Raw genomic sequence first — 56568 nt, forward strand, 5'->3', positions numbered from 1 at the left:
CGATGGCCAGCAGGGTCAGGCCGCACCAGTGTGGATGTGGAGTGCTATGATGCCAGAGTTGTGCTGTTTGCGTGAACACGCGCCGGACGGCCTCGCTGCCCAGACGCTGCCGGGCCTGGATCACCGCGCTGGGTGCGACAAAGGGACGACTGCCCGGCAGCATGATGTCCAGCCGGTTCACGATCTGATGAAGGGGTTCCTTTCGTTCAAGGGCCATGCCGACAATACACCAGACCATCATTTCCAGCGGAAGACGACGCTTGCGCAGGGTGACGGTGCCGGCTTCGGCCAGACAGCGGGAGAGCAGTTCCGGGTCCAGATAGTCGCCCAGAGAAGTCAGTGGATTACGCAGAGAATCGTAACGGGATACCAGATCAACAGCCTGTCCAAGGTGCATAAAAAAATCCGGAAACGGGTGAGCATTTCCGGATTCTTACACAACCACTGGATCGTTCAACCGATCCTTAACTGATCGGCATTACTCCCACATATTGGGAGGCCTTTTTTCAAATGCGATAACGGATTAACGCACAACCATTACCGGCACCTTTGCGTAACGTAAAATATTGGCGGCTGCCGAGCCCAGCAGATGGGTGGCAATCCCCGGCTTGCGCGAGCCGATAATAATCATTTCGGCGTTATGTGCGATTACCGCGTTATTCACTTCATCACGAATATTGCCATGACGGACTTCAAAGCGAATCCTCTCCAGCGGCGTTTTGAATTTTCTCGCCAGGGCGAGCATTTTCTCCTGCGCATCGTTGGTCATGTACTCTTCGTATTTTTTGATATCCGAAGCAAAACCGCGAATCGGCGACGTGTGCAGCTTGGGGAAAACGTGCAGGAGATGCAGAACGCCCTCTTCTCTATTGAGCATATGATCGGCCCAGGCAATCGCTTTGTCAGAAAGGTCCATCGCCAGAATATCAACCGGCATTAAAATGGCTTTGTTCATTCTAATTTCCTTATGTTCGCTGACAGGCTGATCGTGTTTCCCTGAAAAGCCCGGCAAGGTTCAGTCTTAATGGGTGAAAGTTGCGAACGCAGGATAACCGATAATCCCACCTACGATTTGATCACAGGCAATTTAATTATCTTATTGAAAAGTATGTAGGTTTATTTACTTTGCGGGAGATAAACTGACAAAAAACCCCGCTTTCACGGGGTCTTATAACGATACTGAGAATTCGACATGAATAATGATCAGAACGGGATATCGTCGTCGAAATCCATCGGCGGTTCATTGGATGGTGCTGCTGGCGCAGACTGCTGCTGCGGACGAGACTGCGCGCCGCCGCTGAACTGGTTACCGCCCTGTGGCTGCTGAGGCTGACCCCAACTGCCCTGCTGCTGCTGACCCCCCGCCGGGGCGCCACCCCCCTGACGACCACCCAGCATTTGCATGGTGCCGCCAACGTTCACCACCACTTCCGTGGTGTATTTCTCAACACCGGACTGATCGGTCCATTTGCGGGTACGCAACTGACCTTCAATGTAGACCTGAGAACCTTTACGCAGATATTCGCTGGCCACTTCCGCCAGTTTGCCGAACAGCACAACGCGGTGCCATTCCGTCTGCTCTTTCATCTCGCCGGTCTGCTTGTCACGCCAGGATTCGGAAGTAGCCAGCGTGATGTTGGCGACAGCGCCACCATTCGGCATGTAGCGTACTTCCGGGTCCTGGCCCAGATTACCCACGAGAATAACCTTATTTACGCCTCTGCTGGCCATGATCGAGTCTCCTGAAAACGTTTCTTAATAAGTGTAAACGCGCGATTGTAGCATTACCAATAGCGATTTTACTACGTTGCGACGCGGATTCCGCGAAACAACTTCAGCCGGGTATTGTTACACAAGACTCTGTGTTTTGCATTCCAATACTGTATATCCATTCAGGTTTTATTGTGTCATAATTAACCGTTTGTGATCGCCGGTGGCACCCTGCTGCCCCGGGCAAAAAAGCGTTTAATCCGGGAAAGGTGAATGGATAAGATCGAAGTTCGGGGCGCCCGCACCCATAATCTCAAAAACATCAACCTCGTCATCCCCCGCGACAAACTGATTGTCGTGACCGGGCTTTCGGGGTCAGGCAAATCCTCGCTCGCTTTCGACACCTTGTATGCCGAAGGGCAGCGTCGTTACGTTGAATCCCTTTCTGCCTATGCGCGTCAGTTTCTGTCGCTAATGGAAAAGCCGGATGTCGATCATATTGAGGGGCTGTCGCCCGCTATCTCAATTGAACAGAAGTCGACGTCTCATAACCCGCGCTCCACGGTCGGTACTATTACCGAGATCCACGACTACCTGCGTCTGCTGTTTGCTCGTGTTGGCGAACCGCGCTGTCCGGATCACGATGTCCCGCTGGCGGCGCAGACCGTCAGTCAAATGGTGGATAACGTCCTGTCACAACCGGAAGGCAAGCGCCTGATGCTGCTGGCGCCGGTCATTAAAGAGCGTAAGGGCGAGCACACCAAAACGCTGGAAAACCTGGCAAGCCAGGGTTATATCCGCGCCCGCATTGATGGCGAAGTGTGTGACCTCTCCGATCCGCCCAAGCTGGAACTGCAGAAGAAACACACCATCGAAGTAGTGATCGATCGTTTCAAAGTGCGTGACGATCTCAGTACCCGTCTGGCGGAATCGTTTGAAACCGCGCTGGAACTTTCCGGCGGGACGGCGGTAGTTGCCGATATGGACGACGAAAAAGCAGAAGAACTGCTCTTTTCCGCCAACTTCGCCTGCCCAATTTGTGGCTACAGCATGCGCGAACTGGAACCGCGCCTGTTCTCCTTTAACAACCCGGCGGGTGCCTGTCCAACCTGCGACGGCCTCGGTGTACAGCAGTATTTCGACCCCGATCGCGTGATCCAGAACCCTGAGTTGTCGCTGGCAGGCGGAGCCATCCGCGGCTGGGATCGTCGGAACTTCTATTATTTCCAGATGCTGAAATCGCTGGCGGAGCACTATAAGTTCGACGTTGAGGCCCCGTGGGCCAGCCTGAATGCGAACGTGCACAAAGTGGTGCTGTACGGCTCCGGTAAAGACAATATTGAATTTAAGTATATGAACGATCGTGGCGACACCTCCGTGCGCCGCCATCCGTTTGAAGGCGTGCTGCACAACATGGAACGCCGCTATAAAGAGACGGAATCCAGTGCGGTACGTGAAGAGCTAGCCAAGTTCATCAGCAACCGCCCGTGCGCCAGCTGTGAAGGAACCCGTCTGCGTCGCGAAGCGCGCCACGTCTTCGTTGAGAATACGCCGCTGCCGACCATCTCCGACATGAGCATCGGCCACGCGATGGACTTCTTCAACAATCTCAAACTCGCAGGCCAGCGGGCAAAGATTGCAGAGAAAATCCTCAAAGAGATTGGCGATCGCCTCAAGTTCCTGGTCAACGTCGGCCTTAACTACCTGACGCTGTCCCGTTCCGCGGAAACGCTCTCCGGCGGCGAAGCCCAGCGTATTCGTCTGGCAAGTCAGATTGGTGCCGGGCTGGTCGGCGTAATGTACGTGCTGGATGAACCGTCCATCGGTCTTCACCAGCGCGATAACGAACGTCTGCTGGGGACGCTGATCCACCTGCGTAATCTTGGCAATACCGTGATTGTGGTGGAGCACGATGAAGATGCAATTCGCGCCGCCGACCACGTGATTGATATCGGTCCGGGAGCCGGCGTCCACGGTGGCGAAGTGGTTGCCGAAGGTCCGCTGGAAGCCATTATGGCGGTACCGGAATCACTGACCGGCCAGTACATGAGCGGCAAGCGCAAGATTGCAGTGCCGAAACAGCGCGTGCCAGCGAATCCGGAAAAAGTGCTGAAACTGACCGGCGCACGCGGCAACAACCTGAAAGACGTGACGCTGACCCTGCCCGTGGGGCTGTTCACCTGCATCACCGGCGTGTCGGGTTCCGGTAAATCGACCCTGATCAACGATACGCTGTTCCCGATTGCTCAGCGCCAGTTGAACGGCGCAACGATCGCCGAACCGGCGCCGTACCGCGACGTGCAGGGGCTGGAGCATTTCGACAAGGTTATCGACATCGACCAGAGCCCGATTGGGCGGACGCCGCGTTCCAACCCGGCGACCTATACCGGGGTCTTTACGCCGGTGCGCGAACTGTTTGCCGGGGTACCGGAGTCGCGCTCACGCGGCTATACGCCAGGGCGTTTCAGCTTTAACGTTCGTGGTGGGCGTTGCGAAGCCTGTCAGGGCGATGGCGTGATTAAAGTCGAGATGCACTTCCTGCCGGATATTTACGTGCCGTGCGACCAGTGCAAAGGCAAACGCTATAACCGCGAAACGCTGGAGATTAAGTACAAGGGTAAAACCATCCACGAAGTGCTGGATATGACTATCGAAGAAGCCCGCGAGTTCTTTGATGCCGTCCCGGCGCTGGCGCGTAAGCTGCAAACCCTGATGGACGTAGGGCTGACCTACATTCGTCTTGGCCAGTCGGCGACGACGCTTTCCGGTGGCGAAGCGCAGCGCGTGAAGTTAGCGCGCGAACTGTCGAAACGCGGTACCGGTCAGACGCTCTATATTCTGGATGAACCGACTACCGGTCTGCACTTTGCTGATATTCAGCAACTGCTGGACGTGCTCCATCAGTTACGCGATCAGGGCAACACTATCGTGGTGATTGAGCACAACCTGGACGTCATCAAAACGGCGGACTGGATAGTCGACCTGGGACCGGAGGGCGGTAGCGGCGGTGGGGAAATCCTCGTTTCCGGTACGCCTGAGACCGTGGCGGAATGTGAAACATCGCATACTGCCCGCTTCCTCAAACCGATGCTGTAAAACGCAAAACGCCGTTCATGTGAAGATGTGAACGGCGTTGTTCATTGCAACTGTTTGCGTTTCTCTTCCGGTAGCGTATTAACCGCCTGTTGGTAGGACGCATCCACCAGATAATAGATTTGTGAATCCGGCAACGAGCCGTCGAGGTAGACGGTGCTCCAGTGCGCCTTATTGAGATGTCGGCTCGGACGCACATCGCTGTGCTGCTGACGTAATAGTTCTGCCAGTTCGGGGCTGGTTTTCAGAGATACCGCCGGGCGATCTTCCACCTCTTTCACCATGGCAAAGAGCACATCTTCAACTTTGATTTGTGTGGCTTTCCAGTCACTGTGCACACTCTGCTCCGCGCCGATTTTCGCCATGCAGTATTGCAGTAACTCCGAATTGGTCATCGTTATTCCCCTTGCAAGCGTGATGCTCCACTGAAATGTCATCTACTCAGTGTGCAGCAAGACTGCAAAAGGTAAAAGCTGACAGATCAATTTTGTTTAAAAAAACAGCAAATGCCCTCCCCGCTTTTTAATACTCCGAGTTTACGATCACCTCTTCGCCATACCCGCCAGCCTGCGGCAGCGGTTTGTAAGTCGAGTTTGAGGCGCGCAGGATTCGTATCCCACGAATGCCCGCATCGCGCGCGGCGGTAATGTCGTTGTCCGAATCGCCATAGAACATGCGGATATTTTTATCCTGCAACCACTGCGTTTTGGTGTTCTGACCGGGCTTATCTCCGGCGAAAATCACCGGATTCATATTTGTCGCCGGAATGTGGAAGTTATCGGCCAGCGTTTTCGACACGGTTTCGGTTTTTGTCGGCGAACGTCCGGTAATAAAAAAGATGCTGTCGCCGCGACGGACGTGCATATCGATCAGCAGACGGGCGACCTCTTTTGGAATACTGAACTCATCCCAGCCGTTGTTCATTTTCTCCCAGAATGCCGGGGTTTTCAGATACGCTTCGCTGTCAGGGGACCAGGTTTTCTTACCGCGCCAGAAGCCAGGGCTGGAAAACAGCACGGTGTCATCAATGTCGAAACCAACGACCATCGGCGGACGACCAGCGAGGCTGTTTTCGATCTGCGCCACGGAAACCCAGTGAATGGGGGCTTGTTCCGCGAGTTTCGCAACGTTAGTACCTGGATTGAGCGGAGAAGGAGAAGAGGCCAGCGCGCTGGCGGAATGGTTTAATGTGAATAACAAGCAGATGGCGCTCAGCGCCAGTGTGAGCCTTCGCATATTTTTCCCTGTTAAGTCATTTAGTTATCATTTTATTAGACCAATTGTTCAAGAAACCCTCTGACCATAACCCCGGCGGCAGGTGAAAGGAAGGATTTTCTGCGGTTTTGTCCCGGAAAAGGAGGAGGATCACATAAGTATGGAAGAGACCATTGCCAGGCCGGATAAGGCGATTCGTCGTCATCCGGCAGTGGCGTTTTGCCGGATGACGCTGCGCTTATCTGGCCTGGCAATTACATGACGGCGGCAAAAGCCTTCGCCACGCGCTGCACATTCGCCACGTTCAGACCAGCCACGCACATGCGTCCGCTGGCGATCAGATAGACACCAAACTCGTCACGCAGGCGATCGACCTGAGCCGCGCTCAGCCCGGTGTAGCTGAACATACCGCGCTGTTGCAGCAGATAGTCGAAATTACGTCCCGGAATCGTAGCGGTTAGCACGTTCACCAGTTCCTGACGCATGGCCAGAATACGGGTTCGCATCGCCTCCACTTCCGCCAGCCAACTGGCTTTCAGCGCTTCATCGCCGAGTACCGTCGCGACCACCTGTGCGCCAAAGTTCGGCGGGCTGGAGTAGTTACGGCGGACGGTCGCCTTCAGTTGCCCCAGCACGCGACCTGCGGTAGTTGCATCTTCACAGACAACAGAAAGCCCACCGACGCGCTCGCCGTACAGAGAGAAGATTTTCGAGAACGAGTTGCTGACCAGCGCTGGCAGTCCGGCGCTGGCAATCGCGCGGATAGCATAGGCATCATCGTCCATACCGGCACCAAAGCCCTGATAAGCAATGTCGAGGAACGGGATCAGATCGCCCGCTTTCAGGATCTCGATAACCGCATTCCACTGCGCATGCGTTAAATCTGCACCGGTCGGGTTGTGGCAGCAAGGATGCAGCAGGACGATACTGCGCGCAGGCAGGGTTTTCAGGGTCGCTAACAGATCGTTGAAACGCACGCCGTTGGTGGCATTGTCGTACCAGGGATATGTGCTGACGTTAAATCCCGCCCCTTCAAAAATGGCGATGTGGTTTTCCCACGTCGGGTCGCTGACCCACACGCCGGAATCCGGGAAATAGCGCTTCAGGAAATCGGCCCCCACTTTCAGCGCGCCAGAGCCGCCCAATGTCTGGATCGTCGCCACTCGCTGCTGCCGGAGAACCGGATGGTCAGCTCCAAACAGCAATGGCGCGATAGTATGACGATAGGTATTTAACCCTTCCATCGGCAGATACAGCGAGGCACCGTGCGGTTGCGCGTTAAGACGCGCTTCGGCTTCCTCCACGGCCTTCAACTGCGGGATAATCCCGTCTTCGTTGTAATACAGGCCGATACTCAGATTCACTTTGTCACTACGCGGGTCTTCTTTGAACCGCTCCATGAGCGACAGAATCGGGTCGCCAGCGTAGGCGTCAACTTTTTGAAACACGCGATGGTTCTCCAGGTTTACAGGCAGGGGGTTAAGACACAATAAACCGGATGGAGTGGAAGATCGAGCATCTGGTGGGAATATTGCCGGATGGCGGCGTAATCGCCTTATCCGGCCTACGGTCAGTACGCGATATACGGGAAACGCTTGTAGGCCGGATAAGCGTTAGCGCCATCCGGCAGGAACCGGCGTACTTAATCCACGTACTTCATCGCCACCCGTGATGTCAGGCGGGTGATCAGTTCGTAAGCACTAACTTTAGTCATTGCCGCAATGCGTTCAACCGGGAGGCCATCTCCCCATAAAATCACCGGGTCACCGGCCTGGTCAGTCGCTTGCGGCCCAAGATCAACGCAAATCATGTCCATCGCCACGCGGCCCACAATCGGCACTTCGCGGCCATTCACCAACACCGGCGTACCGGATGGCGCTGCGCGCGGGTAACCATCGCCATAGCCCATCGCCACGACGCCAAGGCGCGTATCACGTTCACTGATCCACGTTCCGCCATAGCCTACCGGCTCACCCGCTTTATGCTCGCGCACGGCGATCAGGCTGGAGGTCAGCGACATCACCGGTTGGCAGCCGAAATCTGCTCCCGTGGACTGGTTTTCCAGCGGCGACACGCCGTAGAGAATGATGCCCGGTCGCACCCAGTCAAAATGTGACTGCGGCCAGAGTAAAATCCCGCCGGACGCGGCAATTGAGCGTTGACCCGCTTTACCTTCACAAAAGGTATTGAACACATCAAGCTGCCGTTCAGTCGCACCGCATTCCGGCTCATCCGCACGGGCAAAATGGCTGACGACATTCACCGGTTGACGCACGTTTTTACATTGCGTCAGGCGCTGCCAGAAGGCGTCCGCCTCTTCGGGAAGGACACCCAGGCGATGCATGCCGGTGTCGAGTTTCATCCACACGGTTACCGGTTCATCCAGTTCGGCGGCTTCCAGCGCGGCCAGTTGTTCCTGGTTATGGACAGCCGTATGCAGGCGCTGCGCGGAAATGGTGGGCAAATCGGCCGCCTCAAAAAAGCCTTCCAGCAGCAGGATGGGCTGCGTAATCCCACCCGCTCGCAGACGCAGCGCTTCTTCGAGACGCGCCACGCCAAAAGCGTCAGCATCGGGGAGCGTTCGCGCGGTCTCTAACAGACCGTGTCCGTAAGCGTTCGCTTTCACGACCGCAACCAGCTTACTGGCGGGTGCCAGCTCACGCAGACGTTGCAGGTTGTGTCGCAGAGCGCGGCGGTTAATAACGACAGTTGCCGCTTGCATTTCAAATCCTTAATAAAAGAAGGACGGAGATTTACTCGTCGTCGTACTGCGGTCCCGCATAATTATCAAAGCGCGACCATTGTCCATTAAAGGTCAGTCGCACCGTCCCGATGGGGCCGTTACGCTGCTTACCAATGATGATTTCCGCAATACCTTTCAGATCGCTGTTCTCGTGATAAACCTCATCACGGTAGATGAACATGATCAAGTCGGCATCCTGTTCGATGGAGCCGGATTCACGCAGGTCGGAGTTGACCGGACGCTTATCGGCACGTTGTTCCAGCGAGCGGTTAAGCTGCGACAGCGCCACGACCGGCACATGCAGTTCTTTCGCCAGCGCTTTCAGCGAGCGGGAAATTTCAGCAATCTCCAGCGTACGGTTGTCGGACAGCGATGGCACACGCATCAACTGCAGGTAGTCGATCATAATCAGCCCGATGCCGCCGTGTTCGCGGGCGATACGGCGCGCGCGGGAGCGCACTTCCGTTGGCGTCAGACCGGAGGAATCATCGATATAGATGTTACGTTTTTCCAGCAGAATGCCCATTGTGCCGGAAATCCGCGCCCAGTCCTCATCGTCCAGTTGTCCGGTACGAATACGGGTCTGATCCACGCGGGACAGCGATGCCAGAGAACGCATCATAATCTGCTCAGAGGGCATCTCGAGGCTGAAGATAAGAACCGGTTTATCCTGCAACATCGCCGCGTTTTCGACGAGGTTCATCGCAAACGTGGTTTTACCCATCGACGGACGTGCCGCAACGATAATCAGATCTGACGGCTGCAGGCCAGCGGTCTTTTTGTTGAGATCGTCATAGCCGGTGTTAACGCCCGTCACCCCGTCGTGCGGCTGCTGGAACAGTTGTTCGATACGCGCGACGGTTGCGTCGAGCACATCGGCAATGTTTTTTGGGCCTTCGTCTTTATTGGCGCGGCTTTCCGCGATTTTAAAGACGCGGGACTCGGCGAGATCGAGCAAGTCTTCACTGGTGCGCCCCTGCGGATCAAAACCCGCATCGGCAATTTCATGGGCAACGGCGATCATGTCGCGCACTACCGCGCGTTCGCGCACGATATCCGCATACGCGCTGATGTTCGCCGCACTTGGCGTATTTTTGGAGAGTTCAGCCAGATAAGCAAAACCGCCGACGCTGTCCAGTTGCCCTTGTCGCTCCAGCGATTCCGCGAGCGTAATCAGGTCAATCGGACTGCCGGTTTCCTGCAACCGTCCCATCTCGGTGAAGATGTGACGATGTGGACGGGTATAAAAATCTTCCGCCACCACGCGCTCGGCGACATCGTCCCAGCGCTCGTTATCCAGCATTAAACCGCCCAACACCGACTGTTCCGCTTCAATCGAGTGCGGCGGTACTTTCAGTCCGGCAACCTGTGGGTCGCGGTCACGGACATCAGTCTGTTGTTTGTTGAAGGGTTTATTTCCTGCCATAGTGAATGGAGTTACCGAGATAAAAGTGAGTTGAAGCTAATCTTCCGATGATACTGGAGAAATCATGGCAACACGAATTGAATTTCACAAGCATGGCGGCCCTGACGTGCTTCAGGCCGTGGACTTTACCCCCTCCGATCCGGCGGCGAACGAAATCCAGGTCGAAAACAAAGCGATCGGCATTAACTTTATCGATACCTATATTCGCAGCGGGCTCTATCCGCCTCCCGCGCTGCCCAGCGGTTTAGGGACCGAAGCGGCTGGCGTCGTCGTCAAAGTCGGCAGCGGCGTCAGCCATATTAACGTGGGCGATCGCGTGGTGTATGCGCAGTCCGCGCTCGGCGCCTACAGTTCGGTCCACAACGTACCGGCTGATAAGGCCGCTATCCTGCCTGATGCCATCTCCTATGAGCAGGCTGCTGCCTCTTTCCTGAAGGGACTGACCGTTTTTTATCTGCTGCGCAAAACTTACGAAATCAAGCCCGACGAACCGTTCCTGTTCCACGCGGCCGCTGGCGGCGTCGGGCTGATTGCCTGTCAGTGGGCAAAAGCACTCGGCGCGAAACTGATTGGCACCGTCGGCAGCGCGCAGAAGGCGCAGCGGGCGCTGGATGCCGGCGCATGGCAGGTGATTAACTATCGCGAAGAGAACATTGTCGAGCGGGTAAAAGAGATAACTGGCGGTAAAAAAGTCCGCGTGGTCTATGACTCCGTCGGCAAGGATACCTGGGAAGCCTCGCTGGACTGTCTGCAACGTCGTGGACTGATGGTCAGTTTTGGCAACGCATCGGGGCCAGTGACCGGCGTGAACCTGGGGATTCTGAATCAGAAAGGTTCCCTGTACGCCACGCGCCCTTCTCTTCAGGGCTACATCACCAACGCGGAAGAACTGACCGAAGCCAGCAACGAACTGTTTTCGCTGATCGCCAGCGGTGTGATCAAAGTGGATGTGGCAGACAGTCAGAAATATCCGTTGAAAGAGGCGCGGCGAGCACATGAAGTACTGGAGAGTCGGGCGACGCAGGGTTCCAGTTTGCTGATTCCTTAACTGCCTGGCTCCCCTGAATCATTCAAGTTGCAGGAAGGCGGCAATGGAACGAATCCTCAGGAGCTTACTGAAATCAGTGACTGGGGTGAGTGACAGCAGCCAACACACCTGCAGCTTTAATTATGACAGGGAGAAAGAAATTGGGCTTCCCATTGGGAAGCCCTTTCTTTTTTTGTTCGGCTGTATGTAGGGTACAGCTCGATGAATCTGTTAGACGCGCAATACTGACAGATTTGACGATCAATTCCTATTTGGTTATGACGCCAAAATTACAGGTTGTGACGCATCCCTCACATCTTTAGTAACGCCAACGGTTATTGCGCTGATATTGTGGGACTTTCGGCGACTTAATCGCCTTGATCACCCACACTACGGCAACAGCCAGCAGTAGCCACGGCAGCAGTTTGATCATCAGTGCAAACATGCCGCCAAGGAACATCACGAACGCGGCGACAACCAGCGCAGCCAGAATGCCCAACAGCGAGACGCCGGTGACCATCAGCATGATAAAGAAGCCAAGCACAAAAAGTAGTTCCAGCATGATGCTCTCCCATAATGAATTCCTGCACAATCCATTACAAAAATCATGCCAAAGTTAATTTGTTGATTTATCAGCAAAACGCCCCGCAAATTTTTGCAGGGCGTGGTGAAATTGACTAACTTTTAGTGAAAATCTACCGCTTATCGGCAACCAGCTTTAGCGCATGCTCCAGCACATTGATATCGGCACCGGCTTTATGGGCGTTTTCGCTCAGGTAACGACGCCACTGGCGCGCCCCAGGGATCCCCTGGAACAGACCCAGCATATGGCGCGTAATGTGGCCGAGATACGTCCCCTGGCTCAGTTCACGCTCGATATAGGGATACATGGCCCGCACCACCGCCACCGGATCGGCATCAGCGGTCGGGGAGCCAAAGATTTCGCGGTCGACAGAGGCCAGAATACCTGGGTTCTGATAAGCCTCGCGGCCAACCATCACACCGTCCATATGTTCGAGATGCGCCTTCGCCTCATTCAGCGACTTAATGCCGCCGTTGATGGACATCGTCAGCTGCGGGAAGTCGCGTTTCAGTTGATAAACGCGCGGATAATCCAGCGGCGGGATCTCACGGTTTTCTTTCGGACTTAACCCGGAAAGCCAGGCTTTGCGGGCGTGGATGATGAACATCTCGCACTCACCGCGACCGGACACCGTACTGATGAAATCACAGAGAAATTCATAGCTGTCCTGGTCATCAATACCAATGCGGGTTTTCACCGTCACCGGAATCGACACCACGTCACGCATCGCCTTTACGCAATCTGCCACCAGTTGCGCATTGCCCATCAGACAGGCGCCAAACATGCCGTTCTGCACGCGATCGGAAGGACAGCCGACATTGAGGTTAATCTCATCGTAGCCGCGCGCCTCAGCCAGCTTCGCACAGTGCGCCAGCGCTGCCGGATCGCTGCCGCCCAGTTGCAGCGCGAGCGGATGCTCTTCTTCGCTGTACGCCAGGTAATCCCCTTTGCCATGAATAATCGCCCCTGTCGTCACCATTTCGGTGTAGAGCAGCGTCTGGCGAGACAACAAGCGCAGGAAATAGCGACAGTGTCTGTCCGTCCAGTCGAGCATGGGTGCGATGGAAAAACGGTGGGCCGGAAAGACGGATTGTAATTCTGGTGACATGGTGATTTTTTGAGCATCCGGTGAATTGGGGGCGCTACTATAGCACAGGCAGGAAAGGGATACGATTCACCTTGATGTGCTATCAAAAAATGATATCATCAAATTGTCCTGGCGGGCATTATACTCACAAGGAAACGGCATTGATATGACATCACTAAGCGCCAGACACCAAAAAACATTACAGCAGATTTTCTCACTACCAACGCCTGCGGCGCTGGAATGGCGAAAAATTGAGGCGCTGTTTGTTGCCTTAGGTGCAAAGGTCCCAGAGGGGAACGGATCCCGTGTCAGATGTGAAATCAATCAGGTTGTGGCCTCTTTTCATCGCCCACATCCTGAAAAGGAAGCCAAAGTTTATCAGGTCAAGGATGCTATGGCCTTTCTTATCGCAGTAGGAGTGATCCCATGAACACCATGACTTATAAAGGCTATGCCGCCAAAATTGATTACAGTGACGAAGATTTGTGCTTCGTCGGGCATGTTGCCGGTATACGTGATGTGATTGGTTTCCATGCTGACAACGTTTCCGATCTTCGCAATGCCTTCGAAGAAGCGGTCGATGATTACCTTTCTTACTGTGCTGAACAAGGCAGAGAACCTCTGCGCCCGGCTAGTGGAAAGATCAGTCTGCGTATTTCTCCGGAGGTGCATTCGGCGATTAACATCGCCGCCGAAGTCTCCGGGAAAAGTGTAAATCAATGGATTAACGATACGTTGACTAAAGCAGCCCATGGCTGAAAGACGGGGCATACTGCCCCGCCATCCTCATCAGAACGTCACGCTAACCTGCGCGCCTGCACCCCAGGTTTCGTCCTCGCCGTACAGCCCCATCAAATCAAGATGGACGCGATTGAACGGGGCAAACCCGACACCGCCGGTGAAGACATTGCTGTCATTGTCCTTCACGTCAGCACGATAACCGGCACGGACGGCCAACCAGTCGAGCGGTCGGACTTCAGCACCGACGCCAACATACTGTGAGTTTTCCTCGCTTTTGAAGCCTTTAGTTTCGGTTAAATCACCGTCTGCGCTCAGCGTCAGCAGATCGTTCTGCCACGCCACACCGGCGGTGACCAACGGTCGAATCTGGTAAGTATCGCGGACGCCAGCCACCTCTTTTGTGTCGATATCGCGAGAGAACAGGTTTTGCCCGCTCAGGCCAACCGTCCAGTGTTCGCCAAAGTCCGCGGCCAGGCCCGCATCAACGTTAAAACCGGTATCATCGTTGCGATAGCGACTGCTGTTGATGTCGTCGCTATTGAAATCGTAAATCGAGACCGTGTAGTTGTAGAGCCAGGTTTTTTGCAGTTTCGGCGTCACGCCAACCGAAACCGGTACACCGCCCAGGTCGAACTGCCGAGCCACCGCGACACCGTAATCAGAGACAATGGCGGCGCGGCCAAACCCTTTTGACTTCAGGTTCTCAGGATCCACCGCCAGGATGCTGGAAGGCACCGCTTCAACGTCGCGCAACGTGTCAATGTCGCCCTGATCAATAGACGAACTCACACGGGCGCGGGCGTTGGCTTTCGCCACAAAGGCCACGGCTAACACATCGTTCGGAATGCTGACCGCAAGCCCGCCCCCGGCCTTCGCACTGGCCGTTTTCCCTTTCAGGGATTCCAGTTGGTCAGCCAGATCGCCCGCGGCATTAGACACCTGCCGGTAGCCTGCGCTGCCGGGAACAAAGAGATCGAGAGGGTTGATATTGTCCAGGGAGCGGCGGTAGTTATTCACGTCGTCGGTGACATCATCAATCTTATCGCGCAGATTATCCTTGTCGGAAATCTGTCCACCGATAGCCGGGAAAATCACCGTAATGTCATCATCCGGCTGTGACTTCGCCAATAATGCCGGGTTGATGAGTACGCCGCTGCCATAATTTGCTGACGCCACGCCCGTGCCGCCCATCGCGTCATTACGCGCTTCTGTCCAGGAATTCGCGGCACTCGCGGTTTGAGACGCCAACAGCGAGCCCGTCATCGCCACCACCAAAATATTCAAATTTTTATTCACAGTAAGCCCATTTTATTCGCAGGTGAAAATCGTCTCTGCCAGTATCAACCGGACAAAGCTGGAGCATTGCTGTGATTAACAAGGAAAAAGTTGCCTGTTTTGCCCCGTCCTTTTATCGCCGGGGCGTTTATTTTTGTGACATGCCTCAATATATATAGAAGAGTTTGTAAATCAGGGAAAGATTAGCGGGCGATTTATCGCTCTGGCCTGGAACTCGGCGTTTCTCCCATAACATGATAAAGTGAGGGTTTTCTTACTCTACGCGATCCGAGGTGCCCAATGGAAAAGACCACAACGCAAGAGTTGCTGGCGCAAGCTGAAAAACTGTGCGCGCAACGCAATGTGCGCCTGACCCCACAGCGCCTCGAAGTGTTGCGTCTGATGAGCCTGCAGGAAGGCGCGATTAGCGCTTACGATCTGCTCGACCTGCTGCGTGAATCCGAACCGCAGGCCAAGCCGCCAACGGTCTATCGCGCCCTCGATTTTCTGCTTGAACAAGGGTTTGTGCATAAGGTCGAATCCACCAACAGCTACGTGTTGTGCTACCTGTTCGATCAGCCGACCCATACTTCCGCCATGTTTATCTGTGACCGCTGCGGCGCGGTGAAGGAAGAGTGTGCGGAAGGCGTGGAAGACATTATGCATACGCTGGCAGCGAAGATGGGATTTGCCCTGCGCCACAATGTCATTGAAGCACACGGATTATGTTCAGCCTGCGTGGAAGTAGAAGCCTGTCGTCATCCTGGCGAGTGCCAGCACGACCATTCGATTCAGGTTAAAAAGAAGCCCCGTTAAGGGCGTGGGCGGCACGCGATGCCGCCCGAAGCAAACAGAGGGGTGTACATCCTTGTACTCACGGGTAAGAGGGGGGATTACCAGCGATAGTCGTTGCGTTTTTCCCAGCTATCGACCTCTTTCTCCGCCTGGTCTTTCGCGTAACCATAACGTTCCTGGATTTTACCCACCAGCTGATCACGCTTACCTTCAATGACCGTCATATCATCATCGGTCAGTTTGCCCCACTGCTCTTTCACTTTACCTTTGAACTGTTTCCAGTTACCGCCGACTTCGTCTTTATTCATCATAAAGTCCTCTTTATTAGGCTGTGAATAGTGAGAGTAAACCGCCCAACTGCGTTCGTTTTCTGCTGGACGTGAGATTAAGTGTAGTCATAGATTCTGGGTTAAATTCACTATTCAGAATCTTTAACCATTACGAGACAGCAAACCAGGTTCCGTTTCGCCAGTGACGCCGCCAGATCCAGGCTAATGACAGCCCGCGCAGCGCCAGAAATACCGCCAGCGCCAGCCATAAACCGTGATTACCCAACACGGGTAGCGCTAATAGCGTCAGCGCAAACCCGGCAGCGGCCACTGCCATGCTGTTGCGCATTTCAGCCGCCCGCGTTGCGCCGATAAACATGCCATCCAGCAGATAGCACCAGACGCCGACCAGAGGCAAAATCGCCTGCCAGAGCAGGTAGCGATCGGCCAGTTGTTGGATTTGCGGTAGTGATGTCAGCAGCGCAACGATCGGTTCGCCGGCGAGTAAATAAACCAGTGAAAACAGCAGCGCGACGATACCTGACTGGCGGCACGCGGCACGCCAGACTTCCAGTAACTGACTGCCGTCGCGGGCACCATAGGCCTGACCGGAATGCGCCTCCACGGCGTAAGCAAAGCCATCCAGCGCATAGGCCGTAAACGTCAGCAGCGTCATCAATACGGCGTTAACGGCGATGATATCGCTGCCCAGTCTGGCCCCCAGTACGGTGATAGCGCCAAAGCAGAGTTGCAGCAGCAGTGAACGCAGCATGATGTCGCGATTGAGCGCCAGAAGGCGACGAATGTTTCCCCGCCAGGCCTGTTTGAGCATAACGAGGGAGACGCCACGCAGGTGCAACACTTTACGCACCATCAACAAACCGATCAGCAGCGTCGCATATTCCGCGATCACCGTCGCCAGCGCGGCTCCTTGCACGTTCATGTGCAACCCCATCACCAGCCAGAGGTCGAGCACAATATTCAGGATATTGCCGACAATCAGCAGGATCACCGGCGCACGCGCGTACTGTACGCCCAGTAACCAACCGAGCAATACCAGATTCGCCAGCGATGCCGGGGCGCTCAGCCAGCGAATGGCCAGAAACCGTCTTGCCTGTTCCAGTACCGCTTCGCTACCACCCACAATGTGCAGCGCCAGATCGATAATCGGTGTACGAAAGAGCGCAATCACTGCCCCTGCGCCCAACGCCAGGATCAGCGGTTGCACCAGAGCCCGCGCCAGCGCCTGAGGATTCTTCGCACCGAACGCCTGCGCCGTCAACCCGGTCGTGCTCATGCGTAAAAAGAGCAGGAGCATGAACAGAAAACTGGTTGCCGTCGCCCCCACCGCCACCCCGCCGAGATACACGGGGCTGTCCAGGTGACCAATGACCGCCGTATCCACCAGTCCCAACAGCGGAACGGTGATATTGGAGAAAATCATCGGTAAGGCGAGACGCCAGAGCGCTTTGTCAGCAGGAGCAAAAAACGGCATGGAGCGAGCCTGAGAAGAGGTCATAACGAGAGTGGTGAGAGTGCCGGATGGCGGCGTAAACGCCTCATCCGGCCTACAGGAATACTACAGCCATTCACCGTTACGGATGACGCCAACGGCCAATCCTTCGATGGTGAAATTCTGTTCGCGAAGGTCAACCAGGATAGGTTTAAATTCGCTGTTTTCAGGCAGCAACTCAACTTTGTTGCCCTGTTTTTTCAAGCGTTTGACCGTCACTTCGTCGTCGATACGCGCCACAACCACCTGGCCGTTACGCACATCCTGGGTTTTGTGTACCGCCAACAAATCGCCATCCATAATGCCGATATCTTTCATCGACATTCCGCTGACGCGCAGCAGGAAATCGGCATTCGGCTTAAACAAAGACGGATCCACCTGATAATGGCCTTCAATGTGCTGCTGCGCCAGCAAGGGTTCGCCCGCCGCAACACGACCGATGAGCGGTAAACCCTCTTCTTCTTCCTGCAGCAGTCGAATGCCGCGAGAAGCGCCGGAGACGATTTCAATTGCTCCTTTACGCGCCAGCGCTTTCAGGTGTTCTTCAGCCGCGTTTGGGGAACGGAACCCCAAACGCTGTGCGATCTCTGCACGCGTCGGTGGCATACCTGTCTGGCTGATGTGATCCCGAATGAGATCAAACACCTCTTGTTGCCTGGCCGTTAACGCTTTCATTCCGCCCCCTGGGTGTATATACAGTTATGCTGTGAGTATATACAGCTAAAGGTGATTTTGGAACCACAAACTGCACATTCAACAGCAGATTTAACCTGTTATGGAATCAGGGTCGAAAAAACCTTAGCGAAAATGTGTCCACAGCAGGATGCCCCAGGTGATCAGCGCCACAATGATAGAGAGCAGCACCGCCGCCGAGCCCATATCTTTTGCGCGACCAGAGAGTTCGTGATAGTCAGAACCAATACGGTCCACCACGGCCTCGATGGCGCTGTTCAGGATTTCAACAATCATGACCAGCATGACGGAGCCAATCAACAGCACGCGCGTAATGGCATCCACATCCAGCCAACAGGCGATAGCCACGGCCAGCAGAACCGCCACGCTCTCCTGACGGAACGCGGCCTCGTTAATCCACGCGGCGCGAAAACCTTTCCAGGAATAGCCTGCGGCTTTGATAATTCGGGTGAATCCAGTGGTATTATTAGCCATTAAAAGAACCTTTTTGCATTATTGGCGTCAATGACATTGTCTTGTTAACTCATGTGATTCGAGTTAAGGCAACGCGGCGCGAAGTATGACGGGATACACCAGAAATTCACATGACTTTCTGATATCCTTGCAACGCAATTGCATTATTAACCAGAGGCTTTACATCGTTTATGTCCGGCTGGCCACGAATTTACTACAAAATCCTGAATTTACCATTAAGCGTACTGGTAAAAAGCAAGTCTATTCCGGCAGATCCTGCCCCGGAGTTAGGACTCGATACCTCTCGTCCAATTATGTACGTTTTACCGTACAACTCCAAAGCGGACTTGCTGACGCTGCGCGCGCAATGCCTGGCGCACGATCTCCCCGACCCATTAGAGCCGCTGGAGATCGATGGCACGCAGTTGCCGCGCTATGTGTTCATTCACGGCGGACCGCGGGTGTTCACCTATTACACGCCGAAAGAAGAGTCCATTAAGCTGTTCCATAACTATCTCGACCTGCATCGCAGCAATCCGGATCTGGATGTGCAAATGGTGCCGGTGTCGGTGATGTTTGGACGCTCACCGGGTCGCGAGAAGGGTGAGGTTAACCCGCCGCTGCGTATGCTTAACGGCATCCAGAAATTCTTTGCCGTCTCCTGGCTGGGTCGCGACAGCTTTGTCCGTTTCTCTCCTTCCGTCTCCCTGCGCCGCATGGCCGATGAGCACGGCACGGATAAAATCATTGCGCAGAAACTGGCACGCGTGGCGCGTATGCACTTTGCCCGTCAGCGACTGGCTGCCGTGGGGCCACGTCTGCCTGCACGTCAGGATCTCTTCAACAAGCTACTGGCGTCCAAAGCGATTGCCCGCGCGGTAGAAGATGAAGCGCGCAGCAAGAAAATCTCCCATGAAAAGGCGCAGCAAAACGCGATTGCGCTGATGGAAGAGATCGCCGCCAACTTCTCATACGAGATGATTCGCCTGACTGACCGTATCCTGGGCTTCACCTGGAATCGGCTCTATCAGGGGATTAACGTTCACAACGCTGAGCGCGTGCGCCAGCTGGCGCACGACGGGCACGAAATTGTCTATGTTCCCTGCCACCGCAGCCACATGGACTATCTGTTGCTCTCATACGTGCTCTATCACCAGGGGCTGGTGCCGCCGCATATTGCCGCGGGTATCAACCTGAACTTCTGGCCGGCAGGCCCGATCTTCCGCCGCCTGGGCGCGTTCTTCATTCGTCGTACCTTTAAGGGCAATAAGCTCTATTCCACCGTCTTCCGTGAGTATCTGGGCGAACTGTTCAGCCGCGGCTACTCGGTTGAATACTTTGTCGAAGGCGGTCGTTCCCGTACCGGTCGTCTGCTGGATCCGAAAACCGGCACGCTGTCGATGACTATCCAGGCGATGCTGCGCGGTGGCACCCGTCCGATCACCCTGGTGCCGATTTACATCGGTTACGAACACGTGATGGAAGTGGGAACCTATGCCAAAGAGCTGCGCGGGGCAACCAAAGAGAAAGAGAGTCTGCCGCAGATGCTGCGTGGCTTGAGCAAGCTGCGTAATCTCGGTCAGGGCTACGTGAACTTTGGCGAGCCGATGCCGTTGATGACGTACCTGAATCACCACGTGCCGGAGTGGCGCGAGTCTATCGATCCTATCGAAGCCGTGCGTCCAGCCTGGCTGACGCCAACGGTGAACGGGATTGCGGCAGAGCTGATGGTGCGTATTAACAACGCGGGTGCGGCAAACGCCATGAACCTGTGCTGCACCGCGCTGTTAGCTTCTCGTCAGCGTTCGCTGACCCGCGAGCAACTGACCGAGCAGCTCAACTGTTATCTGGATCTGATGCGCAATGTGCCGTATTCCTCTGATTCGACCGTGCCGTCTGTCAGCGCCGGCGATCTTATCGATCACGCGTTGCAGATGAACAAGTTCGAAGTCGAGAAGGATACCATTGGCGATATCATCATTCTGCCGCGCGAGCAGGCGGTGCTGATGACCTACTATCGCAATAACATCGCGCATATGCTGGTGCTGCCTTCACTGATGGCGGCGATCGTCACCCAGCATCGTCATATTTCCCGTGAAGCACTGCTGCAACACGTTGACGTGCTCTACCCGATGCTGAAAGCCGAACTGTTCCTGCGCTGGGAGCGTGATGAACTGGCAGGCGTGATTGACGCGCTGACGGCTGAAATGCAGCGTCAGGGGCTGATTACCGTTCAGGACGACGAGCTGCATATCAACCCGGCTCACTCCCGCACGCTGCAACTGCTGGCGGCGGGCGCGCGCGAAACGCTGCAACGCTATGCCATCACCTTCTGGCTGCTGAGCGCCAACCCGTCTATCAACCGCGGGACGCTGGAGAAAGAAAGCCGCACCGTGGCGCAGCGTTTGTCCGTGCTGCACGGTATCAACGCACCGGAATTCTTCGACAAGGCGGTGTTCAGCTCACTGGTGCTGACCCTGCGTGACGAGGGTTACATCAGCGATACCGGCGATGCGGAACCGGGCGAAACGATGAAGGTGTATCAGATGCTGGCGGAGCTCATCACGTCGGATGTGCGCCTGACGATTGAGAGCGCAACACAAGGCGAGTAATACATAGAAAAGCCGGTCGAGATGACCGGCTTTTTTTATGTCAGATTGCCGGATGGCGGCGTTCCGCCTGATCCGGCTTACATCGGCTTACCGTTTGGTAGGCCCGATAAGCGTAGCGCCATCGGACAAGATGCTTTATAAGTGCCAGTAACTCATCGCCAGACCGATAAAGAGTACCAGTCCCACGTAGTTATTGTTCATGAACGCTTTGAAGCACGCTTCACGTTCGCGGTTGGCAATCAGCTTCTGCTGCCAGACAAACAGCGCGCCAGCGACCAGTACAGACCAGTAATAGCCCAGCCCCAGGCCGTTCAGCCAACCAATTAGCGCCATCAGCGCCAGCACCGCCACCTGCAAGATACCGATGATCAGCTTGTCATGCTCGCCAAACAGAATGGCGGTCGATTTGATGCCGATTTTCAGATCGTCATCGCGGTCAACCATCGCGTACTGCGTGTCGTAGGCCACCGCCCACAGAATGTTGGCCAGGAACATCAGCCAGCAGCTCAACGGTACCGATTCACTCACCGCCGCGAAGGCCATCGGAATCGACCAGCCAAACGCCGCCCCCAGCACCACCTGCGGTAGATGGGTGTAGCGCTTCATAAACGGATAGACCCATGCCAGCGCCAGCGCCGCAATTGACAGCAGAATGGTCATGGTATTGAGCGTCAGCACCAGTAGAAACGAGAGCACCACCAGCACGACAAACAGCGTCCGGGCCTCTTTCTCCGTCACCGCGCCGCTGGGCAACGGGCGGTTCGCCGTGCGTTTAACATGCCCGTCGAATTTCCGATCGGCATAGTCATTAACCACACATCCGGCGGCACGCATCAGCCAGACCCCGGCGACAAACACCGCCAGGATCCACAATTGAGGGACTCCAGGGGTCGCCACCCACAGCGCCCACAGCGTCGGCCAGAGCAGCAGTAAGGCGCCGATGGGCTTATCCGTACGCATCAAGCGGTGAAACGCCAGCAGCTTATTCTGCGTCAGACTCCACTCCATTTTATTTTCCTCTTAGTACAACGGTGATGCGGGTAAAAACAGTTCGGTCAACATCAGCGGCTTACCGCTCAGTCGCAGTCGGGAACGGCGTCCCCACAGCCCGGCATCACAACCAATTTCAATAAAATCTCGGGTCAACGTCGATGATGTAAACAGATAACGCCCCAGCGGGGTCTTGCCCAAATTTTGTAGGGCCAGCTCAGGGCCAGACAGCGTGGATTCGGGCACCACGGTGCGTCCGGCCAGCCAGGGTTCATCATCGGCACATAACAGGATTTCACGCAGCCAGTAGCGGGTTTCTTTTGGCAGTCGGGTTAGCTCTTCCACCACCTCATGTTGACCCACAAATCCTTCCCTGATCAGTGTCACAGTGACCCGTTTTCCCTGCTGCTCAAAACGTTTTGTCATGGAATCTTCCAGTAGCAGCCAGTCGAGCTGTTCTGGGTCCAGGGCGGGGATCTCTTCAAAATAGCGCAGCGCACGCAGTTGCGTTAACGCGGGGTGTGACATGCCTGACTCTCCGTTTCATAACTGAAAGGCATTGTATCGCAGAAAAGAGCTTACGGGAGATGGAAACATAATTAAGTGATCTGTTGCGCAACAGAAGCGTAACAAGTCGCAGGAAATGCTAAAAAAAAGGTGCGCCAGATGACGCACCAGTTGTTGCAAATCAGCAATGTGGGGAGAACATTACCCCTTGCCTTTTACACTGCTGATAAAGGTGGAACGGGCAGATGTCGATCCCAGACGTTCAGCTTCATCAAGCAGTTTCAGCGCTTTATCAACGTCGCCTTTGGCAACGGCGTCTTTAATCGCTTTGTTAAAGTAGCTTTCGGTGTCATTCAACATCGGCTCGCTTTTCTTCGCAGGTGCAGGAGTCACCACCGGCGCGGCAACAGGTGCAGCATAGGTCGGCGCAGGGGCGGCAGTATTCCCCACCGTCACCGGACCTGGGCCGGAAGAACCAAACAGTGGCCCCACCAGCACGCTGGAGCTGCTGTTGGTTTTCACTTTCAGCTTCAGCAGGCCGTCGGTGGTATGACGGGCAATCGGATCCGGAATATCCGGAACAGAGTTACCCACCCCTTTGGCATAGGCTTTCGCCGGGTCGAGCAGTTTGGTGGTCTGCTGGAGATCTTTCTCGGTCGTAAAGACCAGAACATAAAGTTTCTGCTGGCCCAGCGCTGGCGTCAGGCGCATAACCCCTTCCAGGCGATCCGCGCTCATCACGCCGGGCTCCTGGTAGGTGAAATAGCTGCTCGGGAAGAACGCAGAAGGCGTCATGTTCTGATCAAGAATCAGGACGTTGGGCGCAAATACGCTGGTCTGTTTGTTCACTTCGCTGGAGAGCGTGATGTTTAACTCCCCAATGTTCGCCGGTACGCTGTACGCGGCAACCGGACCGGAAATGCCGGCCACGTCAAGACGCTGACCGCCAGTCGAAAGCTGCGTCGTTTGCGTGTTGGACTGGTCAACCGGCGTCCAGGTTAACTGCTGGAGCGCAGCCGTCGGAATCGTCGGCGCAGCGCTGGTATTTTGCGGCACATAGTTAACGTCAGCCAGGCTGATGCCCGGCGCACTGGCAAATAACCCTGCGGATAAACAAAGGGCGACGAGACTTTTCTTCATTTTCATTGTTATCACCTCAGAAAGCGTGGGTTCAGCGGTGGCCAGGCAATAGCGCGCTAAACCAGATGATGCCGGATGGCGGCGGACGCCTTATCCGGCCTACAAACTGGTGCCGTAGGCCCGATAAGCTTGCGCCATCGGGCATTGCAGCAGTTTGGGAGGGGCTTTCGCCCCTCGTTACGTCAGGTTAGTGCTGGATTACCACCAGATTTCCATCTGGGCACCGAAGGACCACTCATCGTTGTCACCACGGCTGAAGGTATGCGCGCTGGTATCGCTGTAGGCGATGCCGTTGTCGTAACCCCATTTTTCATCCCACTTCGCGTAGGTTGCGAAGACACGGATAGCCGGGCGAGACCAGATGCTGTCGCCAGCCTGCCATTGTTGCGCCAGGGTGATTTTGTACTGGTTGTTGGTGTCGTCGGTACGCTGAGATTTCACGTTGTCGTAGCCGACTTCCATCAGGGTGCTCATGATCGGTGTCCATTTGAACATCGGACGCACACCCACGGTGTACCAGGTTGAACCGTTGTTATCGTCACGATCGATATCCTGATACATACCGACGTACATCAGATCCCAACGGTCGCCCAGGGAGATCGCACCGTGGTCGAGGATACGCACCAGAGAACCGTTGTTGTTGATTTCGTTGTTAACTACGCCGATCTCAGTATCAGGATTGTAGCTATTACCCGTGAAGGAGCCCTGTGGGATCCCTTTACCCTGGGTGGTCATTGCGTCAGTCGCGTACTGAACGACAAACTTGTTGTAGCCTTTCAGCATGCTCTGGGTATGTTCAGCAGTGAACATCCAACCGTCTTTGGTGGCGCCGTCGGCATAGCTGTAGCCGTCCGTTTTGTTTGCACGACCGTAGTCAACACCCAGCTCCAGCACGCCGTCCGGGTTGGTTTCCAGGCCGGCTAAACGCACGTCGAACACGTCGTTCGCCGTGTCTTTGTAACGGTCGTAGATATCATTGCTGCTGAAAATGTACGAGCCGCCCGCTTCCTGTGAGCGGGTGGCGGCCAGAGACAGTTTACCGAAGCCCAGATCGATGTTTTCGATACCGGCACCAGGACCTGAGATATCCCAGTAGTAGAAGTCGATCATGTGAACGTCATGACGCTGATAGAAGCGCTTACCCGCCCAGATGGTGGAGCCTGGCAGCCAGTCGATCAGGTTTTTACCCTGTACGTTAGCTTCACGGAACGCCGGGTCAGTGGCTTCCCAGTCATTTTGCTGTGCCACAGAGTAGGCAACGTTGGTGTCAAAATAGAAGCTCTTATCACCCTCTTTCCACACTTCCTGACCCAGTTTCAGTTCCGCATAGGTTTCACATTCGTTACCAAGACGGTATTTACTTTGAGCACCGGTTGCCTGGAAACATTGTTGTTCGCCGCCACTACCCGTCCAGCCGATACCGGAACGAGCATAACCATGGAAATCCACTGCCATTGCCTGAACAGACATAATGCCTGCTGCGACGGCAACCGCCAGGGGGAGTTTGCGCAGAGTAATCATCATTCTATCTCCTGAGATCATTGCTTTTCTTTGAACGCTTCACCGTAGGGCTTTGCGCTTTTTTTTAATGGGACACCTTAAACGCCTGGCTCTTTATGCAACCGACGACATGCAGTGCCATCTTCACGGAACAGATGACAACGCTCTGGCGGCAGGCCAATAGCGAATGTGGCGCCCTCTTCTACCAACACCACGTCGTTCTGGCGGTACACCAGGTTTTGACGAATGGCGGGGATCTGGATATGAATCTGTGTTTCGTGACCAAGCTGTTCGACGACCTGAACCTCGCCTTCCAGCGTGACATCGGCGATATCACTGGGTAACAGGTGTTCAGGACGGATACCTAACGACATGTTTACGCCCACCTGCACGTCACGGCTGTCGACCGGCAGCCAGACGTGCTGACGGTTCGGTAGTTCCACCTGGACCTGGTCGATGGCCGTCGCGGTAACTTTCACCGGCAGGAAGTTCATCTTCGGCGAACCAATAAAGCCCGCGACGAAGCGGTCTGCCGGGTAGTGATACAGTTCCAGCGGTTTACCGATCTGCGCGACGCGACCGGCGTCCAGCACCACGATTTTGTCGGCCAGCGTCATCGCTTCGACCTGATCGTGGGTAACGTAGATCATCGTGCGCCCAAGGCGCTTATGCAGACGGGAGATCTCGATGCGCATCTGCACACGCAGCGCGGCATCGAGGTTAGAGAGAGGTTCATCGAGCAGGAACACGCGTGGTTCCGCCACCAGCGTACGGCCAATCGCCACGCGCTGGCGCTGCCCCCCCGAGAGGGCTTTCGGTTTACGCTCCAGCAGGTGCGCCAGTTGCAGCACTTCCGCAACCTGGTTAACACGCTGATTCATCACCTCTTTTTTCGCGCCCGCCAGTTTCAGGCCAAACGACATATTTTCGGCAACGGATAAATGGGGATAGAGCGCGTAGGACTGGAAGACCATACCGACGCCACGTTCCGCGGGTGGGATATCGTTCATGCGGGTTTCCCCAATATAGAGGTCCCCGCTGGTAATCGTTTCAAGTCCGGCAATCATACGGAGCAGGGTCGATTTGCCGCAGCCTGACGGTCCAACAAACACCACGAATTCCCCTTCGTGAATGTCGAGATTGATATCTTTCGATACCACCACGTCACCCCAGGCTTTCGTTACATTTCGCAGCTGTACGCTCGCCATGCCTTCTCCCTTCGTTACAACCTGTCATTGACAGCAACATTCATGATGGCCTGACTATGCGGGATTCACTGCGTGCGTAAATCCTCCACCCCCGGCTTTTTCATGGGGGAGGAGTCGGGAGGATGAGGGAAGGAAGTCTGAGACCCTGGCCGGGGGAGATCGCGTAATTTCGTGAAGTCCCCCGCAAAAATGAGTCTATTTTTATGTGCGCCAGTACGCATTACTCACATTTCTGCAACACAGATCACATAAAGAGGGGGTGGGGCGTAGGGGTAAGGAGGATGGAAAGAGGATGTCAAATAAGGAGACTGAGTCACGTTGAATCACTGAAGTCATACCACGAGCACATCACCAAAAGGATGGCAGATATGAAGATCAAGACTGGCGCACGCGTTTTCGCATTGTCCGCCCTCGCAGCAATGATGATTTCCGCACCGGCTCTGGCCAAAATCGAAGAAGGTAAACTGGTTATCTGGATTAACGGCGATAAAGGCTATAACGGCCTGGCCGAAGTCGGAAAAAAATTCGAGAAAGACACCGGTATCAAAGTGACCATTGAACACCCGGACAAGCTGGAAGAGAAATTCCCGCAGGTTGCGGCAACCGGTGATGGTCCGGACATCATCTTCTGGGCGCACGATCGTTTTGGCGGTTACGCACAGTCTGGCCTGCTGGCTGAAATCACCCCGGAAAAAACGTTCCAGGACAAACTCTATCCCTTCACCTGGGATGCAGTGCGTTATAACGGCAAGCTGATCGCCTACCCCATCGCGGTAGAAGCGCTGTCGCTGATTTACAACAAAGACCTGGTGCCAACCCCGCCGAAGACCTGGGAAGAGATCCCTGCGCTGGATAAAGCGCTGAAGGCGAAAGGTAAGAGCGCCCTGATGTTCAACCTGCAAGAACCGTACTTCACCTGGCCGCTGATTGCTGCCGACGGCGGTTACGCATTCAAGTTTGAAAACGGCAAGTACGATGTGAAAGATGTGGGCGTCGACAGCGCAGGCGCGAAAGCGGGCCTGGGTTTCCTGGTTGACCTCATCAAGAACAAACACATGAACGCGGACACCGATTACTCCATCGCAGAAGCGGCCTTTAACAAAGGCGATACGGCGATGACCATCAACGGTCCGTGGGCCTGGTCGAACATCGACAAGAGCAAAGTGAATTACGGCGTCACCCTGCTGCCAACCTTCAAAGGCAAACCGTCTAAACCGTTCGTGGGCGTGCTGAGTGCCGGTATTAACGCCGCCAGCCCGAACAAAGAGCTGGCGAAAGAGTTCCTTGAAAACTACCTGCTAACCGATCAGGGTCTGGAAGAAGTGAACAAGGATAAACCGTTGGGGGCCGTGGCGCTGAAATCCTATCAGGAGCAGTTAGCGAAAGACCCGCGCATCGCGGCCACCATGGATAACGCCCAGAAAGGCGAAATCATGCCGAACATCCCGCAGATGTCTGCGTTCTGGTACGCCGTGCGTACGGCGGTCATCAACGCCGCCAGCGGTCGCCAGACGGTTGACGCGGCGCTGAAAGACGCGCAGGGCCGTATCACCAAGTAATGCTGTCGATGTGCCTGATGGCGCTGCGCTTATCAGGCCTACAAACGTCTGTAGGCCGGATAAGGCATTTATGCCGCCATCTGGCACATTTACGACAAGATTTCACCGTTGTAGAGGAAGATCCCCATGGATGCCGTTAAAAAGAGTCACTGGTGGCAGAGCGACATGCTGAAGTGGTCCGCGATCGGACTGCTGGGCCTGCTGGTGGGTTACCTTGTCGTTTTAATGTATGCACAAGGGGAATATCTGTTCGCCATCATGACGCTGATTTTAAGCTCTGCTGGCCTGTACATTTTCGCTAACCGTAAGGCCTACGCCTGGCGTTACGTTTATCCTGGCATGGCGGGCATGGGGCTGTTCGTTCTGTTTCCGCTGATTTGCACCATCGCCATCGCTTTTACCAACTACAGCAGCACCAACCAGCTTACTTTCGAACGCGCTCAACAGGTACTGATGGACCGCTCTTATCAGGCGGGTAAATCCTATAACTTCGGGCTCTATCCGGCAGGTGAAGAGTGGCAACTGGCCCTCACCGACGGCGAAACCGGTAAGAATTACCTCTCCGACGCCTTTAAATTTGGCGGCGAACAAAAGCTGGCGCTGAAAGAAACGGACGCCCTGCCAGAGGGTGAGCGCGCGACGCTGCGCATCATCACCCAGAATCGCCAGGCGCTGAATCAGATTACCGCCGTGCTGCCCGATGACAGCAAAGTGATCATGAGCTCGCTGCGCCAGTTCTCCGGCACGCAGCCGCTGTACGCTCTCGCCGATGACGGCATGTTGACCAACAACCAGAGCGGCGTGAAATACCGTCCCAATAACGACATTGGCTACTACCAGTCCATCAATGCGGACGGTAACTGGGGTGACGAAAAGCTCAGTCCGGGCTACACCGTGACCATCGGCTGGGATAACTTTACCCGCGTCTTCACAGACGAAGGGATCCAGAAGCCGTTCTTCGCCATCTTCGTCTGGACCGTGGTGTTCTCGGTACTCACTGTCATCCTGACCGTGGCGGTCGGGATGGTGCTGGCGTGTCTCGTTCAGTGGGAGTCGCTGAAAGGTAAAGCGATTTACCGTGTCCTGCTGATTCTGCCGTACGCCGTACCGTCGTTTATCTCGATTCTGATTTTCAAAGGCCTGTTCAACCAGAGCTTTGGTGAAATCAACATGATGCTAAGCGCGCTGTTTGGCATCAAGCCGGCATGGTTTAGCGACCCGACCACCGCGCGTTCGATGATTATTATCGTCAATACCTGGCTGGGCTACCCGTACATGATGATTCTGTGCATGGGTCTGCTGAAAGCGATTCCGGACGACCTGTACGAGGCGTCGGCAATGGATGGCGCGGGCCCGTTCCAGAACTTCTTTAAGATTACGCTCCCGCTGTTGATTAAGCCGCTGACGCCGCTGATGATCGCCAGCTTTGCCTTTAACTTTAACAACTTCGTGCTGATTCAACTGTTGACCAACGGCGGTCCGGATCGTCTCGGAACGACCACGCCAGCCGGGTATACCGACCTGTTAGTAAGCTACACCTACCGCATCGCCTTTGAAGGCGGCGGCGGACAGGACTTCGGCCTGGCGGCGGCAATCGCCACGCTGATCTTCCTGCTGGTCGGTGCGCTTGCCATCGTGAACCTGAAAGCCACACGCATGAAGTTTGATTAATCAGAATCACCAGGCGTAATTGGCGCAGCCAGTCTGGATGCTGCCAGCGTTCAGAATGGCAAGTGAAATAGCCTGGAGCGATGTTAAGGAGTAAAAAATTATGGCTATGGTACAACCGAAATCTCAAAAATTGCGTCTTTTCACGACGCACCTGTTACTCCTGATTTTTATCGCGGCCATCATGTTCCCGCTGCTGATGGTTATCGCCATCTCGCTGCGTGAAGGTAACTTTGCCACCGGGAGCCTGATCCCGGAAAAAATCTCCTGGGAGCACTGGCGGCTGGCGCTGGGCTTCAGCGTTGAACATGCTGATGGCCGCATCACGCCGCCCCCCTTCCCGGTTCTGTTATGGCTGTGGAACTCGGTGAAAATCGCCGGGATCACCGCGATGGGTATCGTGGCGCTGTCAACGACCTGCGCCTACGCCTTTGCCCGTATGCGTTTTCCCGGTAAAGCCACGCTGCTCAAAGGGATGCTGATTTTCCAGATGTTCCCGGCGGTGCTGTCGCTGGTCGCGTTGTACGCGTTGTTTGATCGCCTTGGCCAGTACATTCCGTTCATTGGTCTGAACACCCATGGTGGGGTGATCTTCGCCTATCTCGGCGGTATCGCTCTACATGTGTGGACCATCAAGGGCTATTTCGAAACCATCGACGGGTCGCTTGAAGAAGCGGCCGCACTGGATGGCGCAACCCCGTGGCAGGCTTTCCGCCTGGTGCTGTTGCCGCTGTCGGTGCCGATTCTGGCGGTGGTCTTTATTCTGTCGTTCATTGCCGCCATTACCGAAGTGCCGGTTGCCTCACTGCTGCTACGTGATGTGGACAGCTACACCCTGGCCGTCGGGATGCAGCAATATCTCAACCCGCAAAACTACCTGTGGGGCGATTTTGCCGCTGCGGCCGTACTGTCTGCGATTCCAATCACCCTGGTCTTCCTGCTGGCACAGCGCTGGCTGGTCAACGGCCTGACGGCGGGCGGAGTCAAAGGTTAAGTTTCATTGAAGTCCCTGTAATGCCACTGCACCCTCAACTTGTTTTATCCAACTTGTGACTGTAATTCGGCGCTCCACGGAGCGCCTTTTTTTTGTCTGCCGGATGGCGGCGTTGCCTTATCCGGCCTACAGACGTTTGTAGGCCTGATAAGCGCAGCGCCATCAGGCAACCACAACACACATTGCCTTATCCGGCCTACTCACTATTTACTCGCGCTCCAGCCCATTGTAGGCCTGATAAGCGAAGCGCCATCAGGCAACCACGACACACATTGCCTTATCCGACCTACTCGCGCTTCAGGCGTTTTGAATTACACATCCAGAGCGTGATCACCAGTAGCAGGATCGCCGCCGAATAGATCAGCACATCGAGAGGGGATTTGTGATCGACAATGATCAGCCGGACGATCGCGGTGATCCCGATATAGATGAAATAGCGCAGCGGAAAGTGAAAGCCTGACTGAAAGTACTTCACAATCAGCGCGATAAATTCGAAATAGAGAAAGTAGACAACCAGCCCTTCCACCAGCTCATACTTGCTGGCTTGTTCAGGCGCGAAGAGCACATCTGCCAGATGCAGCGTCTCTTTACCGAGGAATACGACCAGGATCATACCCAGACTCAGCAGCCCAAGGTTCAACACGGTCTGTAGGATCGTGGAGATAAACTCCACGCGCGGACGAGAGAGTGACGTCATAACAGCACCTCGATCTCAGTGGTGAGGTTCCTGTATAACGCAAAAATGTGACGGAGATCTATATTTTTTGTTTATGTTTTGTGCAAAAGGAAAAGGATGCAACAATCCTTCTGACCCTAACATCCTGAAAGGAAAACGAAATGCTCCGGTTTCAAATGGCAACACCTGACGATGCCAGCCTGCTAAGCTCGATGGGATATGCCAGCTATCGTCATCATTTTGCCCATTTGTGGAAAAATCCGCACGAACTGGCCGCTTATCTTGAACAGGAATATTCCCTGTCGGCAATCGCCAGCAGTTTCGCGGAATCGGACACCTTCTGGCTTATCGCCTTTGCCGACACCCCAATTGGTTTTGCGAAGTATTCATTGCATCAGGCCATTGAGCCGCAGGGCCCGGTTGGGACATTGCTGCATAAGATCTACCTCCTGCCTGGCGAAACCGGAAAACAGTACGGCGAACAGATTTTTGCCGAAGTGGTTCGCCAGGCCAAAACGCAAGGGGAAACGCGGATCTGGCTGGATGTTCTGGCGGATAACCCGCGGGCACGCCAGTTCTATGAGCAGCAGGGAATGACGTTTGTGAAAGACACTTTTTTTACGACCACGTCACAGACCGCTACGCTTCACGTCATGGAAAAACAGCTCTGAGAGAACCAAAATGGCAATGATTCGTCAGTCCATCATCCGCAATGTCGCCTGTGGTGAAAATGTGGTGATTTATGAACCCGCCAATCTCTACGACTGCCGGCTTGGCGACAACGTTTTTGTCGGCCCCTTTGTCGAAATTCAGGGAAATACGCAGATTGGCGCAGAGACAAAAATCCAGTCACATACCTTCATTTGCGAATATGTCACCATCGGTTCCCGCTGCTTTATCGGCCACGGAGTCATGTTCGCTAACGATATGTTTCGGGAAGGAAAACCTAACTCAGACAGCAGCAGTTGGGGACGAATTATTCTTGGTGACGATGTCTCCATTGGTAGCGGCGCAACGATACTGGCGGTCAGTATCTGCGATGGCGTAGTTATCGGTGCGGGTAGCGTAGTGACCCGATCAATCACTGAAAAAGGCGTATATGCAGGTAATCCAGCCAGATTATTACGCCGTCTTCCGGCTGGATAATGCCACGCTACCTTAGCGGAAATTCACGCTTTTATCGCTGGTCATGTCATACAGCTGGAACTTACGTCCAAGCTGCTGACCCCCATCACGCGTCAGCGGCGTCCAGCCAACGGCCGCACGGCTGCGGGTCGGACCGGTAGAGAAGAGATCCAGCGGAATCGACACGTAGACGCCTTTGGTGAAATCCCCTTCGCCATACTCATCCGGCGAGACGTTAGTGAGAGTGGCGTAACCACCGACCACCACGCCGCTGTCGAAGCGTTTAGAGATATCCAGCGTGCCGCCTTTATCCCCCGCCAGATACTGACCGACGCTCGCTTTCACCAGCACGTCCTGGGCGAATGATGGCGTCCAGTAGGCCGTCAAGTGTCCGGTCTTCACGCTGTAGTCGGTGAATTTCATCATGTCCTGTGCGCTTCGCCAGTCACGCTGCTTCACGTAGTTGGCATCCAGGCCAAACGCCCAGTTGCTGTCGACCGGACGGTACAACACTTCCGCTCCCGCCCCACCGTACATGGTTTCAAGATAGCCGCCGTAAGCCTGACCATAGAAACCATTACCAAAGTACTGGAAGTAGTTGGCCTGCAGGTTATTCACGTAAACGTCGTTCTGTACGTATTCACGCACGCGGGTACGCACGCGCGGTAGCTTCGAATCGTTCGGCGGGTTGGTGTAGTTAAATTTATCGTAGTTATTGGCAAGGTTGCCAAACAGGCTGCCGGTGGTCAGCAGGTGGTCGGTGACCCACAGATCCGCCGTCGCCATCACGCCCAACTGGTACATGTAGAAGTTTTCCGGCCCCCCCACGGACTGGTTCAGCACCGGATCGAGATGGAAGTCAAAGCGCGATTTATCGATATACCAGCCCTGTTCGGTACTTTCCGGCACTATCGGCTCAAGGCGTTTTTGCGCCAGCGGCGTTTCCTGTCCCAGCGGTTCGCCTTCCAGATGGCGTTTCAGGCTGCTGACGTCCGTTTCGGTGGTCACCTGCGGCAGATTGAGGCGATTTTCCGTCACGCGGATCGTGCGGATCCCCTCCGGGAGATCGTTCATGACGATCCGATTCGCTCGTTCGATCCCTTCACGCGAGTCGCGGTATTTCACCTGCTCGCCCGTCACGTACAGCGTGTCACCCTTCACCTGAATCTGCGGATCCGCCAGTCCGGCGTTGTATTTCAGCAGCGTCAGTTGGTTCGCTACCACCGAGTGTTGCAGGATCGGGTCCTGCGGCTCCGGCTGATATTTCGGCCGCGCGTTATCGTTATACGACGGCCGCAAATCGTTGAAATTGGTCCGCAGCGTCACCCCAAACATAAAGGTGTTACCGCGTTCGTAGCTGAGGTTAACGTCGGCCCAATCGGTGACGCGGTAAATGGCGCCGACGTTAAACTTGCTTTTTTGTTCCAGCTTGCCCGCGAAGTCCTGCTGGTAGTTGTTGCCCTCATATTCCAGCTTCAGTCGCAGCGGTTGCCACGGCGTCTGGTACTCAACACCGCCAAACAGCGACGCCGGACCGTGAAACATCTGACTGCCGTCAATAGAGCCGGCCTGTTTATAGCTGTTATCGCGGTAGCAATATTTATCGCTGTACGAACAGAGCGGATTGCTGACGTTGCCGCTGGTCCCCAGATAACCCCAGCCGAGGCCAAGCGAGAAATCAAACGGTCCCCAGGCTTTATTCGCCACGATGTATTCCGCATCGAACAGACCGGTCCCACCGATATCCCGCGCGCCGACCGACACCTGCGGTGTCCAGTAGCTCTCTTCCCACAGCCGCAACTTCAGGTCGAACGCCTTATCTTTGTAGGTCTGATTGCCCGAGAACGACTCGACGCTACTGTACGGTTTGGTCCGCACGTCGGTGTAGCGCAGCGTGGTTTCCAGCCAGGGGAAAAGCTGCACGGACGCGGAGTAATAACGGTACTGATCGTTATCGCGATAGTTGAGACTCAACTCCCCTTCACGCGCCATGCGCGCGGTTGGGGTCTGTAATAATCCCACGCCGCCAAAATCCGACTGGGAGGGCCCAATCGGTGCCGGATACGTTTCGGCATGGCAGGCTGCGCTGATGCCCAGCGCCAGTAAGCTAAGCAGATGTGTTTTTTTCATTATTCGGGTATCCGCTGCGTCAGGGTGTGAAGAATGTCGGCGTTAAGCGCTTCCGGTTCGCTGCTCCAGAAAGCGTCATCCAGGCCGACAAAAATGATGCTGCCGGGCATCGGCTCAACGTGACGCTTATTCCAGTACGCAACCGGCACTTTCTGCGTTCGTCCATCGGGATAAACCACCCATGCATAGCTGCGATCTGCACCGCTGAGCCGCTGTTGTCCCTCGAGATAGCTGACAACATCGCGTCCTGGCATAAACGGCTGCTTTCCGGGACGGCTTATCAGACCAAAGACTGTGACATCCGTCGGCTGCGCGCCTACCCACAGCGTGTAGTTGCCCTGCAATGGCGGATTGCCGCGCTCGCTGACCCGCACAATGTCCGGATCGAGATTTACCCACTGTCGACCTGCCACCTTCAGTGCCTGAATTTGCTGGCGCAGCGCGTTAATGGCGGCGGCATCCTCCCCGCTCTCTTCGCCGCTTAACGCCGCCAGACGCCCCAGCAGCGCCTGCTGCTGACTCTGCGCCGTCACGGTCGCTTTCTCTTCCGCGATCGCTGCACCGGGCCACCAGCTGTTCGCCAGTCTGGGCTGTCCCACCAGATCGATAAGATGTTCAGCGCCGGTAAGCGTTTTCGGCTCTGCGCTGCCTGCGCTAAAGACCTTAACGGTTCCCGCAGCAAAAACAGATGACGTGCTCAGACTGAAGATCAGTGCCGCAATAGTCCGTTTCATCATGATTTTGCCGCCTTAATCAGCGTGGTTTTCACCGGGAAATAGTTCGCCCCCAGATATTGCTCCGACTGGCGGATTTGCCCTTCGTCATCGACCCAGTAACGGTTATGCCAGCGAGCCTGATCGGTCGTGACGGCTTCATCCAGCACGCGAACCGGGGTCTCTTCGCTGCCGACTTTTACCGTGTCGTTGCCATCCCATGTAAAGACCGAGCGCGCGGTGGCATAGCGCACCTGCTTGTATTCGGTCCAGCCCATCGTGCGTGTCCAGGTCGCGCCGTCGACTATCTGATTCGGTTTATTCAGCGGGTCATCCGCGAGGTTATTCACGTCGATGAGGTTGTCGCCGCCCAGCAGCGTCTTCACCAGACGACCGTGCTGGGTCACGAGGGTGGCCTGATCCTGCGTCACCCATTTCTGCTGTCCGTTCTCTGCGAAAGCGAGCACCACAAACAGCTGCGGCCCGCCGTTAAGCTGCATGTACTGGCTGGCGTAGGGCATGTTTTGAATGTCATCGTCCGTTAGCTGTACGCCGGGCGTGCCAAACAGACTGTCCCACAGTGAGTTGCCCAGTTGCTTTGTCGTGGCTGAGCATGCCTGTAACAGCAGGCAAAGTAGTATGAGTGCAGGTCGCTTCACGACTCTTCTCCAGAGGGGCAAAATAACCACACCGAAGTGTGGTTAGGATTAAATGTACCGATCTTATTGGGTACTGGTGGTCGTGGTGGTGGTGGTCCCGGTATTGGAACCGTCACCGCCGCCGGTTGCCGCAAGCGCGACACCCACCGCCGAACTTACGGTGCTCACGCTGGATGCGGAGGAGCTACCCGCCGACACCGACGTTGCTGCCGACCCTGCCGCTTCACCCACCTGAACGGGGGCTGCATAGACAGAACTCGCCGCAAGCGCAGATATGGCAAAAATGCCATACAGAACTTTTTTCATAACAATTTCCCTTCATTGAATGAATGGAGATTTACCCAAAAGCATTTCGGGCGGGATCGAGTATACACAACTAAAGCATGCGAATTACGGCAGGGGGAAATAGCAAGGTGGTTTTAGGATAATTGGACTTTTGCTGAACAATTCATTTTTATAAAAATAACAATAACCATTAAAAACAGCACATTAACATTAAATCCATTTAGCTAAACGATCCGTATTATCCTAAAATAACACTGGGTTATTTTACGGTTATTTATTATTTTAGGATTATGCTCAATATAAAATTGTGGGAAACAACACGGACAACCGGAATTATCTTATAAAAAAAGCCGATAATAATATCGGCTCATTTCATTATTAACTTTCCTGATGGCGCTTCGCTTATCAGGCCTACGTTACAGACCGGGCCGGATACGCCATCCGACACTTCAATGCCTGATGGCGCTTCGCTTATCAGGCCTACGTTACAGACCGGGCCGGATACACCATCCGACACGTCAATGCCTGATGGCGCTTCGCTTATCAGGCCTACGTTACAGACCGGGCCGGATACGCCATCCGACACTTCAATGCCTGATGGCGCTTCGCTTATCAGGCCTACGTTATGGACCGGGCCGGATACACCATCCGGCACTTCAATGCCTGATGGCGCTTCGCTTATCAGGCCTACGTTATGGACCGGGTCGGATACACCATCCGGCACTTCTATGCCTGATGGCGCTTCGCTTATCAGGCCTACGTTATGGACCTGGCCGGATACGCCATCCGGCACTTCAATGCCTGATGGCGCTTCGCTTATCAGGCCTACGGTAGAAAGTAGGCCGGATAAGACGCATTAGCGTCGCCATCCGGCACTGCGCCAGATTAACGCCAGTTTTTATAACGGTTAATCAATCCGTTAGTCGAACTGTCGTGGCTTTCAATCGCTTTATCATCTTTCAGCTCCGGCAGAATGCGGTTCGCCAGCTGTTTACCCAGCTCAACGCCCCACTGGTCGAAGGTGAAGATGTTCAGGATGATACCCTGAGTAAAGATTTTGTGCTCATAGAGCGCAATCAGCGCACCCAGGCTGAACGGAGTGATTTCACGCAGCAGGATGGAGTTGGTCGGGCGGTTGCCTTCGAACACTTTGAACGGCACAACGTGGTCAAGCTGAGCCGGATCTTTACCCTGGTCACGGTATTCCTGCTCAACCACTTCACGCGATTTCCCGAACGCCAGCGCTTCCGTCTGGGCGAAGAAGTTAGACAGCAGCTTCGGATGGTGATCGGACAGCGGGTTATGGGTAATCGCCGGGGCGATGAAATCACAAGGCACCATTTTGGTTCCCTGGTGAATCAGCTGATAGAACGCGTGCTGACCGTTGGTTCCCGGTTCACCCCAGATGATCGGGCCGGTCTGGTAATCCACCGGGTTGCCGTTACGGTCAACGTATTTCCCGTTGGACTCCATGTTGCCCTGCTGGAAATAGGCCGCGAAACGGTGCATATACTGGTCATACGGCAGGATCGCTTCGGTTTCTGCACCGAAGAAATTGTTGTACCAGATACCAATCAACGCCAGCAGCACCGGCAGGTTGTTCTCCAGAGGCGTGGTCGAGAAGTGCTTATCCATCGCATGCGCGCCGGACAGCAGTTGCACAAAGTTGTCGTAACCGACGGACAGGATGATCGACAGACCAATCGCTGACCACAACGAGTAACGACCGCCCACCCAGTCCCAGAACTCGAACATATTGGCGGTATCGATACCGAACTCACCGACCGCTTTCGCGTTGGTAGACAGCGCGGCGAAGTGTTTCGCAACGTGTTTTTCATCACCGGCGGTTTTCAGGAACCAGTCACGCGCGCTATGGGCGTTAGTCATGGTTTCCTGCGTCGTAAAGGTTTTGGACGCCACGAGGAACAGGGTGGTTTCCGGGTTAACTTTCTTCAGCACTTCGGCGATATGGGTACCGTCAACGTTAGAAACAAAGTGCATATTCAGGTGGTTTTTGTACGGACGCAGCGCTTCAGTCACCATGAACGGGCCGAGGTCGGAGCCGCCGATACCAATGTTAACCACGTCGGTGATCGCTTTACCGGTATACCCCTTCCACTGGCCCGAAATAATGGCTTCAGAGAAAGATTTCATCTTCTCCAGCACCGCGTTGACTTCCGGCATCACATCTTTGCCGTCCACGATAATCGGGGTATTGCTACGGTTACGCAGCGCCACGTGCAGCACGGCACGATCTTCAGTACGGTTGATTTTCTCGCCGGAGAACATGGACTTGATGGCGCCCGCCAGATCGGTCTCTTTCGCCAGATCCTGCAGTTTCGCCAGCGTCTCTTCGGTGATGCGGTTTTTGGAGTAATCCACCAGCATCAGATCGTCAAACGTTGCGGAGAATTTGCTGAAGCGATCGCTATCCTTCGCGAACAGATCCGCGATAGTAACGTCCTTCATGTCGTCAAAGTGTTTTTGTAGTGCCTGCCAGGCAGAGGTCTGCGTTGGATTGATGTTTTTCATTAGCAATACTCTTCTGATTTGAGAATTGTGACTGGGATCGATTGTAACGCCAGTCACAGAAAAGTGTGATTGTTTTAGTGCCGTTGCCTGGCCACGGTCAAATGCCGCCGAAAAGTATCGTTGTTATAAGCACCATTACTGAGGCTAAACGCAGCATGAAAAATCCGCATAATCCCAGCGTTGACAGTCCAGGCCACACATTTTATTTATAAATACGGTATTTGCGCCTGCACCGGTTTCTGTTCTGCCTTTGTGCCCAGGTCGCTTTCTCACTCCCTGACACGAGGTTGTTATGACAGAAATCGTTGTTTCCAAATTTGGCGGTACCAGCGTCGCTGATTTCGATGCCATGAACCGCAGCGCCGGCGTGGTGCTTTCCGATTCAAACGTGCGTTTAGTGGTGCTCTCCGCTTCCGCAGGCATCACTAATTTACTGGTTGCACTGGCTGAAGGTCTGGAACCCACCGAACGCTTCGAGAAACTCGACGCTATCCGCAAAATTCAGTTCGATATCCTGGAACGTCTGCGTTATCCAAACGTTATTCGTGAAGAGATCGAACGTCTGCTGGAAAATATCACCACGCTGGCGGAAGCGGCCTCACTCGCCACTTCCACCGCGCTGACGGATGAACTGGTCAGCCACGGCGAACTGATGTCTACTCTGCTGTTTGTTGAAATCCTGCGTGAGCGTCACGTTCAGGCGCAGTGGTTCGATGTGCGTAAAGTGATGCGTACCAACGATCGCTTTGGTCGCGCCGAACCTGACGTCGCGGCGCTGGCAGAACTGGCAACGCTGCAACTGACCCCACGTCTGAACGAAGGGCTGGTGATCACTCAGGGGTTCATCGGCAGCGAAGGCAAAGGGCGCACAACCACACTCGGACGCGGCGGCAGCGACTACACGGCGGCCCTGTTGGCCGAAGCGCTCCATGCCGCGCGTGTCGATATCTGGACGGACGTCCCGGGCATCTACACCACCGATCCTCGCGTGGTGCCTGCGGCGCAGCGCATCGATGAAATCGCCTTTGAAGAGGCGGCGGAAATGGCCACCTTTGGTGCGAAAGTGCTGCACCCGGCCACCCTGTTGCCCGCCGTGCGCAGCGATATCCCGGTCTTCGTCGGCTCCAGTAAAGATCCGAAAGCGGGCGGTACGCTGGTCTGCAATAAAACCCAGAATCCACCGCTGTTCCGCGCGCTGGCGCTGCGTCGCAAACAGACGCTGCTGACCCTGCACAGCCTGAATATGCTGCACTCGCGCGGTTTCCTGGCCGAAGTATTCGGTATTCTGGCACGCCATAATATCTCGGTCGATCTGATCACCACCTCCGAAGTGAGCGTGGCGCTAACGCTGGATACCACCGGCTCGACCTCCACTGGCGATACGCTGCTGACGCAGTCGCTGCTAATGGAACTGTCTGCCTTGTGTCGGGTGGAGGTTGAAGAGGGGCTCGCGCTGGTCGCGCTGATTGGTAACGATCTGTCGAAAGCCTGCGGCGTCGGCAAAGAGGTGTTCGGCGTGCTGGAACCGTTCAATATCCGCATGATTTGCTATGGCGCTTCCAGCCATAACCTCTGTTTCCTGGTGCCTGGCACCGAGGCTGAACAGGTTGTGCAGAAGCTGCACCAAAATTTGTTTGAGTAATATAGCGTCAATGCCGGATGGCGGCGCTCTGCGCTTTATCCGGCCTACAAATTTTGCCCACGTAGGCCCGATAAGCGCAGCGCCATCGGGCAACGTAGTCATACCATCACCGTCTCATAAAGCAGTTTATCCAGTGCCTTCACGTCGCCTTCCCGGCTGTCCGGCAGCGTGGGCGGGATTTCGCCTCTCGCCAGTTCAGCGTGGATGAACGCATGCAGCAACGGACGGCGCGGACCATACTCCGCCTCTCCCGCACGCTGTTTGCGCGCCAGCAGTTCGTCTATCTCCTGACGTAACGGCGCCTCCAGTTCGCTTCCCGCCAGCAGTTCGGCAAAGCGCATGGGCGGAACGCCTTTACCCGCTTCGACCCAACGCACCGCCAGCAGCGGACGCAGGACGTAGAAGTATTTTTTCAGCCGCACGTCTTCCCCCTGCAAATAGCCGCGAAAGTTTTTTCGCGCCATCGAGTAATAGTGCCAGCGGGCGCGAAGCGGAGAAAACCACAGCGGTATCATTGTTTTAAGTGCGCTTACCGTAGCATCATCCTGCTGATAAACCACCGGGGAATCCAGCCACTCGATTAGCGTCGGGTTAGCGCCCTTCAGCAGTCCCAGCGCTTTACGCCACTCCCAGCCGCACACGTCCAGTTCATCGTCTATCGGCAGCTCGATCACATCGCGCGGCGCGTCGACCCGCAGATACCACTGTGGCGGATGAACATATAAAAACCGCACATCGTAATCACTATCCGGCGAGGCAAATCCCCAGCCGCGACTCCCTGACTCGCAGGCATACAGCACCCTGACGCCGTAACGCGTTTCCACGTCTTTGAGTTGCCGCGCGACCCGTTCGCGCATCGCGGCACTCACTGCATTTTTCGCCATCTTCTTTTATCCTTTTACACACACCACCTGCCGCAGCGTATGCACGATCTCCACCAGTGAAGACTGCGCCGCCATCACGGCATCAATGTCTTTGTAAGCCATTGGAATTTCATCGATCACCTCGCTGTCTTTACGGCATTCAACGTGGGCCGTCGCGCGAATCTGATCCTCTACAGTAAAGCGTTTTTTGGCCGCCGTTCGGCTCATGGTTCTTCCTGCGCCATGGCTGCAGGAGCAGAAGCTCTCTTCATTCCCCAGCCCACGCACGATGAAGCTTTTCGCCCCCATCGACCCCGGAATAATCCCCATCTGGCCTTTCTGCGCTGAAACAGCGCCTTTACGCGTCACCAGCACCTCTTCACCAAAGTGACGTTCTTTTTGCACATAGTTATGGTGGCAATTCACCGCTTCCTGCTGGGTGATAAACGGTTTACTCACGATGCACTACAGCGCGGCCAGGACACGGGACATCATCACCTCCCGGTTTTGCCGGGCAAAATCCTGCGCCCATTCCACCGCGTCGATGTAGTCGTTGTAGTGCTGGCTCCCTTCCTGGAAGTACGCCAGGTTTCGGTCCGGGAGATTCGCGATATGCTGCTGCATATCCTGCTGCGCCAGCGTGATGAAAACGTTGCCGATGGCATTCCCCACGCCTCGCGAGCCGCTGTGCAACATCACCCAGACGCGCTGCTGCTCATCCAGACAAACCTCAATGAAGTGGTTACCGGTTCCCAATGTTCCCAGATGCTGATAGTTGTTGGTCTTCAGCAACGAGGGATACTTGTCAGTCAAGCGCTTAAAGCGCGGTGCCAGCGTCCCCCAGTGAGTACTCACCTCCTCTGGCGGCGTATCCCACGCCCCTTTATCGCGACGGGAGCGCGTATTCGTACGCCCGTGTGGAACGGCCTGCTCAATCGCGCTCCGCAACCCGCTGAGGTTATCCGGCAGATCGCCGGCCAGCAGTGAAGTACGCACTGCGATCATCCCACAGCCGATATCCACCCCTACTGCCGCCGGAATAATCGCCCCTTTGGTTGGGATCACGCTGCCGATAGTTGACCCTTTCCCCAGATGCACATCCGGCATCACCGCCAGGTGTTTAAAAATAAACGGCATCTTCGCCGTGTTCAGCAGTTGCTGGCGCGCTTCGGGCTCCACCGGAACGCCGTGCGTCCACATTTTCACCGGCGCCGCGTTCTGCGACGCCAACAGCGCATAGTCGTTATGTGCCATGTTTCTTATCCTTTAATGTTCACTAAGCCGTGCAGAACCTGGTCCAGGCCACCGAATACCGAGATTTTATCGATACGCTCCGCCACTCTTTCGAGGGTTTCCAGCTCTTTTAAGCGCAGCGCTACCGGGTTGTTTTCCATCACTTTCGCCGTATTCAACAGCGAGCGCGTCGCGGCCGTTTCTTCACGACGGCGGATCACGTTGGCCTGCGCCGATTTTTCCGCTTCAACCAGACGGGACAGAATCGTTTTCATATCCCCCGGCAACACGATGTCCTTCACGCCCAGCGAGGCCACGTCGATGCCATAGGGCGCCATACGGTCTTTCACCTGCGCGCTGACTACGTCATCAATCACCTGCTTATCTTCCAGCAACTCATCCAGCGTGCGCGTCCCGACGGCTTCACGCAGTGCAAACTGCAGTTCGCGGTACAGATGATCGAGCGGTTTAGTGAGCTGCGCAAAAGCCTGCAGCACGTCGCGGTAACGCCAGTTTGCCGCCAGATTCAGACGCAGGTTGACCTTATCTTTGGTCAAAATTTCCTGACCGCCCACTTCCAGTACCTGCAAACGGGTATCCACCACTTCCGCGTCAACCAGATGATTCACTTTCCAGTACGCCGTCAGACCCGGCGGCAACAGCGCCTGCGTCTCACCGTCAATTTTCAACACACCCGCATGCCAGGCCGGAACCTGCACGGTGAGCATCGCTTCTCGACCTTTAACCGCGCTGTTACGTCGCGGTTGCAGGACCGCATTCATGACCTCTGTGGGCACCTGAACCTGACGCGTATCCATACGTACCAGTTTCAACGCCTCGTCGGCTCGCCAGTACAAACGGCGCGTGGACGGCGGCAGGATCTCCTGCAACACCTCATTCATGTATAACGCCCCCGCTTCGCTGTCGTTAAGATCGACGGCCAGACCGTAACGCGTTACCCAGTCCGGCTGAAAACGGCGTAAATAATTCGCCAGCGCTTCCGGCACTTCGCTACCGTCCAGATTAACCACCAGCACCTCTGGCGTATTGAACCACGGCAGACGGTGTTCACCCGCCTCCAGAACCTGATAGTAGTCGCCGTTTTTCGCTAACAGGCCTAATTGTCCTTTGCGGATAGTGATTTTCTTCGTCATTTTTCTCTTTTCCTTATCAAAGTCAGGTGCGGGTGCGGGAGGCGAAGCTACAGGGGAATTCCCTTTTGCCTGCGGCGCGGCATCGTGACCGGCAACCTGTTTTGGGGCCTGCTGACTGCGCAGTACCCGTTTTTATTTCTATGATTAACAACCAGTTTCATTGGGAGAATGAATCGGGAATCGAACCCATTGTTCAGGTGTCATCGGTTGACGGAACACCTCCGGAAAACAGCCGCTGCCGTTCCTGACGTGCCGGCGGGGTTTAACCCCCTGCGCTTTCAACGTGTTGACGAGAGTGTTATTGCCAGAAGCGTGCCAGAACGAAAAAAAGACAAAATTAATTTTTAATTATCTGATTAATAATGGATTAATTTTTATCGCCAATAATGGTGATTGCAGATGCCTTCCGTATTTTTTATCTTTCAATATCGATATTTATCTTTTGGGATAAACCATGAAAAAGCGGCGGGTGGTGATTGGCGTGCTGGGCACGGTGCTGGATAAACGCGGCAAGCGGGCAAACCGGCTCAAGAAATGGCGACCAACGGTCGGACTGTGTCAACAGCCGGATTTCCCGGTCGATCGCCTGGAGCTTATCCACCAGCCACGCGATGCCGGGATGTGTCAGCAACTGGCGGAGGATATCAACCTGCTCTCCCCGCATACCCAGGTCCGCCCGCATGCGATCACCATAGCCGATCCGTGGGATTTCGAAGAGGTCTATGCCGCGTTCCTCGACTTTGCCACGCACTACACCTTCGATACCGAGAACGAAGAGTATCTGGTGCACATCACCACCGGCACCCACGTGGCACAAATTTGCTGGTTCCTGCTGACGGAAGCCCGCTATCTGCCCGCCAGCCTGCTGCAAACCGGCCCCGCGCCGAAGGGCGCTCCACCGGAGGACGTTGCCGCTGGCACCTGTTCGGTTATCGATCTCGATTTAAGCCGCTATGCCACGCTCACCAGTCGCTTTCAGCGTGAGCAGCAGCAGTCGGTCTCCTTCCTCAAAGCCGGTATCGAGACGCGCAATGCTACCTTCAACAAACTGATTGACCGCATTGAGCGCGTGGCCTTGCGCTCTGGCGATCCTATCCTGCTCACCGGCCCGACCGGCGCGGGGAAATCCTTCCTCGCCAAACGGATTTTCCAGCTTCGCCAGTCGCGACATCTGGTGGGTGGAAAACTGGTAGCGGTTAACTGCGCTACCCTGCGCGGCGATAACGCTATGTCGACGCTGTTTGGGCATGTGAAAGGCGCGTTTACAGGTGCACTGTCATCGCGAACCGGACTGTTACGCGAAGCCGACGGCGGGGTGCTGTTTCTGGATGAAATCGCTGAACTGGGGCTGGATGAACAGGCCATGCTGCTGAAAGCGATTGAGGAGAAAACCTTCTTCCCGTTTGGCTCAGATAAAGAGGTGCACAGCGACTTCCAGTTGATTGCCGGCACCCATCGCGATATGCCACTGTGGGTCGCCGAAGGGCGTTTTCGCGAAGATCTCTACGCACGTATTAACATGTGGCGCTTTGCCTTGCCCGGCCTTGCCCAGCGGCGTGAAGACATTGCCCCTAACGTTGAGTATGAGTTGCAACGTTTCTCCCGCAGTCGACAGAATCAGATCCGCTTTGATAAAGAGGCGCGCGAACGCTATCTGGCGTTTGCCTGTTCGCCCCAGGCGCAGTGGCGCGGCAATTTCCGCGAGCTGAGCTCCTCCGTCGCGCGAATGGCAACGCTGGCTGAGCAAGGGCGTATTACGCCCGCCCTCGTCGAAGAAGAGATCGCGCTTTTGCAGGAGAGTTGGGGGGAGACGGCGTTGCAACCGGAACGGGAGATGGAACTCGACCTCTTTGACCGCCGCCAACTGGAAACGGTGCTCGAGGTATGCCGACGCAGCGCATCGTTGTCCGAAGCCGGACGTGAACTCTTCGCCGTCTCCCGACAGAAGAAAGCCAATCCCAACGATGCCGACCGTCTGCGTAAGTACCTCGCACGGTTCGGCCTGAGCTGGGAAAATCTCAAAGTCAGAACTTAAGCATAATTTGTTTGAATAAAATTCGAACACACGATAAATAATAACAATAGCCGGGCTCGAACCCGGCTTTTTTATAACAAGCAAACACAACATTATCGCAAGGAATATAACATGCTCGCTGTACTGACCCGGCTGTTCCCGTTATGGGCGCTGCTGCTCTCTGTTATTGCGTATTACACGCCAACCACCTTTACGCCTGTCGGCCCGTGGGTGACGACACTGCTGATGCTGATCATGTTCGGTATGGGCGTTCACCTGAAAGTGGATGATTTCAAACGCGTGCTTTCGCGCCCTGCGCCGGTTGCGGCCGGGATCTTCCTGCACTATCTGGTGATGCCGCTCGCGGCATGGATACTGGCGCTGGCGTTTAACATGCCGCCGGAACTCTCTGCCGGGATGGTGCTGGTCGGTAGCGTGGCCAGCGGCACGGCATCTAACGTCATGATCTATCTGGCGAAAGGGGATGTGGCGCTCTCGGTGACGATCTCATCCGTTTCCACCCTGGTGGGCGTGGTCGCCACGCCGCTGCTAACACGTTTGTATGTCGATGCGCATATTCAGGTTGATGTGATGGGTATGCTGCTCAGTATTTTGCAGATTGTGGTGATCCCGATTGCCCTGGGCCTGGTGATCCACCACCTGTTCCCGCGCGTGGTGAAGGCGGTTGAGCCTTACCTGCCTGCGTTTTCGATGGTCTGCATTCTGGCAATCATCAGCGCGGTGGTCGCGGGTTCCGCGGCGCATATCGCGTCCGTCGGCTTCGTGGTGATTATCGCCGTGATCCTGCACAACACTATCGGCCTGCTCGGCGGTTACTGGGGGGGACGTCTGTTTGGCTTTGACGAGTCAACCTGCCGCACGCTGGCAATCGAGGTTGGAATGCAAAACTCAGGTCTCGCCGCCGCGCTGGGTAAAATTTACTTCGGACCGCTCGCTGCGCTGCCTGGCGCACTGTTCTCCGTCTGGCACAACCTTTCCGGTTCCCTGCTGGCCGGCTACTGGTCCGGTAAACCGATTGATAAGCCACAACGGAATACGGTTAAAGAAAGTTAAAGGCACAGGCCCGATATGACGAAAAACCGGGCCTAACCTACCTGCACCGTCACCGGTTTTCCTAACTTCATCAGCATCATGACCAATGCATCCAGGGTAAATTTGCTCGCTTTCTGGTTAACGACATCGGAAACGCGGGGCCGCGAGATATTTAATCTCACCGCCGCCTCTGATTGTTTCATGTGATTTTCTTCAATCCAGACAGCGATTTCCTGCATAAGCTGTTGTTTGAGACGGATGAGTTGTTCCACTTCACGTTCTGCGTCTTGTTGAAGGTGTTTGGCTTCTGCGTCATCAAAGCCTAGTTCAGCAAAAATATTCGCCTGTGCAGAAGTGACATGACGAATTTTAGTATCCACTTCGTGGCTCATTGACGCCTCCTGTGTTCCTGACAGACCGCCTGAAAGCGAACCTGCGCAATGTGTTTATCCTGCCCGGAAGTCCGCTGCGTTTTCTTACTGAAACAGTGCAGCACATAGACGGTATCCTCAAAGCGGGCAAAGTAGATAATCCGGTATGCTCCAGCTTCATTACGTAATCGGAGCTCTTCAACACCACGCCCAATCTCAGGCATCGGTTTCCAGTCAGCAGCCTCTAATCCCGCCTGGACACGATGTAGCTGGTAACCGGCATCTTTACGTACCTCTGGCGGGAAATCGCGCAGGTCTTCGAAAGAATGCCCGACCCAGGCAACAGATCTAAGTACCCGCTTGTTTAGCAGCATATCACATCCCTGTATAAAATTTTATACGCATTTGTTGAGTAAAATACAAGCGCACCATCCCTGCTCGGGTAAACTAATTCAGGCAAGACATATCGTCACTTCAGAAAGGCATAATCTGCGAGGCGCTTTCCGGGTTATTCCTTCTTTTGGTACTTCAACTCCCGGTACAGTATTTGAAGTGCATCACAAAACAACAAATAACAACATAAAACAAAAAACAACGTAACCCCTGAATTTTCATAAAATTAAGCCAGCCACATTGTCTCATCGGATATTGTCATCGATCTTTTCATGTTGCTTTATTTTGTTTTGATTGGGAATATGATTCCACTACAACACAGATAACCCCTTACCCTACCTTTGAGGCCGCTATGAAAAAAATTGCGATTATTGGAAGCAGTGGAGGCAACCTCTACAACCTGGGTGGCGCCGAGCCAGAAAAGTTACTCCAGGAGATTTATCAGCAGTGCGAAGCCGCAGGTGTGGATGTCGCCGCCGTGCAGTTCATCGCGGCAGATGCCTCGATGGATGTCGCTAAACCTGACACCCCCGCCTCCGTCTATGCATTAACCACAGAAAACCAAACAAAACCACAACGCATCTTCCAGGGCAAACTCTCTGAGGTGAATGCCTCCGTCGTCGAGAGCGATAGTCGGATAGCCGGAATGATCCGCCGTGGTGAGATCGACGGGATCGTCGTGATGAGCGCCGATCCGGTAAAAGCAAACCAGGCCGTTTTTGATGCCGCCGTGGAGATGAAAACCCCTATCGTCGGCACCGGAGGCACGTCGATGGCACTGGTCGCCGCAAAAGGCGCCAATGTGGTCGCGACTTCAGGCACAACCGGCACCACCAGCCGCACCCGCGCGGTCTCCTTCGTGGCCTCGCTGTGTAAATACTGGGGCATCAAGTACAAACCCCAGTTGGGCAGCGCGTCACCTTCACAGGGCGGTTCCGGAAAGAGCCTGCTCAAGCGCTTTAACATTCGTAGCATCATGATTCCAGCGCTGCCGGGCTTTATCGCGATGGCGATCGTACTCGCCCTGAGCCACATTCCCGGACTGGAAAAACTCAACGATATCTTTGAAATCCTGCTGAAAGGGCTGCCGGTGCTGGTTGCCGTGCTGGCGGCAAAACAGATTTCCGAACTTGATGAAGTTTCTATTGTGGCCGGGGTCGTCGCCGGGGTGCTTTCCGTTGAAGGCGGCCTGATCGGCGGGATTATTGGCGGTGTGATGGCCGGGATTTTTGTGCGCTGGTTGTTTGAACTGTGCCTGAACTGGCGCTTCCCGATGACCACCGTCAACATCGTTGCTGGCGGTATTTCGGGTCTGGCTGCCGGCTTGATCATGCACTATCTGTTGAGCCCACTGGCGCTCTCCGCGGGTAACTACATCAAACTGGCTATCGAAAGCACGCTGGCATTCAGTCCGATTCTTGCCGGGCTGCTGGCCGGTCTGGTCATCTGGCCTGCCATTCTGGGTGGCGTCTATCACGCGGTCATCCTGCCACTGGTGCTGCTGGAGATGGAAAAATCCGGCGTCAGCTTCCTCGGTGCAGTGGACATGGTCGGTCTGGTCATGGTCGCAGCCGGTATCAACCTGGCCAACGTCATCGCGCCACGCGAAAAAAGCGAAGCGGCCGTTGCCACACCAGGACTGCTTATCAACCTGGGCTTCGGGACCTTCGTGGAATCCGCCTACCCCTTCATGTTCGCCAACAAAATCGTCTTTGGCTCCGCCATTTTCTGGGCAGGAATGGGCGGCATGATGCTCGGCTTCTTTAACGTCAAAGGGGTGGCCTACGTTCCGGCTTTCGCCTCACCGTTCTTATCCAGCAATGCGCTGCAGATGGCTATCGTGATGGCCACCGTCATGATCATGACCTGCATTACCACCATCGTTGCGAACCGTTTTAAGGCTGTCGTACAGAGTGAATCTGTGCCGTCTGCCCGTTAATTAATGCACCAACACCAGAGGTACACCATGTTTAAAGGCGATATGAATAAAAAACGCGCCAAAGCGTTACAGAAAGTGAAAGATGCCATCGCGTTGCACGGCGGGCAAACCATCCTCAGTACGGGGATCACCGGCGACGATGCGCGCCTGGCGAAAGCGGTGTGTGAAGCAGGCGTGAAACTGCTGGAGCCCAACCATCCGGCACTGGCGTTGGCTCGCGGACACAAGGGGGTGAGCAACATGCACGCCGCGGAGCAAATCCGCCACGAAATCACCAACGGTCAGATGGCTGAAGCGGTGCACGGTGTGCGTAATGTGGTGCCGGACGACATCTTCATCACCGTGGGGATTGCGGGCGGGTTTACCGAAACGCTGCCCGTCCCGCTCAGTGAAACAGAGATTCTTGAGATTGCCCGCGCCGGGGCCGACGGTTTACACACCCACAAATCTGACTGGGACGACCTGCAGGACATCGTCAACCTCGCCCATGAATATGGCCTGACCGTTGACGCCTACATTGGTCATCCGGATGACCTGCATACCTTCGGCATTCCGGCACGCACCCCGGAAGAGGTCGCCAGCGTGGCAAAGCGCATGCAGGAGATAGGTGTCGATATGATCGGCCTGATGACCGGGATGAGCTATGAAGGCGTGGCGGCAGGCGATATCCCGCAGATGATTAAAGACCGCCTCCGGGCGCTGGTTGGCGCGGTGGATGTTCCGACGCTGGCAGAAGGTGGTATTAACCTTGCCAATGCCAAAGCGTTTAAGGACACCGGGGTCAATATTCTGGTCGTCGGCACGGCAATCGACAATATGGTTTGCAATGCCGCTAAAGAGGCCGTAGCCCCCTTTATTGCGCACGCATAACCACAGAGAACAATAATGCTACTGGTTACCGATCTGGATGGAACATTACTGACGTCGCAGAAGACCATCAGTTCACGCACGCGTCAGGCGCTGGTTGAATTTCGCCAGCACGGCGGTCTGCTGGCCGCCTGTTCCGCCAGACCGGTCTCCTCCATGGCGCGCCTGTTACAACAGCAGCAGGTTGAGACGCTGTTTGGCTGGTGCGCCGGTTTCAACGGTGGGCAAATTCTTGAAACGGCGCAGCAGCGCATTTTGCATTCTGCCGCGCTCACCCGAATGGATCTCAGAGATATTGACCGGCATATTTCGCTGTCCCGCTATCCTCACCATTTTTTTACTCCGCAGGCAATTTATCACCGTTACGATCGCCTTATCGCTCCGTGGACATCGTATGAGGCCGACTTATTTGAGTTACCGCTTATTAACGCCGCACCAGGGAATATCTTTAATCGTCGCGATATATTTAAAATCACGCTGGTGGCAGAACACGACAGAATCGACGATCTGTGCCTGAAAATAAACAGCCTGCTGCCTGATGACTATAAGGCGACGATCACTGGCGGCAATTATATTGATATTCAACGTAGCGAGATTAATAAAGGCTATGCGATAAATGAAATCGCCCGGCAATTAAATCGACCTGCCGCAGAGATTGCCGCCATTGGCGATCAGCAGAACGACGTCAGTATGTTTGCCGTTGCCGGGTTCGGCATCGCGATGGGCAACGCGCCAGAGAGTGTGAAACGTCAGGCCCGCTATGTGACAACCACGAATGATGATGAGGGTATCGTCTGTGCGCTGGAGTGGTTGCGTTGCTCTGCGCATCCAGTTACCATGCGGCAAAGCTCGACCCAGGCGGAAAATAATGAACCCGATTAAAAGAAGAAAACATATTCTTGATGAATTAAACAAATTCGGTGAAGTGACCGTTATTAAATTATCAGAAACGCTAAATGTGACCTCAGAAACCATTCGCCGCGATCTCTCTTTACTGGAGTCTGAAGGTCAGATCACCAAAATTCACGGTGGTGCAGTCAAAAAACAGGTTGTCCAGGAAGATGCATTTGGCGCAAGAATAGATGCGCATCGTGAAGAAAAAATGGCAATTGGCAAAGTCGCCGCGGGAATGGTCAGCGAGCGCGATACGCTGTTTATTGATTCATGTACCACGAATCTTATTCTTGCCGAACACTTACCTCCTCTCGCATTTTCCGTTATTACCAATTCCGCCTTAATTGCCGATAAAATAAAAGAGCATAATCTCCAGGCGCGTGTCTATGTCTTGGGCGGCGAATATGATTACCATTTCCGCGCCAATCTGGGCGTCTCGGTATGCCAGCAGATTAACGCGATTCACGCCGATATCTGCTTTATCGGTGCGGGCGGCATTTCACCGCAGCATGGCATACTCGTGAAGAGCTTTGATGAGGCTTACGTTGCCAAAGCGATGATTGCAATGAGTAAAAAATCCGTAATTCTCGCCGACCATACTAAATTTGGTCAGGACGGCGTGATGTGTATCGCCACGCTCAAAGAGATTGATCACGTCATTACGGATAAGGGATTTAAAACAACGGGTTATACACAGCAGGATTTCGCAGGAAAACTGCGTATTGCTGACTGAACGCTATCCGCCCGTGGCGTATTGCCGTACACTGAAATCACCTGGCAGACAGAGGGCACCCGTATGGCACTCCCCCGCATTACCCAAAAAGAGATGACCGAGCGCGAACAGCGCGAACTGAAAACGCTGCTTGATCGCGCCCGTATCGCGCATGGTCGTCAGTTGACCAACGCAGAAACCAACAGCGTGAAGAAAGAGTACATTGATAAGCTGATGGTCTTGCGCGAAGCCGAGGCAAAAAAAGCCCGCCAGTTGAAGAAAAAGCAGGCTTATAAACCGGATGCGGAAGCCTCTTTTTCCTGGTCCGCGAATACACCAACGCGCGGCAGACGTTAACGCCCTTTCTTCTTACGCCCCGGCGAGGTAAAGCGCTTACCGTTTGCCGCCGGGCGTGATTTTTCTTTCTCCGCCGTCTTTTCGATTTTCACCACCGGGCGCTTGATTCCCGCCGTTTTCGGCTTCGCTTTCGCCTTCGGTTTTGCTTCCGAAGTGGAATTTTCGATAAGCTTAAACAGCGTAATTAGCTCATCATCCGTCAGGTCACGCCATTCACCCAGCGGCAGACCGGAGAGGCCAACGTTCATGATGCGCGTACGTTCCAGCTTCGTCACCTCATAACCGAAATGTTCGCACATGCGCCGGATTTGACGGTTCAGCCCCTGGATTAGAGTAATGCGGAATACAAACGGCGCCTCTTTCTTCACCTTACACTTTTTGGTGACGGTGCCCAGAATCGGCACGCCCGCACTCATCCCACGAATAAACTCATCCGTAACCGGTTTGTCGACCGTGACCAGATACTCTTTTTCGTGATCGTTACCGGCACGCAGGATCTTATTCACCAGATCGCCGTGGTTGGTCAGAAAGATCAGTCCCTGGGAGTCTTTATCCAGACGGCCAATCGGAAACACGCGCTTGCTGTGGTTAACGAAATCAACAATATTGTCGCGTTCGCTGTCTTCGGTGGTGCTCACGATCCCTACCGGCTTGTTCAGCGCGATAAAGACCAAATCTTCCGCTTCACGCGGCTCAATCAACCGACCATTCACCTTCACGACGTCGCCAGGCATCACCTGGTCGCCAATGGTGGCGCGTTTGCCATTGATGAAGACGTTTCCTTGCTCGATGAAGCGATCCGCTTCGCGACGCGAGCAGATTCCGCTTTCACTAATGTATTTGTTGAGTCGAATGGATGATGAGTCGGGCAGCATAATTTCTCCTTTGTACACTTTATCCTTCAGGCTGTCTCTGCGTTGGCTGCCCGCACTCACCTCAGTCACATAGTTATCTATGCTCCTGAGGATTCGCTCCCTTGCCGCCTTGATACAGCCTGAATGCTTTGTGTAATAAATGCGGAATATACCCTACCTTGCTGGCGATAAAAAATAATCGTGCGCAATGGCCTCTGCACTATTTGTGATCCGCCACACCTTTCGACACAAAAGTGTCGCCGATCTTAGCCTGCAATTTTGTTGAATGAAAATCAGCAGAATCAAGACATTAGGATGACGTGCACATCTGTGCCAACAACGATCGACCCGCACATCATATGTGCAATATAAACCGCCAGTACAGGACGTGGAAAGAAGAGAAAATCGCTTTGAACTCCCGCTTTTATGAGGTTATATCAGATCAAGAAGGCTGGTTCGTGATTTGCACAAATGTGCAGGAGTCTACAGATGGCGACGGAAAACAGTGATGATATCCGCCTGATCGTAAAAATAGCGCAGCTCTATTACGAACAGGATATGACACAAGCGCAGATCGCCCGTGAACTGGGGATTTATCGCACCACCATCAGCCGCCTGCTGAAACGCGGTCGCGAACAGGGCATTGTCACTATTGCCATCAACTACGACTACAACGAAAACCTGTGGCTGGAACAGCAGCTCAAACAACGATTCGGCCTCAAAGAGGCGGTGGTGATCACCTGCGATAACGAGCAGGAAGAGGAACAACTCGCGATGATGGGCGTGCATGGCGCACAGCTGCTGGAACGTTTACTGGAGCCCGGCGACATCATTGGTTTTTCCTGGGGACGTGCGGTATGCGCGCTGGTCGAGGGATTGTCGCCAGCCAGTCAGGCACGTCAGTTGATTTGTGTGCCGATCATCGGCGGGCCGTCCGGTAAGCTTGAGAGCCGCTATCACGTCAATACGCTGACCTACGGCGCGGCGGCAAAGCTGAAAGGAGAATCACATCTGGCCGATTTTCCGGCGCTGCTGGAAAACCCATTGATTCGTAACGGTATTATGCAGTCTCAGCACTTTAAGTCGATTTCTGCCTACTGGGAGAATCTGGATGTCGCACTGGTGGGGATCGGTTCTCCGGCAATTCGCGACGGCGCAAACTGGCACGCATTTTACGGTAGCGAAGAGAGCGACGACCTGCACGCCCGTCAGGTTGCCGGAGACATTTGCTCGCGCTTTTACGATATCAACGGCGTAACGGTGGAGACCAATATGAGCGAAAAAACACTCTCCATCGAAACCAACAAATTAAAGCAGGCGCGTTATTCCATCGGCATCGCAATGGGTGAAGAAAAGCTAAGCGGTATTCTCGGTGCATTACGTGGAAAATATATTAATTGTTTAGTCACTAACAGCCATACCGCTGAATTGTTATTGAAGTAGATATATTCATATTGATCCTGACGTAATTTATTTTATGCAGGATCCCCTTCTCTGAAATTGGGAGTTAATTATGCAAACGTGGTTAAACCTACAGGACAAAGTCATTATTGTAACCGGCGGTGCATCCGGAATTGGCCTGGCTATTGTCGAAGAGTTATTAGCACAAGGCGCGAATGTCCAGATGGCGGATATTCACGGCGGTGAAGCAACACATGAAGGCAATAACGGTTATCACTTCTGGCCAACGGATATTTCCAGCGCTAAAGACGTTAATCACACCGTGGATGAAATCATCCAGCGCTTTGGCCGAATTGACGGTCTGGTCAATAACGCCGGCGTTAACTTCCCCCGTCTACTGGTCGATGAAAAAGCCCCGGCTGGAAAGTATGAATTAAACGAAGCCGCATTTGAAAAAATGGTCAATATCAACCAGAAAGGCGTGTTCTTAATGTCACAAGCGGTGGCGCGCCAGATGGTGAAACAACGTAACGGCGTTATCGTTAACGTCTCTTCTGAAAGCGGGCTGGAAGGGTCAGAAGGCCAGAGTTGCTATGCCGCAACGAAGGCGGCGCTGAATAGCTTCACCCGTTCCTGGTCAAAAGAGCTGGGTAAACACGGTATTCGCGTGGTCGGCATTGCCCCCGGGATTCTGGAAAAAACCGGACTGCGCACGCCGGAATATGAAGAGGCGCTGGCCTGGACCCGCAATATCACCGTTGATCAGTTGCGCGAAGGCTATAGCAAGAACGCCATTCCGATTGGTCGCTCAGGACGCCTGACCGAAGTTGCTGATTTCGTTTGTTATCTTCTGTCAGAACGCGCCAGCTACATTACCGGAGTAACCACTAACATTGCGGGCGGAAAAACGCGCGGCTAAGGAGGCGTTATGGTTAATGCAATCTTCTGTGCTCACGGCAAACTGGCCTGCGCCATGCTGGAATCGGTGCAGATGGTTTACGGCGACGCCAACGTTGAGGCGGTAGCCTTTGTCCCCGGCGAGAACGCCAGCGATATCGTCGCGAAGCTGGAAAAGTTGGTGAGTACTCACACCAATAGTGAATGGTTGATAGCCGTTGACCTGCAGTGCGGCAGTCCGTGGAACGCCGCGGCACTGCTTGCGATGCGCAATCCGGATATTCGGGTGATCAGCGGGCTTTCCCTGCCGCTGGCGCTGGAACTGGTGGATAACCAGAGCAGTATGAATGTGGATGAACTGTGCGAACACCTGACGACCATTGCACAACAAACCTGCGTGGTCTGGCAGCATCTGGAAACGACCGAAGAGGATTTCTGATGAATATTACCCTTGCCCGTATTGATGACCGCCTGATCCACGGTCAGGTCACCACCGTCTGGTCGAAGGTGGCGAATGCTCAGCGGATTATTATCTGTAATGACGAGGTTTATAACGATGAAGTGCGCCGGACATTATTACGCCAGGCCGCCCCGCCGGGGATGAAGGTCAACGTGGTGAATATCGAAAAAGCCGTCGCGGTTTATCATAATCCGCAATATCAGGACGAAACGGTATTTTATTTATTTACCCGCCCACAGGACGCGCTGGCAATGGTCAAACAGGGCGTGAAAATTGCCACCTTAAATATTGGCGGCATGGCCTGGCGACCGGGTAAAAAACAATTAACCAAAGCCGTATCCTTAGATGACGATGATATTAATGCGTTTCGCGAACTGGATAAATTTGGCGTCAACCTGGATTTGCGCGTGGTCGCCTCCGATCCATCCATTAATATTCTCGAAAAAATAAAAGAACAGTCGTTCGCTGAATAAATAAAAGCGCCTGTGTACGTATGCTTTAACAGGCAGGGATGTTCACACTTTAAGGTGACCCATTATGGAA

At 54.6% G+C, this 56568-nt stretch carries 56 protein-coding genes and 3 pseudogenes (1 of these 59 running past the window's edge); 25 read left to right on the forward strand and 34 right to left on the reverse strand.

Annotated features, from left to right (window positions below):
- The 3 genes from OGY35_RS12740 to ssb1 form a co-directional block, all read right to left on the reverse strand.
- On the reverse strand, window positions 1-397 hold a 397-nt coding region (locus tag OGY35_RS12740; protein WP_286631380.1), incomplete at its 3' end, for a transposase domain-containing protein.
- Window positions 398-523: 126 nt separating this feature from the next.
- Window positions 524-955 carry a universal stress protein gene (locus OGY35_RS12745; protein WP_152401445.1) on the reverse strand — a complete coding sequence of 144 codons (432 nt, stop codon included), beginning with the start codon at window positions 953-955 and terminating at the stop codon, window positions 524-526.
- A 248-nt stretch (window positions 956-1203) separates the two neighbouring features.
- Entirely contained in the window at window positions 1204-1731 is a 528-nt protein-coding gene (ssb1, locus tag OGY35_RS12750; RefSeq protein WP_046493925.1) for a single-stranded DNA-binding protein SSB1, read from the reverse strand.
- Window positions 1732-1983: 252 nt separating this feature from the next.
- Here ssb1 and uvrA point away from each other — a divergent pair, with 252 nt between their 5' ends.
- Entirely contained in the window at window positions 1984-4806 is a 2823-nt protein-coding gene (gene uvrA, locus OGY35_RS12755) for an excinuclease ABC subunit UvrA (RefSeq protein ID WP_286632443.1), read from the forward strand.
- Between the two features lie 41 nt (window positions 4807-4847).
- Here the strand turns inward: uvrA and OGY35_RS12760 are convergent, their stop codons facing one another.
- The 5 genes from OGY35_RS12760 to dnaB all read right to left on the reverse strand — a co-directional run bounded on the left by OGY35_RS12760 (window position 4848) and on the right by dnaB (window position 10187).
- Window positions 4848-5198, reverse strand: coding sequence for an MmcQ/YjbR family DNA-binding protein (locus OGY35_RS12760; RefSeq protein WP_061075572.1), 351 nt, complete (start codon window positions 5196-5198; stop codon window positions 4848-4850).
- A gap of 127 nt (window positions 5199-5325) precedes the next feature.
- Window positions 5326-6039 (reverse strand): acid phosphatase AphA, encoded by a 714-nt coding sequence (gene aphA, locus OGY35_RS12765; RefSeq protein WP_152401441.1) that lies wholly within the window; start codon window positions 6037-6039, stop codon window positions 5326-5328.
- A gap of 233 nt (window positions 6040-6272) precedes the next feature.
- Window positions 6273-7466, reverse strand: a complete 1194-nt coding sequence (gene tyrB / locus OGY35_RS12770) for an aromatic amino acid transaminase (RefSeq protein ID WP_286632444.1) — start codon at window positions 7464-7466, stop codon at window positions 6273-6275.
- A gap of 194 nt (window positions 7467-7660) precedes the next feature.
- Window positions 7661-8740 (reverse strand): alanine racemase, encoded by a 1080-nt coding sequence (gene alr, locus OGY35_RS12775; RefSeq protein WP_286632445.1) that lies wholly within the window; start codon window positions 8738-8740, stop codon window positions 7661-7663.
- A 31-nt stretch (window positions 8741-8771) separates the two neighbouring features.
- Window positions 8772-10187 carry a replicative DNA helicase gene (gene dnaB / locus OGY35_RS12780; protein ID WP_042321088.1) on the reverse strand — a complete coding sequence of 472 codons (1416 nt, stop codon included), beginning with the start codon at window positions 10185-10187 and terminating at the stop codon, window positions 8772-8774.
- A gap of 64 nt (window positions 10188-10251) precedes the next feature.
- Here dnaB and OGY35_RS12785 point away from each other — a divergent pair, with 64 nt between their 5' ends.
- Window positions 10252-11235, forward strand: a complete 984-nt coding sequence (locus tag OGY35_RS12785; RefSeq protein WP_152401434.1) for a quinone oxidoreductase — start codon at window positions 10252-10254, stop codon at window positions 11233-11235.
- Window positions 11236-11533: 298 nt separating this feature from the next.
- Here OGY35_RS12785 and pspG read toward each other — a convergent pair whose 3' ends face one another.
- Both pspG and dusA read right to left on the reverse strand, forming a co-directional pair.
- Window positions 11534-11776: an envelope stress response protein PspG gene (gene pspG, locus OGY35_RS12790; RefSeq protein ID WP_046493907.1), complete on the reverse strand. Its 243-nt coding sequence runs from the start codon at window positions 11774-11776 to the stop codon at window positions 11534-11536.
- A gap of 133 nt (window positions 11777-11909) precedes the next feature.
- Window positions 11910-12905: a tRNA dihydrouridine(20/20a) synthase DusA gene (dusA, locus tag OGY35_RS12795; protein WP_286632446.1), complete on the reverse strand. Its 996-nt coding sequence runs from the start codon at window positions 12903-12905 to the stop codon at window positions 11910-11912.
- Window positions 12906-13050: 145 nt separating this feature from the next.
- Here dusA and OGY35_RS12800 point away from each other — a divergent pair, with 145 nt between their 5' ends.
- Together OGY35_RS12800 and OGY35_RS12805 are read left to right on the forward strand one after the other, a co-directional pair.
- Window positions 13051-13314 carry a type II toxin-antitoxin system HicA family toxin gene (locus tag OGY35_RS12800; protein WP_286632447.1) on the forward strand — a complete coding sequence of 88 codons (264 nt, stop codon included), beginning with the start codon at window positions 13051-13053 and terminating at the stop codon, window positions 13312-13314.
- Complete coding sequence (locus OGY35_RS12805; protein ID WP_046493903.1) at window positions 13311-13643, forward strand: type II toxin-antitoxin system HicB family antitoxin; 333 nt, start codon at window positions 13311-13313, stop codon at window positions 13641-13643. The genes OGY35_RS12800 and OGY35_RS12805 overlap by 4 nt, the downstream gene beginning before the upstream one ends.
- Window positions 13644-13673: 30 nt before the next feature.
- Here the strand turns inward: OGY35_RS12805 and OGY35_RS12810 are convergent, their stop codons facing one another.
- On the reverse strand, window positions 13674-14888 hold the full coding sequence (locus tag OGY35_RS12810; protein WP_286632478.1) for a conjugal transfer protein TraF: 1215 nt from the start codon (window positions 14886-14888) through the stop codon (window positions 13674-13676).
- Window positions 14889-15200: 312 nt separating this feature from the next.
- On the opposite strand from OGY35_RS12810, the gene zur reads away from it, so the two are divergent.
- On the forward strand, window positions 15201-15716 hold the full coding sequence (zur, locus tag OGY35_RS12815; protein WP_042321076.1) for a zinc uptake transcriptional repressor Zur: 516 nt from the start codon (window positions 15201-15203) through the stop codon (window positions 15714-15716).
- Between the two features lie 77 nt (window positions 15717-15793).
- Here the strand turns inward: zur and OGY35_RS12820 are convergent, their stop codons facing one another.
- The 4 genes from OGY35_RS12820 to OGY35_RS12835 form a co-directional block, all read right to left on the reverse strand.
- On the reverse strand, window positions 15794-16003 hold the full coding sequence (locus tag OGY35_RS12820) for a CsbD family protein (RefSeq protein ID WP_042321477.1): 210 nt from the start codon (window positions 16001-16003) through the stop codon (window positions 15794-15796).
- Window positions 16004-16133: 130 nt separating this feature from the next.
- The gene (dinF, locus tag OGY35_RS12825; protein WP_286632448.1) at window positions 16134-17459 is read right to left on the reverse strand and encodes an MATE family efflux transporter DinF; all 1326 of its coding nucleotides are present in this window, start codon (window positions 17457-17459) and stop codon (window positions 16134-16136) included.
- An 84-nt stretch (window positions 17460-17543) separates the two neighbouring features.
- Complete coding sequence (lexA, locus tag OGY35_RS12830) at window positions 17544-18152, reverse strand: transcriptional repressor LexA (protein WP_042321072.1); 609 nt, start codon at window positions 18150-18152, stop codon at window positions 17544-17546.
- Between the two features lie 123 nt (window positions 18153-18275).
- On the reverse strand, window positions 18276-18644 hold the full coding sequence (locus OGY35_RS12835; protein WP_152401427.1) for a diacylglycerol kinase: 369 nt from the start codon (window positions 18642-18644) through the stop codon (window positions 18276-18278).
- Between the two features lie 170 nt (window positions 18645-18814).
- Between OGY35_RS12835 and plsB the strand changes: the two genes are divergently transcribed.
- Window positions 18815-21235, forward strand: a complete 2421-nt coding sequence (plsB, locus tag OGY35_RS12840; protein ID WP_152401425.1) for a glycerol-3-phosphate 1-O-acyltransferase PlsB — start codon at window positions 18815-18817, stop codon at window positions 21233-21235.
- Window positions 21236-21370: 135 nt separating this feature from the next.
- Here plsB and ubiA read toward each other — a convergent pair whose 3' ends face one another.
- The 5 genes from ubiA to malK all read right to left on the reverse strand — a co-directional run bounded on the left by ubiA (window position 21371) and on the right by malK (window position 26580).
- A complete protein-coding gene (gene ubiA, locus OGY35_RS12845) occupies window positions 21371-22243 on the reverse strand; it encodes a 4-hydroxybenzoate octaprenyltransferase (protein ID WP_152401423.1) in 873 nt (290 codons plus the stop codon).
- 12 nt (window positions 22244-22255) lie between these two features.
- Complete coding sequence (gene ubiC / locus OGY35_RS12850) at window positions 22256-22753, reverse strand: chorismate lyase (RefSeq protein ID WP_178824113.1); 498 nt, start codon at window positions 22751-22753, stop codon at window positions 22256-22258.
- Between the two features lie 180 nt (window positions 22754-22933).
- Complete coding sequence (malM, locus tag OGY35_RS12855; RefSeq protein WP_286632449.1) at window positions 22934-23878, reverse strand: maltose operon protein MalM; 945 nt, start codon at window positions 23876-23878, stop codon at window positions 22934-22936.
- A 192-nt stretch (window positions 23879-24070) separates the two neighbouring features.
- Window positions 24071-25396: a maltoporin gene (locus OGY35_RS12860; RefSeq protein WP_286632450.1), complete on the reverse strand. Its 1326-nt coding sequence runs from the start codon at window positions 25394-25396 to the stop codon at window positions 24071-24073.
- Window positions 25397-25470: 74 nt separating this feature from the next.
- Window positions 25471-26580, reverse strand: coding sequence for a maltose/maltodextrin ABC transporter ATP-binding protein MalK (gene malK, locus OGY35_RS12865; RefSeq protein WP_042321056.1), 1110 nt, complete (start codon window positions 26578-26580; stop codon window positions 25471-25473).
- Window positions 26581-26948: 368 nt separating this feature from the next.
- On the opposite strand from malK, the gene malE reads away from it, so the two are divergent.
- The 4 genes and pseudogenes from malE to malG all read left to right on the forward strand — a co-directional run bounded on the left by malE (window position 26949) and on the right by malG (window position 30801).
- Entirely contained in the window at window positions 26949-28139 is a 1191-nt protein-coding gene (gene malE, locus OGY35_RS12870) for a maltose/maltodextrin ABC transporter substrate-binding protein MalE (protein WP_152401414.1), read from the forward strand.
- A gap of 10 nt (window positions 28140-28149) precedes the next feature.
- Window positions 28150-28311, forward strand: a pseudogene (locus OGY35_RS24575) (hypothetical protein); the annotation flags it as partial.
- Entirely contained in the window at window positions 28266-29810 is a 1545-nt protein-coding gene (gene malF / locus OGY35_RS12875) for a maltose ABC transporter permease MalF (RefSeq protein ID WP_152401412.1), read from the forward strand. The pseudogene OGY35_RS24575 and the gene malF, both read left to right, overlap by 46 nt.
- A 100-nt stretch (window positions 29811-29910) precedes the next feature.
- The gene (malG, locus tag OGY35_RS12880; RefSeq protein ID WP_286632451.1) at window positions 29911-30801 is read left to right on the forward strand and encodes a maltose ABC transporter permease MalG; all 891 of its coding nucleotides are present in this window, start codon (window positions 29911-29913) and stop codon (window positions 30799-30801) included.
- Between the two features lie 44 nt (window positions 30802-30845).
- Here malG and OGY35_RS24580 read toward each other — a convergent pair.
- Both OGY35_RS24580 and psiE read right to left on the reverse strand, forming a co-directional pair.
- A pseudogene (locus OGY35_RS24580) lies at window positions 30846-30971 on the reverse strand (hypothetical protein); the annotation flags it as partial.
- 116 nt (window positions 30972-31087) lie between these two features.
- A complete protein-coding gene (gene psiE / locus OGY35_RS12885; protein ID WP_046493883.1) occupies window positions 31088-31498 on the reverse strand; it encodes a phosphate-starvation-inducible protein PsiE in 411 nt (136 codons plus the stop codon).
- Window positions 31499-31638: 140 nt separating this feature from the next.
- Here psiE and OGY35_RS12890 point away from each other — a divergent pair, with 140 nt between their 5' ends.
- The gene (locus OGY35_RS12890; protein WP_178826236.1) at window positions 31639-32148 is read left to right on the forward strand and encodes a GNAT family N-acetyltransferase; all 510 of its coding nucleotides are present in this window, start codon (window positions 31639-31641) and stop codon (window positions 32146-32148) included.
- A gap of 10 nt (window positions 32149-32158) precedes the next feature.
- A complete protein-coding gene (locus OGY35_RS12895; protein WP_178826234.1) occupies window positions 32159-32623 on the forward strand; it encodes an acyltransferase in 465 nt (154 codons plus the stop codon).
- 12 nt (window positions 32624-32635) lie between these two features.
- Here OGY35_RS12895 and OGY35_RS12900 read toward each other — a convergent pair whose 3' ends face one another.
- The 6 genes from OGY35_RS12900 to pgi all read right to left on the reverse strand — a co-directional run bounded on the left by OGY35_RS12900 (window position 32636) and on the right by pgi (window position 38921).
- Entirely contained in the window at window positions 32636-34732 is a 2097-nt protein-coding gene (locus OGY35_RS12900; RefSeq protein WP_286632452.1) for a YjbH domain-containing protein, read from the reverse strand.
- Complete coding sequence (locus OGY35_RS12905; protein ID WP_286632453.1) at window positions 34732-35469, reverse strand: capsule biosynthesis GfcC family protein; 738 nt, start codon at window positions 35467-35469, stop codon at window positions 34732-34734. Before OGY35_RS12905 ends, OGY35_RS12900 begins: the two co-directional genes overlap by 1 nt.
- Window positions 35466-36104, reverse strand: coding sequence for a YjbF family lipoprotein (locus tag OGY35_RS12910; protein WP_286632454.1), 639 nt, complete (start codon window positions 36102-36104; stop codon window positions 35466-35468). Before OGY35_RS12910 ends, OGY35_RS12905 begins: the two co-directional genes overlap by 4 nt.
- Window positions 36105-36167: 63 nt before the next feature.
- Window positions 36168-36410, reverse strand: a complete 243-nt coding sequence (yjbE, locus tag OGY35_RS12915; RefSeq protein WP_042321038.1) for an exopolysaccharide production protein YjbE — start codon at window positions 36408-36410, stop codon at window positions 36168-36170.
- Window positions 36411-36756: 346 nt separating this feature from the next.
- On the reverse strand, window positions 36757-37182 hold the full coding sequence (locus OGY35_RS12920; protein WP_286632455.1) for a hypothetical protein: 426 nt from the start codon (window positions 37180-37182) through the stop codon (window positions 36757-36759).
- A gap of 92 nt (window positions 37183-37274) precedes the next feature.
- The gene (gene pgi / locus OGY35_RS12925; RefSeq protein ID WP_286632456.1) at window positions 37275-38921 is read right to left on the reverse strand and encodes a glucose-6-phosphate isomerase; all 1647 of its coding nucleotides are present in this window, start codon (window positions 38919-38921) and stop codon (window positions 37275-37277) included.
- A gap of 292 nt (window positions 38922-39213) precedes the next feature.
- Between pgi and lysC the strand changes: the two genes are divergently transcribed.
- Window positions 39214-40563 carry a lysine-sensitive aspartokinase 3 gene (gene lysC, locus OGY35_RS12930; RefSeq protein ID WP_286632457.1) on the forward strand — a complete coding sequence of 450 codons (1350 nt, stop codon included), beginning with the start codon at window positions 39214-39216 and terminating at the stop codon, window positions 40561-40563.
- A 98-nt stretch (window positions 40564-40661) separates the two neighbouring features.
- Here the strand turns inward: lysC and OGY35_RS12935 are convergent, their stop codons facing one another.
- From OGY35_RS12935 to OGY35_RS12945, 3 genes and pseudogenes are all read right to left on the reverse strand, one after another.
- Window positions 40662-41447, reverse strand: a complete 786-nt coding sequence (locus OGY35_RS12935; RefSeq protein WP_178823664.1) for a nucleotidyltransferase domain-containing protein — start codon at window positions 41445-41447, stop codon at window positions 40662-40664.
- Window positions 41448-41453: 6 nt separating this feature from the next.
- Window positions 41454-42680, reverse strand: a pseudogene (locus tag OGY35_RS12940) (RtcB family protein).
- Window positions 42681-42685: 5 nt separating this feature from the next.
- A complete protein-coding gene (locus OGY35_RS12945) occupies window positions 42686-43813 on the reverse strand; it encodes a slipin family protein (RefSeq protein WP_286632458.1) in 1128 nt (375 codons plus the stop codon).
- Window positions 43814-44267: 454 nt separating this feature from the next.
- Here OGY35_RS12945 and rtcR point away from each other — a divergent pair, with 454 nt between their 5' ends.
- Together rtcR and panS are read left to right on the forward strand one after the other, a co-directional pair.
- A complete protein-coding gene (rtcR, locus tag OGY35_RS12950; protein ID WP_286632459.1) occupies window positions 44268-45848 on the forward strand; it encodes an RNA repair transcriptional activator RtcR in 1581 nt (526 codons plus the stop codon).
- A gap of 111 nt (window positions 45849-45959) precedes the next feature.
- Window positions 45960-46901: a ketopantoate/pantoate/pantothenate transporter PanS gene (gene panS / locus OGY35_RS12955; protein WP_286632460.1), complete on the forward strand. Its 942-nt coding sequence runs from the start codon at window positions 45960-45962 to the stop codon at window positions 46899-46901.
- A gap of 32 nt (window positions 46902-46933) precedes the next feature.
- On the opposite strand, the gene OGY35_RS12960 is transcribed toward panS, so the two are convergent.
- Both OGY35_RS12960 and OGY35_RS12965 read right to left on the reverse strand, forming a co-directional pair.
- Window positions 46934-47272 carry a helix-turn-helix domain-containing protein gene (locus OGY35_RS12960; protein ID WP_178826116.1) on the reverse strand — a complete coding sequence of 113 codons (339 nt, stop codon included), beginning with the start codon at window positions 47270-47272 and terminating at the stop codon, window positions 46934-46936.
- Window positions 47269-47625 (reverse strand): type II toxin-antitoxin system RelE/ParE family toxin, encoded by a 357-nt coding sequence (locus OGY35_RS12965; RefSeq protein ID WP_178826118.1) that lies wholly within the window; start codon window positions 47623-47625, stop codon window positions 47269-47271. Before OGY35_RS12965 ends, OGY35_RS12960 begins: the two co-directional genes overlap by 4 nt.
- Window positions 47626-47996: 371 nt before the next feature.
- Here OGY35_RS12965 and OGY35_RS12970 point away from each other — a divergent pair, with 371 nt between their 5' ends.
- The 5 genes from OGY35_RS12970 to OGY35_RS12990 all read left to right on the forward strand — a co-directional run bounded on the left by OGY35_RS12970 (window position 47997) and on the right by OGY35_RS12990 (window position 52413).
- Window positions 47997-49583, forward strand: a complete 1587-nt coding sequence (locus tag OGY35_RS12970; protein WP_152754561.1) for a PTS sugar transporter — start codon at window positions 47997-47999, stop codon at window positions 49581-49583.
- Between the two features lie 27 nt (window positions 49584-49610).
- On the forward strand, window positions 49611-50453 hold the full coding sequence (locus tag OGY35_RS12975) for a beta/alpha barrel domain-containing protein (protein ID WP_286632461.1): 843 nt from the start codon (window positions 49611-49613) through the stop codon (window positions 50451-50453).
- Between the two features lie 15 nt (window positions 50454-50468).
- Window positions 50469-51332 (forward strand): Cof-type HAD-IIB family hydrolase, encoded by an 864-nt coding sequence (locus OGY35_RS12980; RefSeq protein WP_286632462.1) that lies wholly within the window; start codon window positions 50469-50471, stop codon window positions 51330-51332.
- The gene (locus tag OGY35_RS12985) at window positions 51319-52077 is read left to right on the forward strand and encodes a DeoR/GlpR family DNA-binding transcription regulator (protein WP_178824315.1); all 759 of its coding nucleotides are present in this window, start codon (window positions 51319-51321) and stop codon (window positions 52075-52077) included. Before OGY35_RS12980 ends, OGY35_RS12985 begins: the two co-directional genes overlap by 14 nt.
- Window positions 52078-52140: 63 nt before the next feature.
- Window positions 52141-52413, forward strand: coding sequence for a YjbD family protein (locus tag OGY35_RS12990; RefSeq protein ID WP_042321003.1), 273 nt, complete (start codon window positions 52141-52143; stop codon window positions 52411-52413).
- On the opposite strand, the gene rluF is transcribed toward OGY35_RS12990, so the two are convergent.
- Window positions 52410-53288, reverse strand: coding sequence for a 23S rRNA pseudouridine(2604) synthase RluF (gene rluF / locus OGY35_RS12995; RefSeq protein WP_125370241.1), 879 nt, complete (start codon window positions 53286-53288; stop codon window positions 52410-52412). The genes OGY35_RS12990 and rluF overlap by 4 nt on opposite strands.
- A gap of 468 nt (window positions 53289-53756) precedes the next feature.
- Between rluF and OGY35_RS13000 the strand changes: the two genes are divergently transcribed.
- The 5 genes from OGY35_RS13000 to OGY35_RS13020 all read left to right on the forward strand — a co-directional run.
- Window positions 53757-54710: a sugar-binding transcriptional regulator gene (locus OGY35_RS13000; protein WP_286632463.1), complete on the forward strand. Its 954-nt coding sequence runs from the start codon at window positions 53757-53759 to the stop codon at window positions 54708-54710.
- A 70-nt stretch (window positions 54711-54780) separates the two neighbouring features.
- Window positions 54781-55587, forward strand: coding sequence for an SDR family oxidoreductase (locus tag OGY35_RS13005; protein ID WP_178828460.1), 807 nt, complete (start codon window positions 54781-54783; stop codon window positions 55585-55587).
- A gap of 9 nt (window positions 55588-55596) precedes the next feature.
- Complete coding sequence (locus tag OGY35_RS13010) at window positions 55597-56004, forward strand: mannose/fructose/sorbose PTS transporter subunit IIA (protein WP_152401376.1); 408 nt, start codon at window positions 55597-55599, stop codon at window positions 56002-56004.
- On the forward strand, window positions 56004-56498 hold the full coding sequence (locus OGY35_RS13015) for a PTS sugar transporter subunit IIB (protein WP_152401374.1): 495 nt from the start codon (window positions 56004-56006) through the stop codon (window positions 56496-56498). The genes OGY35_RS13010 and OGY35_RS13015 overlap by 1 nt, the downstream gene beginning before the upstream one ends.
- A 64-nt stretch (window positions 56499-56562) precedes the next feature.
- A protein-coding gene (locus OGY35_RS13020; RefSeq protein WP_152401372.1) for a PTS mannose/fructose/sorbose transporter subunit IIC crosses the window boundary here: on the forward strand, window positions 56563-56568 show its beginning. 792 nt of this gene lie beyond the right edge of the window; the window shows 6 of its 798 coding nt (coding positions 1-6); its start codon is at window positions 56563-56565; its stop codon lies off the right edge, out of view.

This window comes from Citrobacter sp. Ct235 (assembly GCF_030332305.1).
In the GTDB taxonomy this organism is placed as follows: domain Bacteria; phylum Pseudomonadota; class Gammaproteobacteria; order Enterobacterales; family Enterobacteriaceae; genus Citrobacter_A; species Citrobacter_A telavivensis.

What these genes read in the sequence shown, in the direction of transcription:
- OGY35_RS12900 (WP_286632452.1), bottom strand. Translation starts at nt 34,732, where the DNA reads ATGAAAAAAACACATCTGCTTAGCTTACTGGCGCTGGGCATCAGCGCA.
- OGY35_RS12965 (WP_178826118.1), bottom strand. Translation starts at nt 47,625, where the DNA reads ATGCTGCTAAACAAGCGGGTACTTAGATCTGTTGCCTGGGTCGGGCAT.
- OGY35_RS12805 (WP_046493903.1), top strand. Translation starts at nt 13,311, where the DNA reads ATGAACACCATGACTTATAAAGGCTATGCCGCCAAAATTGATTACAGT.
- OGY35_RS12760 (WP_061075572.1), bottom strand. Translation starts at nt 5,198, where the DNA reads ATGACCAATTCGGAGTTACTGCAATACTGCATGGCGAAAATCGGCGCG.
- malM (WP_286632449.1), bottom strand. Translation starts at nt 23,878, where the DNA reads ATGAAAATGAAGAAAAGTCTCGTCGCCCTTTGTTTATCCGCAGGGTTA.
- OGY35_RS12935 (WP_178823664.1), bottom strand. Translation starts at nt 41,447, where the DNA reads ATGGCGAAAAATGCAGTGAGTGCCGCGATGCGCGAACGGGTCGCGCGG.
- pspG (WP_046493907.1), bottom strand. Translation starts at nt 11,776, where the DNA reads ATGCTGGAACTACTTTTTGTGCTTGGCTTCTTTATCATGCTGATGGTC.
- alr (WP_286632445.1), bottom strand. Translation starts at nt 8,740, where the DNA reads ATGCAAGCGGCAACTGTCGTTATTAACCGCCGCGCTCTGCGACACAAC.
- plsB (WP_152401425.1), top strand. Translation starts at nt 18,815, where the DNA reads ATGTCCGGCTGGCCACGAATTTACTACAAAATCCTGAATTTACCATTA.
- OGY35_RS12960 (WP_178826116.1), bottom strand. Translation starts at nt 47,272, where the DNA reads ATGAGCCACGAAGTGGATACTAAAATTCGTCATGTCACTTCTGCACAG.
- lysC (WP_286632457.1), top strand. Translation starts at nt 39,214, where the DNA reads ATGACAGAAATCGTTGTTTCCAAATTTGGCGGTACCAGCGTCGCTGAT.
- malF (WP_152401412.1), top strand. Translation starts at nt 28,266, where the DNA reads ATGGATGCCGTTAAAAAGAGTCACTGGTGGCAGAGCGACATGCTGAAG.
- yjbE (WP_042321038.1), bottom strand. Translation starts at nt 36,410, where the DNA reads ATGAAAAAAGTTCTGTATGGCATTTTTGCCATATCTGCGCTTGCGGCG.
- ubiA (WP_152401423.1), bottom strand. Translation starts at nt 22,243, where the DNA reads ATGGAGTGGAGTCTGACGCAGAATAAGCTGCTGGCGTTTCACCGCTTG.
- OGY35_RS12970 (WP_152754561.1), top strand. Translation starts at nt 47,997, where the DNA reads ATGAAAAAAATTGCGATTATTGGAAGCAGTGGAGGCAACCTCTACAAC.
- OGY35_RS12835 (WP_152401427.1), bottom strand. Translation starts at nt 18,644, where the DNA reads ATGGCTAATAATACCACTGGATTCACCCGAATTATCAAAGCCGCAGGC.
- OGY35_RS12905 (WP_286632453.1), bottom strand. Translation starts at nt 35,469, where the DNA reads ATGATGAAACGGACTATTGCGGCACTGATCTTCAGTCTGAGCACGTCA.
- OGY35_RS12895 (WP_178826234.1), top strand. Translation starts at nt 32,159, where the DNA reads ATGGCAATGATTCGTCAGTCCATCATCCGCAATGTCGCCTGTGGTGAA.
- OGY35_RS13000 (WP_286632463.1), top strand. Translation starts at nt 53,757, where the DNA reads ATGGCGACGGAAAACAGTGATGATATCCGCCTGATCGTAAAAATAGCG.
- malG (WP_286632451.1), top strand. Translation starts at nt 29,911, where the DNA reads ATGGCTATGGTACAACCGAAATCTCAAAAATTGCGTCTTTTCACGACG.
- aphA (WP_152401441.1), bottom strand. Translation starts at nt 6,039, where the DNA reads ATGCGAAGGCTCACACTGGCGCTGAGCGCCATCTGCTTGTTATTCACA.
- ssb1 (WP_046493925.1), bottom strand. Translation starts at nt 1,731, where the DNA reads ATGGCCAGCAGAGGCGTAAATAAGGTTATTCTCGTGGGTAATCTGGGC.
- OGY35_RS12990 (WP_042321003.1), top strand. Translation starts at nt 52,141, where the DNA reads ATGGCACTCCCCCGCATTACCCAAAAAGAGATGACCGAGCGCGAACAG.
- zur (WP_042321076.1), top strand. Translation starts at nt 15,201, where the DNA reads ATGGAAAAGACCACAACGCAAGAGTTGCTGGCGCAAGCTGAAAAACTG.
- panS (WP_286632460.1), top strand. Translation starts at nt 45,960, where the DNA reads ATGCTCGCTGTACTGACCCGGCTGTTCCCGTTATGGGCGCTGCTGCTC.
- OGY35_RS13005 (WP_178828460.1), top strand. Translation starts at nt 54,781, where the DNA reads ATGCAAACGTGGTTAAACCTACAGGACAAAGTCATTATTGTAACCGGC.
- OGY35_RS12980 (WP_286632462.1), top strand. Translation starts at nt 50,469, where the DNA reads ATGCTACTGGTTACCGATCTGGATGGAACATTACTGACGTCGCAGAAG.
- OGY35_RS12985 (WP_178824315.1), top strand. Translation starts at nt 51,319, where the DNA reads ATGAACCCGATTAAAAGAAGAAAACATATTCTTGATGAATTAAACAAA.
- rluF (WP_125370241.1), bottom strand. Translation starts at nt 53,288, where the DNA reads ATGCTGCCCGACTCATCATCCATTCGACTCAACAAATACATTAGTGAA.
- OGY35_RS12945 (WP_286632458.1), bottom strand. Translation starts at nt 43,813, where the DNA reads ATGACGAAGAAAATCACTATCCGCAAAGGACAATTAGGCCTGTTAGCG.
- lexA (WP_042321072.1), bottom strand. Translation starts at nt 18,152, where the DNA reads ATGAAAGCGTTAACGGCCAGGCAACAAGAGGTGTTTGATCTCATTCGG.
- OGY35_RS12800 (WP_286632447.1), top strand. Translation starts at nt 13,051, where the DNA reads ATGACATCACTAAGCGCCAGACACCAAAAAACATTACAGCAGATTTTC.
- OGY35_RS13015 (WP_152401374.1), top strand. Translation starts at nt 56,004, where the DNA reads ATGAATATTACCCTTGCCCGTATTGATGACCGCCTGATCCACGGTCAG.
- OGY35_RS12860 (WP_286632450.1), bottom strand. Translation starts at nt 25,396, where the DNA reads ATGATGATTACTCTGCGCAAACTCCCCCTGGCGGTTGCCGTCGCAGCA.
- OGY35_RS12785 (WP_152401434.1), top strand. Translation starts at nt 10,252, where the DNA reads ATGGCAACACGAATTGAATTTCACAAGCATGGCGGCCCTGACGTGCTT.
- malE (WP_152401414.1), top strand. Translation starts at nt 26,949, where the DNA reads ATGAAGATCAAGACTGGCGCACGCGTTTTCGCATTGTCCGCCCTCGCA.
- pgi (WP_286632456.1), bottom strand. Translation starts at nt 38,921, where the DNA reads ATGAAAAACATCAATCCAACGCAGACCTCTGCCTGGCAGGCACTACAA.
- OGY35_RS12890 (WP_178826236.1), top strand. Translation starts at nt 31,639, where the DNA reads ATGCTCCGGTTTCAAATGGCAACACCTGACGATGCCAGCCTGCTAAGC.
- dinF (WP_286632448.1), bottom strand. Translation starts at nt 17,459, where the DNA reads ATGCCGTTTTTTGCTCCTGCTGACAAAGCGCTCTGGCGTCTCGCCTTA.
- ubiC (WP_178824113.1), bottom strand. Translation starts at nt 22,753, where the DNA reads ATGTCACACCCCGCGTTAACGCAACTGCGTGCGCTGCGCTATTTTGAA.
- dnaB (WP_042321088.1), bottom strand. Translation starts at nt 10,187, where the DNA reads ATGGCAGGAAATAAACCCTTCAACAAACAACAGACTGATGTCCGTGAC.
- OGY35_RS12975 (WP_286632461.1), top strand. Translation starts at nt 49,611, where the DNA reads ATGTTTAAAGGCGATATGAATAAAAAACGCGCCAAAGCGTTACAGAAA.
- OGY35_RS12745 (WP_152401445.1), bottom strand. Translation starts at nt 955, where the DNA reads ATGAACAAAGCCATTTTAATGCCGGTTGATATTCTGGCGATGGACCTT.
- OGY35_RS13010 (WP_152401376.1), top strand. Translation starts at nt 55,597, where the DNA reads ATGGTTAATGCAATCTTCTGTGCTCACGGCAAACTGGCCTGCGCCATG.
- dusA (WP_286632446.1), bottom strand. Translation starts at nt 12,905, where the DNA reads ATGTCACCAGAATTACAATCCGTCTTTCCGGCCCACCGTTTTTCCATC.
- rtcR (WP_286632459.1), top strand. Translation starts at nt 44,268, where the DNA reads ATGAAAAAGCGGCGGGTGGTGATTGGCGTGCTGGGCACGGTGCTGGAT.
- OGY35_RS12810 (WP_286632478.1), bottom strand. Translation starts at nt 14,888, where the DNA reads ATGACGGGCTCGCTGTTGGCGTCTCAAACCGCGAGTGCCGCGAATTCC.
- OGY35_RS12820 (WP_042321477.1), bottom strand. Translation starts at nt 16,003, where the DNA reads ATGAATAAAGACGAAGTCGGCGGTAACTGGAAACAGTTCAAAGGTAAA.
- malK (WP_042321056.1), bottom strand. Translation starts at nt 26,580, where the DNA reads ATGGCGAGCGTACAGCTGCGAAATGTAACGAAAGCCTGGGGTGACGTG.
- psiE (WP_046493883.1), bottom strand. Translation starts at nt 31,498, where the DNA reads ATGACGTCACTCTCTCGTCCGCGCGTGGAGTTTATCTCCACGATCCTA.
- uvrA (WP_286632443.1), top strand. Translation starts at nt 1,984, where the DNA reads ATGGATAAGATCGAAGTTCGGGGCGCCCGCACCCATAATCTCAAAAAC.